Here is a 45467-nt window from a genome sequence, read left to right as displayed (position 1 = left end):
CGCCCGGTTACATTTCGAACCCGGAAGCTAAGCCTCACAGCGCCGATGGTACTGCAGGGGGGACCCTGTGGGAGAGTAGGACGCCGCCGAACTAAATTTGATAAGAAGCCTCTGGCCTCGAGCATTACGCTCGAGGCCAGAGGCTTTTTTGTTGTGCGTCACTTCGTGTTCACGTTCCGCGGTCACGATCCAGCCATGGGCACAGTTGCAATGCTGCAAGCCGCAGGCGTCGGAGCCGGTGACGAAGTGATCGTGCCGGCCTTCGGTAACCCCGAAGTCGCCGAGGCCGTCGTACGGGCCGGTGCGGCTCCCGTCTTCGCGGACATCGACGCGGACACCTACTGCATCGATCCTTCGCACGTCGCGGACCGCCTCAGCGCGCGAACCGCGGCCGTCGTCGCCGTCCACCGCTTCGGGCACCGGGCCGACATCGAACGGTTGCTCCACCTCGGCAGCCGGCACGGACTGCTCGTACTCGAGCAGGGCGAATCGGAGAAGCCGCACGACGAGGTGGGTCAACGGCGGGTGCACGCCGCCTACTTGAGCGGGCGGCTGAGCGGGGTGCGTACACCTGCCGGGCATGAGGGACACACCTACCAGCAGTACGTCGTGCGGGTCCCCGGGAACGGGCGGCCCGACCGCGACGCCTTCGCCCGGGTCCTGCGGGGCAAGGGCGTCGAATGCAGCGTGCCCGTGAAGGCGCCCGTGCACCGCTTGTCGGCGTTCCGGCGCGATGTGGCCCTGCCCGAGACCGAGCGGGCAGCCGACGAGACACTGGCGCTGCCCGTCGACGGCTCGATGACGCGCAGACAGCTCCAACGCGTGGTATCCGCGTGCAACGCTTTGGGCGGATTGCTTCAACCGGCCTTCTAGACTGACGGTTCGAGGGCACCCGAAGTTCAGGTATGCTTTATTTCGTTGCCGAGCGGAAACCGCGAAGCGACCGGCCCCTATAGCTCAGTCGGTAGAGCGTCTCCATGGTAAGGAGAAGGTCAGCGGTTCGATTCCGCTTGGGGGCTCGGTAATTGAGGCTCTCGCCCTGATCGGGCGGGGGCCTTTTTTCATGGCCCCCGCCCCTCCGGAACGGGCCGGATCAGTCGTGCTGGAGACCGGGCACGCGCATCGCGAGGATTGCCATGTCGTCCGACGGGGCGTCGGCTGCGAAGCGCTCCACCGCCCGCATGATGCGAGCCGCGACCGCACCGGCCGTCAGGCCCGTACAACCCGACAGGACTTCGGCCAGGCCGTCGTCGCCGAGCATGCGGGTGCCCTCGCGGCGCTCCGTGATGCCGTCGGTGACGCAGAGCAGGACATCACCCGGGTCGAGCGTCATCGTCTGCTCGTACAACTCCAGGTCGTCCATGACGCCGAGGAGCGGCTGCGGTTCCGCGAACGGCTCCACCGTGCCGTTCTGCCGCAGACGGAGCGGGAGCGGGTGGCCGGCGCAGACCATCTTGAGGACCGCCGAGCCGTCCTCCTGCGGCCACAACTCCCCGTAGAGCAGCGTCAGGAAGCGGCTGCGGGCGCCCTCGTCGAGGATCGCCGCGTTCAGGCGCTCCAGGACGGCCGGGCCGCCGAAGCCCTCACGGGCCAGCAGGCGCAGCGCATGGCGGGCCAGGCCCGTGACGGCCGCCGCCTCCGGGCCCGTACCGCAGACATCGCCGATCGCGAAGCCGTACGCGCCGTCGCGGATCGGGAAGAGGTCGTAGAAGTCACCGCCCACCTCGTTGCCCTCGCCGGCCGCGCGGTAGATGACCTCCACCTCGACGCCCGGGACGTGCGGGAGCTCCGGCGGCAGGAGGCTGCGCTGGAGGGACTGGCTGATGGCCATGCGCTCCGAGTACAGGCGCGCGTTGTCGAGGGCCAGAGCCGCCCGGCGGCTCATGTCCTCGGCCAGCTCCAGGATTTCCTGCCGGAAGTGCTCGTCCGTGGGCTTGCCGAGCGTGAGCATGCCGATGACCCGGTTACGGGCTACGAGGGGGAGGACCACCGTCTCGCCGCCGACCGCTGAGGCCGTCGCGAGAGTGGTACCGATGCCCGAGCTCACGCTGGCCGGTTCGCCAAGGCCCAGGCTGCGCATGGACGTACGGAGAGCAGCCTGGTGGGCCGCCTCCGCCGGGGCCGCCCAGATGCGGGCGCCCGGGGCCGGCACGGGTTCCGGTGGGGCGATCTTGGAGAGCAGCGCCTTGAGGCCGTCGATGCGGTCCTCGTCCTCGTGCAGGACGTAGGACAGGTACGGCTCCGAGGCCTGGTCGGCGATCATGTAGACCGCGCACCAGGTGGCGAGAGTCGGGACCGTCATCTGGGCCATGAGCGCCAGGGTTTGATCCCGGTCGAGGGTGCCGGCCAGCAGGTCGGAGGCCTCGACGAGGAAGCTGAGGGAGCCGCGGCGGAGCTTTTCGAGTTCGCCGAGGCGGGCCGACTCGACGGCCATGGCGATGCGGTCGGCCGCGAACTGGAGGCGCAGGGCCTCCTCGTTCGAGTAGCGGTCGGGGGCCTCGGCCGCCACGCCGAGTGAGCCGGTGAGGCGTCCCTCGACCTTCAGCGGGACCGTGACGACGGAGCGCATGCCTGTCCCGCTCAACAACGGTACGGCGCCCGGCACTTGGGTGAGGTCCTCGTGGACGGCCGGCATCCGCGCCGAACCGTAGCGGCCGGGGCCGACCTCGACCGGGACCCTGGCGAAGCGCTGGCGGGCCGAGGGGAGGCCGGTGGAGGCGCGGACCTCGAGCTCCGTCTCGTCGTCGGTGGCCAGCAGCAGGAACGCCGAGTCGGCGTCGAGCATGTCGCGGGCGCGCTCCACCGTGCGCTGCAGCAGGCCGTCGAGGTCGTCGGGGGCCGGCGAGCCGATGAAGATCTCGAAGGGGTCCGTGCCCTGGCTGTCGGGGTGGGCGCCGCTGTCGGGCGTGGGGAGGCGCAGGGGCGTCTGCAGCACGGCGCGCTCGTGGTCGCGTACGAGCAGACAGACCGTGGACGGGTCGCCGTCGGTGTCGCGGACGCGCAGATGCGAGGCGTAGACCGGGGCCACGCGCCCGCTCGCGCTGCGGATGCCGTAACTGCCTTCCCAGCGCGAGAGTTGCAGCGCGTCGGCGATGCCCGTGCTGGTGCCGGGCGTGTGCGGCCAGGCGGCGAGGTCGGTGAGGGGCTTGCCGGTGACGTGATCGGCCGCGTAACCGAAAAGGTGCTCCGCGTCCTCGTTCCACGCGGTGATCGCGCCGGTCTTGTCGATCTGGACGACGGCGACGCGGACCCGCTCGTCGGCGAGGGGCAGGAGGTCCGTGGGGAGCACGGGGCCCGCGGCGCGGGTGCCCACCGAGCGTGCGGGCAGGTCGATTTGGAACCAGACCCGCTTGTGCGTGGCCGAATAGTCGACGCCCCAGCGGCCTGCGAGCGCCGCGCAGAGCTGGAGGCCGCGGCCGCCCTCGCGATCGGGGCTGCCCATGCTGACCGCCGAGGACTGAAGCGGGATCTCACGCTCCGGATAGCGGTCGGCGACCTCGATGCGGACGTGGTCGTCACCTCGCAGGCACAGGACCTCCGCGGATGTGCCCGCGTGAACCACGGCATTTGTCACGAGTTCGCTGGTGAGGACCACCGCGTCGTCGATGATGTCGGCGAAGCCCCACCCCTGAAGGGTGTCGCGCACGAAGGAGCGCGCGGTCGCGACGGATCGCCCGACCGGTTCGAATGTGGCAGCCGCGCGCGCGGTGATCACAGAACTCCCTGTACGAGTTGTACTCGCTGTACGACTGTCGAGGCCCACGTCTCCCGTACCCATGTCGTGGCCGCCCCTCCGATGCCCGCTCGTTTTCCGCCACCGCCCAGGCCGGGCGGACCGGGGCGGGTGGACAGCCGTATGCAAGGTTACTTACCTTCGCGGTCCATGCGGATGCCGGTCGCCGGTGTTTCCGTCCGGAGGGTGTGCGGACGGTGTGCGAAGCTGCCGAACTGTTATGGCCTGGTTCAGCCATGGTGAAACACTGGGCAAGCTTCTGAAGAGAACGCATTGAAAAGCCGTTGCGACGGTAGAAGCGAACCCGAGCAACCCGAGCAGTTCTGGTCGACCCCTGCGGGAGGGACACAGTGGAGTCTGGCGCACCGACGCGGGGCAGGAAAGCGCGCGCAGAAGGCGGACAGTCCCTGAGTAAACAGCACAAGTCGCGCAATGGCACCACAACGGTGGACAGTGCGGCGCTGAACAGGCTGCTGGCCGGTCTCGTCGCGATGCGGGACGGAAATTTCCGCAAGCGGCTCACGGTCAGTGGCGACGGGGTGATGTCCGAGATCGCGGCTGTCTTCAACGAGGTGGCCGACCGGAATCTGCATCTGACCGGCGAGCTGTCGCGGGTGAGGCGCATGGTCGGGCGCGAGGGCAAGCTCACCGAGCGCCTGGAGGCGGGCGCCTGTGAGGGCTCCTGGGCCGCTGCCATCAACGCGTCGAACGCGCTCGTCGACGACCTCGTACGACCCGTCTCGGAGGTCGGCCGGGTACTCACGGCGGTCGCGGAGGGCGATCTGTCGCCGCGCATGGAGCTGCGGTCGCAGGTGCCGGACGGGACGGGGCATCCGCTGCGGGGCGAGTTCCTGAAGGTCGGGCGGACCGTCAACAATCTGGTCGACCAGCTCTCCACGTTCACCGACGAGGTCACGCGCGTGGCCAGCGAAGTGGGTACCGAGGGCAAGCTCGGTGGTCAGGCACGCGTACGTGGAATGTCCGGTTCGTGGAAAGATCTCACGGATTCGGTCAACACGATGGCGTACCGGCTCACCGCACAGGTGCGTGACATTGCTCTCGTCACCACCGCGGTGGCGAAGGGCGACTTGTCCCGAAAGGTCACGGTCCACGTCGCGGGCGAGATGCTCGAGCTGAAGAACACCGTGAACACGATGGTGGACCAGCTGTCGTCGTTCTCCTCCGAGGTCACGCGGGTGGCTCGGGAGGTGGGTACGGAGGGCGAGCTCGGCGGTCAGGCGCAGGTGCCCGGTGTGGCCGGCGTGTGGAAGGACCTCACCGATTCGGTGAACCTTATGGCCGGCAATCTGACCGCCCAGGTGCGGGGGATCGCTCAGGTCACTACAGCTGTAGCCAATGGTGACCTGTCGCAGAAGGTGACGGTGTCGGCTCGCGGCGAGGTCGCGCAGCTCGCCGAGACGATCAACCAGATGACCGAGACGCTGCGTACGTTCGCGGACGAGGTCACCCGTGTCGCCAACGAGGTCGGCGCCGAAGGACAGCTCGGTGGTCAGGCCAACGTGCCGGGTGCGGCCGGGACCTGGAAGGACCTGACGGACTCGGTCAACACGGTCTTCCGGAACCTCACGACGCAGGTGCGGGACATCGCCACTGTCACGACGGCGGTGGCGAACGGTGATCTGTCGCTGAAGGTCACCGTCGATGTCGCCGGTGAAATGCTGGAGTTGAAGAACACCGTCAACACGATGGTCGACCAGCTGTCGGCCTTCGGCTCCGAGGTCACGCGTGTCGCGCGGGAGGTCGGTGTCGAGGGTGAGCTGGGCGGTCAGGCGTTGGTGCCGGGTGCGGCCGGGACGTGGAAGGACCTGACCGACTCGGTCAACACGGCTTTCCGCAACCTCACCGGTCAGGTGCGCAACATCGCGCAGGTGACGACGGCGGTGGCGAACGGTGACCTGTCGCAGAAGGTCACCGTCGACGTCTCCGGCGAGATGCTCCAGCTGAAGAACACCGTGAACACGATGGTGGACCAGCTCTCCAGCTTCGCCGACCAGGTGACCCGTATGGCGCGCGACGTGGGCACGGAGGGCCGCCTCGGCGGTCAGGCCCGGGTGGACGGCGTGAGCGGTACCTGGAAGGAGCTCACGGACTCCGTCAACTTCATGGCGGGGAACCTGACTTCACAGGTGCGGCAGATCGCCCAGGTCACTACGGCTGTGGCGCGGGGCGACCTGTCGCAGAAGATCGACGTGGACGCGCGCGGCGAGATCCTGGAGCTGAAGAACACCATCAACACGATGGTCGACCAGCTCTCCGCGTTCGCGGACCAGGTGACCCGGGTGGCTCGTGAGGTGGGGACCGAGGGGCGCCTCGGCGGTCAGGCGCAGGTGCCTGGCGTCGCCGGTGTGTGGCGCGACCTGACGGACTCCGTGAACGGCATGGCCGGCAACCTCACGGCCCAGGTGCGCAACATCGCGCAGGTCGCCACGGCGGTGGCGCGCGGTGACCTGTCGCAGAAGATCGACGTGGACGCGCGCGGCGAGATCCTGGAGCTGAAGAACACCCTCAACACGATGGTCGACCAGCTCTCGGCGTTCGCCGAGCAGGTGACCCGGGTGGCCCGCGAGGTGGGTACGGACGGCATCCTCGGCGGTCAGGCCGAGGTGCAGGGTGTGTCGGGTACGTGGAAGGACCTGACGCAGTCCGTGAACGGCATGGCGAACAACCTGACCCTTCAGGTGCGCAATATCGCCGAAGTCACTACAGCTGTAGCGCGCGGCGACCTCTCGAAGAAGATCACGGTCGACGCCAAGGGCGAGATCCTCGAACTCGTCACCACCGTGAACACGATGGTCGACCAGCTCTCCGCGTTCGCCGAGCAGGTGACGCGCGTCGCCCGCGAGGTGGGCACCGAGGGACAGCTCGGCGGTCAGGCGCGGGTGCCGGGCATCACCGGCATCTGGAAGGACCTGAGTGACAACGTCAACCTGATGGCCAACAACCTGACCATGCAGGTGCGCAACATCTCCCAGGTCGCCAACGCCGTGGCCAACGGCGACCTGACCCGAACGGTGACCATCGAGGCGCGCGGCGAGGTCGCGCAGCTCGCCGACACGTTCAACACGATGGTGAAGACCCTGAGTTCGTTCGCCGACCAGGTCACCAAGGTGGCCCGCGAGGTGGGCACGGACGGCATCCTCGGCGGTCAGGCCCGCGTCCCGGGCGTGGCCGGCACGTGGAAGGACCTCACCGAGTCCGTGAACGGCATGGCCTCGAACCTCACCGGCCAGGTGCGCAACATCGCGATGGTCACGACCGCCATCGCCAAGGGCGACCTGACCAAGAAGATCGACATCGACGCGCGCGGCGAGATCCTCGAACTGAAGACGACGATCAACACGATGGTCGACCAGCTGTCCTCGTTCGCGGAGCAGGTCACCCGGGTCGCTCGCGAGGTGGGCACGGAGGGCCAGCTGGGCGGCCAGGCGCGCGTGCGCGACGTGGACGGCACCTGGCGCGACCTGACGGAGTCCGTGAACGAGATGGCCGGGAACCTGACCCGTCAGGTGCGTGCCATCGCGGCCGTCGCCACCGCGGTGACCCGCGGTGACCTCAACCTGAAGATCGACGTCGACGCGGCGGGCGAGATCCAGGTCCTGCAGGACAACATCAACAAGATGATCTCGAACCTGCGCGACACCACGATCGCCAACGAGGAGCAGGACTGGCTGAAGGGCAACCTGGCCCGTATCTCGGGTCTGATGCAGGGCCGCCGCGACCTCGCGGACGTGGCCTCGCTGATCATGAGCGAGCTGACGCCGGTGGTCTCGGCGCAGCACGGCGCGTTCTTCGTGGCGCTGCCCCTGGAGGACGGCGCCGACCCGACGGTCGCGCCCGAGGACGCGTACGAACTGCGCATGCTCGGCAGCTACGGCTACTCCATGGGCTCCATGCCGACGTCCTTCCGGCCCGGTGAGACGCTCATCGGGACCGCCGCGCAGGAGCGGCGCACGATCCTCGTGGACAACGCGCCCAGCGGCTACCTGAAGATCGCCTCGGGGCTCGGGGAGGCACCGCCCGCCCAGGTCGTCGTGATCCCGGTGCTCTTCGAGAACACGGTGCTCGGCGTGATCGAGCTGGCGTCCTTCACGCCGTTCACGCAGATCCAGAAGGACTTCCTGGGGCAGATCGCCGAGATGATCGCGACGAGCGTCAACACGATCTCCGTCAATACCAAGACGGAGGTGCTGCTGAAGCAGTCGCAGGAGCTGACCGAGCAACTGCGGGAGCGTTCGGCCGAGTTGGAGAACCGGCAGAAGGCCCTCCAGGCGTCCAACGCCGAACTGGAGGAGAAGGCCGAACTGCTCGCTCAGCAGAACCGCGACATCGAGGTGAAGAACACCGAGATCGAAGAGGCGCGACAGGTCCTGGAGGAGCGCGCCGAGCAGCTCGCGGTGTCGATGCGCTACAAGAGCGAGTTCCTCGCCAACATGTCGCACGAGCTGCGCACTCCGCTCAACTCGCTGCTGATCCTTGCCAAGTTGCTCGCCGACAACGCCGACACGAACCTCACGCCGAAGCAGGTCGAGTTCGCCGAGACGATCCACGGGGCGGGTTCCGACCTGCTCCAGTTGATCAACGACATCCTGGATCTGTCGAAGGTCGAGGCGGGCAAGATGGACGTCTCGCCGACCCGTATCGCTCTGGTGCAGCTTGTCGACTACGTAGAGGCGACGTTCCGGCCGCTGACCGCGGAGAAGCAACTCGACTTCTCCGTAAGGGTGTCGCCGGAACTGCCCACTACGTTGCACACCGACGAACAGCGCCTCCTCCAGGTGCTGCGCAACCTTCTCTCCAATGCGGTGAAGTTCACCGACTCCGGTGCGGTGGAGCTCGTCATCAGGCCGGCGGGCGCCGACGTGCCGAACGCCATCCGTGAACAGCTCCTGGAAGCGGGCTCGTTGAGGGAGGCGGACGGCGATCTGATCGCCTTCTCGGTGACCGACACCGGCATCGGTATCGCGGGCAGCAAGATGCGAGTGATCTTCGAGGCGTTCAAGCAGGCCGACGGCACCACCAGCCGCAAGTACGGCGGCACGGGCCTCGGGCTCTCCATCAGCCGTGAGATCGCCCGACTGCTGGGCGGTGAGATCCATGCGGCGAGCGAGTCCGGCCGCGGCTCCACGTTCACGCTGTACCTGCCGCTGCACCCGAGCGAGCTGCCGCCCCAGGGATACTCGCAGCTCGCCCCGGCCGTCGAACCGGGCCGCCCGCTGGCCCTCGACGCCGCGCCGGAGCCGGCCGAGGTGGAGACCCCGGCGGAGGTGAAGTCGTACCAGGAGACGCAGAACGGTGCCGCGGCGCTCTTCAGGCGGCGCCGCAGGCCCACGCCGGGGCCGGAGTTCCGTTCGTCGCTCGCAGGGCAGCCGACGCCCGCCCAGCAGCATTGGGAGGAGGACGGTGAGGCGCAGGGCACGCCCAAGGTGCGGCGCTCGTTCCACTTCGGTGGCGAGAAGGTGCTCATCGTGGACGACGACATCCGCAACGTCTTCGCGCTCACCAGCGTCCTGGAGCAGCACGGACTGTCGGTCCTGTACGCGGAGAACGGGCGGGAGGGCATCGAAGTCCTGGAGCAGCACGACGATGTGACGGTCGTGCTGATGGACATCATGATGCCGGAGATGGACGGCTATGCGACGACGACGGCGATCCGTAGGATGCCGCAGTTCGCCGGACTGCCGATCATCGCGCTCACCGCGAAGGCCATGAAGGGCGACCGGGAGAAGGCCATCGAGTCCGGCGCTTCCGACTACGTCACGAAGCCGGTGGACCCCGATCACCTGCTGTCTGTGATGGAGCAGTGGATGCGCGGTGACTGACCGGAATCCGAAAGATTCACGCGGAGTTGCTGACTGAGTGTGGCCGCGTCCGTGTAGAAGTGCGGTAACCGGGGAACCTTCTGGTCTCCCGCTGCGTTTCTGCTACGTGCACAGTGACATCTCGGTGACAGGGTGTGGCGGCAGGCAGGGTGCGGCTACGATGACCGGCACAAGGACGGGCGGCGCAAGGGAGCCGTCCCCTGGGGCGGCGCAAGGAGCCGCCTCGAATCCTGCGGACAGGGGCGGCCCCATGCCGGGGCGAGGAGGGCGGGCCATGGTGCAGAAGGCCAAGATCCTCCTGGTCGATGACCGGCCGGAGAATCTGCTGGCGCTGGAGGCCATCCTCTCTGCGCTCGATCAGACGCTGGTGCGGGCATCGTCCGGGGAGGAAGCGCTCAAGGCGCTGCTCACGGACGATTTCGCGGTCATCTTGCTTGACGTACAGATGCCAGGAATGGACGGGTTCGAAACCGCGGCGCACATCAAGCGTCGGGAACGGACGCGGGACATCCCGATCATCTTCCTCACCGCGATCAACCACGGACCGCACCACACGTTCCGTGGCTACGCGGCGGGTGCGGTGGACTACATCTCCAAACCGTTCGACCCGTGGGTACTGCGTGCGAAGGTCTCGGTCTTCGTGGAGCTGTACATGAAGAACTGTCAACTCCGGGAGCAGGCCGCTCTGCTGCGGCTCCAGCTGGAGGGCGGCAACAGGTCCGTCGGTGACGCGAAGGAGCCTGCGGGGCTGCTCGCCGAGCTGTCGGCGCGGCTCGCCGCGGTCGAGGAGCAGGCCGAGGCGCTGTCCAAGCAGCTCGACGAGGAGTCGGCGGATGCGGCAGCCGTTGCCACGGCCGCCCACCTGGAGCGCAAACTCACCGGCTTGCGCAGGGCTCTTGACGCTCTGGAGCCCGGCACGGGCAGCGGCGCGCCGTCCTTGCCGTCCCAGAGCTGAATCGACGACGGGGCTTTGCGGCCGCGTCAGTTCGGGCACCGGCAGTCCGCGACACGAACGGGTGAAGCACTGGGCACACGTGTCCGTGGGCGCCTCCACCGGTAACCTCACACCTATGGCCTCACGTCCTGCAGCCAAGAAGACGCCCGCGAAGAAGGCGGCCGCGCCGATCAAGGCTCCGGCGAAGAAGGCCCCTGCGAGAAAAGCTCCCGTCAAGAAGGCCGTGGCGAAGGCGCCCGCGAAGAAGGCGGCGGCGAAGAAGGCCGCGCCCAGGCCGGCGCCCAGCCCCACGGGGGGCTTGTACAAGGTCGTGCGCGCCCTGTGGCTCGGCGTCGCGCACAGCGTAGGGGCGATGTTCCGCGGCATAGGGCGTGGCGCGAAGGGGCTCGACCCGGCGCACCGCAAGGACGGCCTGGCGCTGCTGCTGCTCGGCGTCGCGCTGGTCTGCGCGGCCGGTACCTGGTCGAATCTGCGCGGGCCGGTCGGTGACCTGGTCGAAATGCTGGTGACCGGCGCGTTCGGCCGGCTCGATCTGCTGGTGCCGATACTGCTGGGCCTCATCGCCGTACGCCTCATCCGTCACCCGGAGAAGCCCGAGGCCAACGGGCGCATCGTCATCGGCCTGTCCGCGCTCGTCGTCGGCGTCCTCGGCCAGGTCCACATCGCCTGCGGCTCACCCACGCGGGACGACGGCATGCAGGGCATAAGGGACGCGGGCGGCCTCATCGGCTGGGCGACCGCGACCCCGCTCAGCTTCACCATGACCGACGTGCTCGCGGTCCCGCTCCTCGTGCTGCTCACCGTCTTCGGGCTGCTCGTGGTCACCGCGACGCCCGTCAACGCGATTCCGCAGCGCCTTCGGCTGCTCGGCGTGAAGCTCGGCATCGTCCACGACGACCTGGCCGTCGAGGACCTCGCCGCCGACGAGTACGACGACGAGTGGAGCGAGGCGGCGCCCCCGCGCGCGCGGCGGCGTTCCGCGGCCCCTGAGCCGGAGGCGTACGACCCCGACCGGATAGAGCAGGACGCCCTCTCCAGGCGGCGCAGGCCCCGACGCACGTCCGTGCAGCCCGCCATGGAGCGGCCCATGGACGCCGTGGACGTGGCCGCCGCTGCCGCCGCCGCGCTGGACGGGGCCGTGCTGAACGGTATGCCGCCGTCCCCGCTGGTCGCCGACCTCACGCAGGGCGTCGGCACGGAGCGTGGGGAGCGGGCGGAGCGCTCGGGGGAGGCGCCCGCGCCGGAGCGCACGGCACCCGTGCCGTCGGCCCGGGTGAAGAAGGCCGAGCCGGTCGCGGCGGAGCCCGAGCGGACGCCGTCGAAGCTCGGCGTGCCCGACCTGACCAAATCCTCGCCCGAGGACATGCGGGACCTGCCGCCGCGCGCGGAGCAGCTCCAGCTCGCCGGCGACATCACGTACGGGCTGCCCTCGCTCGACCTCCTGACGCGCGGTGGGCCCGGCAAGTCGCGCAGCGCCGCCAACGACGCCGTCGTCGAGTCGCTCTCGACCGTCTTCACCGAGTTCAAGGTCGACGCGGCCGTCACCGGCTTCACCCGCGGCCCGACGGTCACGCGCTACGAGGTCGAGCTCGGCCCCGCCGTGAAGGTCGAGAAGATCACGGCCCTCGCCAAGAACATCGCGTACGCCGTCGCCTCCCCCGACGTGCGGATCATCAGCCCCATCCCGGGCAAGTCCGCGGTCGGCATCGAGATCCCGAACACCGACCGCGAGATGGTCAATGTCGGGGACGTGCTGCGCCTCGCGGACGCCGCCGAGGACGATCACCCGATGCTGGTCGCACTCGGCAAGGACGTCGAGGGCGGCTATGTGATGGCGAACATGGCGAAGATGCCGCACATCCTTGTCGCGGGTGCCACGGGTTCCGGCAAGTCGTCCTGCATCAACTGCCTCATCACCTCGATCATGATGCGGGCGACCCCCGAGGACGTACGGATGGTGCTCGTCGACCCCAAGAGGGTGGAGCTGACGGCGTACGAGGGGATTCCGCACCTCATCACGCCGATCATCACCAACCCCAAGCGGGCCGCCGAGGCGCTCCAGTGGGTCGTACGCGAGATGGATCTGCGCTACGACGACCTCGCCGCGTTCGGCTACCGGCACATCGACGACTTCAACAAGGCCGTCCGCGAGGGCAAGCTCAAGACCCCCGAAGGCAGCGAGCGGGAGCTGAAGGCGTACCCGTACCTGCTGGTGATCGTCGACGAGCTCGCCGACCTGATGATGGTCGCGCCGCGTGACGTCGAGGACTCCATCGTGCGGATCACCCAGCTCGCGCGCGCGGCGGGCATCCACCTGGTGCTCGCCACCCAGCGCCCGTCGGTCGACGTGGTCACCGGCCTCATCAAGGCGAACGTGCCCTCGCGCCTCGCCTTCGCCACCTCCTCGCTCGCGGACAGCCGCGTGATCCTGGACCAGCCCGGCGCCGAGAAGCTCATCGGCAAGGGCGACGGACTGTTCCTGCCGATGGGCGCGAACAAGCCGACCCGTATGCAGGGCGCTTTCGTCACCGAGGACGAGATCTACGCCGTCGTGCAGCACTGCAAGGACCAGATGGCGCCCGTTTTCCGGGAAGACGTCACCGTGGGCACCAAGCAGAAGAAGGAGATCGACGAGGACATCGGCGACGACCTGGAGCTGCTGTGCGCCGCCGTCGAGCTGGTCGTCTCCACCCAGTTCGGGTCCACGTCCATGCTGCAGCGCAAGCTCCGTGTGGGCTTCGCCAAGGCAGGACGTCTGATGGACCTCATGGAGTCGCGCAGCATCGTTGGGCCGACCGAGGGATCGAAGGCCCGTGACGTGCTCGTAAAGCCGGACGAAGTGGATGGAGTGCTCGCGGTGATCCGCGGGGAGGCTCAATCCTGAGGATCTTTCGAATTTGATGTCACTCGTACGGGGATCCGGGGCAACCGTTTCCCCAACGAGTACGTCAAGTTGAGCGAGGGGGCAGCTCTTGTCCCACCATCAGGATGTCGGGCCAGTCTGATGGCGTACAAAGTCCGGCCGCCCGGTTGCCCCACCCTTTCGTACCCCCCCTAGACTGAACCTCCAGCAGGTGGCTACACGCTCGAAAGGCGCCCCCGTGTCCATCGGCAACTCCCCTGAAGACGACCGTCCTTCGGAAGACAGCACTCCGCACACGGACGACCGGCCCTCGATCGGTCGTGCCCTGCAGCAGGCACGCATCGACGCGGGGCTGACCGTCGACGAGGTGAGCCAGTCGACCCGGGTGCGCATCCCGATCGTGCAGGCCATCGAGGAAGACGACTTCTCCCGCTGTGGCGGTGACGTGTACGCGCGTGGCCACATCCGGACGCTCGCGCGCGCCGTGGGCGTCGATCCGGAACCGCTCCTCGCGCAGTACGGCGCCGAGCGCGACCAGCAGCCCGCGCCCACGCCGGCCACCCCGCTGTTCGAGGCCGAGCGCATCCGCTCCGAGCCGCGCAGGCCCAACTGGACCGCCGCCATGGTGGCCGCGATCGTGGCCGTCATCGCCTTCGTCGGCTACACCGTGGTCAATGGCGGCGACGACGGCGACAAGCAGCAGGCCGCCGAGGGCGCGACGCCCGCGACCAGCAAGCCCGCCCCGAAGCCGAGCACCACGACCAAGAAGCCCGCCGCCCCGAAGCCGGACCCGTCCGACAGCGCCATCGCGGCCGCGCCCCAGGACAAGGTCACCGTGAAGATCAGCGCGCCGGACGGGCGCAGCTGGATCTCCGCGAAGGACCACAACGGGCGGATCCTCTTCGACGGGCTGCTCGAAAAGGGCCAGACGAAGACCTTCCAGGACAACCAGAAGGTCGATCTCGTGCTCGGTGACGCGGGCGCCATCCAGCTGTTCGTGAACGGCAAGCAGATCGAGGACGAGTTCCAGCCCGGCCAGGTCGAGCGCCTCACGTACACCAAGGGAGACCCCGAAGTCGGCTGACGGACGAGCCGCCGGACGGCCCGGGCACCCCTTCGGCAACCCTCCCGGCGAGGGCTGTCAGTGGAACAACGTAGTCTTGAGACCATGCCCGAACGCCGTACCGTCGCACTTGTCACCCTTGGCTGCGCCCGTAACGAGGTGGACTCGGAGGAGCTCGCAGGCCGCTTGGAGGCGGACGGCTGGGAGCTCGTCGAGGACGCCGAGTCCGCGGATGTCGCCGTCGTCAACACCTGTGGCTTCGTCGAGGCCGCCAAGAAGGACTCCGTCGACGCCCTGCTCGAAGCCAATGATCTGAAGGGTCATGGCAGAACCCAGGCCGTCGTCGCCGTCGGCTGCATGGCCGAGCGGTACGGCAAGGAGCTCGCCGACGCGCTGCCCGAGGCCGACGGCGTGCTCGGGTTCGACGACTACGAGGACATCTCCGGTCGCCTGCAGACCATCCTCTCGGGCGGCAGCGTCGAGGCGCACGCCCCGCGCGACCGGCGCAAGCTGCTGCCGATCAGCCCCGCCGAGCGCCAGGAGGCCGGGGCGGGGATCGCTCTTCCGGGACATGCTCCGGCGGATCTGCCCGACGGGCTCGCGCCCGCGTCCGGGCCGCGCGCGCCGCTGCGGCGCCGACTCGACGGCGCACCCGTCGCCTCCGTGAAGCTGGCCTCCGGCTGCGACCGGCGCTGCTCGTTCTGCGCGATCCCCTCGTTCCGTGGCTCCTTCATCTCGCGCCGCCCCAGTGACGTACTGAACGAAACGCGGTGGCTGGGCGAGCAGGGCGTCAAGGAGATCATGCTGGTCTCCGAGAACAACACGTCGTACGGCAAGGACCTGGGCGACATCCGCCTCCTTGAGTCGCTGCTGCCCGAGCTGGCCGCCGTCGACGGGATCGAGCGGGTCCGCGTCAGCTATCTGCAGCCCGCCGAGATGCGCCCCGGCCTCATCGACGTACTGACGGGCACCGACAAGGTCGTCCCGTACTTCGATCTCTCCTTCCAGCACTCGGCGCCCGGCGTGCTGCGCGCGATGCGGCGCTTCGGTGACACCGACCGCTTCCTGGAGCTGCTCGACACCATTCGGAGCAAGGCACCGCAGGCCGGTGTCCGGTCGAACTTCATCGTGGGCTTCCCCGGTGAGTCCGAGTCCGACTTCGCCGAGCTGGAGCGCTTCCTGAACGGCGCGCGGCTGGACGCCATCGGTGTGTTCGGCTACTCCGACGAAGAGGGCACGGAAGCGGCGACGTACGAGAACAAGCTCGACGAGGACGTCGTCGCCGAGCGCCTCGCGCGGGTGTCCCGCCTCGCCGAGCAGCTGGTGTCGCAGCGGGCCGAGGAGCGCCTGGGCGAGACCGTCGAGGTGCTCGTCGAGTCCGTCGACACCGAGGACGGTGTCGTCGGGCGCGGTGCGCACCAGGCGCCCGAGACCGACGGCCAGGTGCGGCTCACGGGCGGCGCCGGGCTGAGCGTCGGCCGTATGGTCGTGGCAAAGGTGGTCGGGACCGAAGGCGTGGACCTCGTCGCCGAGCCACTCGACGGCTATGAGGAGGCGGCCAGATGACCGGAGTCCCGGCATCCGCCACGGGCGGGACCGGCACGCCGGCGCCCGGCGGCAAGCTGGGCGCTGCGGCCGTCAACCAGGCCAGCCTCTGGAACGTCGCCAACCTGCTGACCATGGTGCGGCTGCTGCTCGTGCCGGGGTTCGTGATGCTCATGCTGGCCGACGGCGGGTACGACCCCGCGTGGCGGGCCTGGGCGTGGGCGGCGTTCGCCGTCGCGATGATCACTGATGTCTTCGACGGGCACCTGGCGCGTACGTACAACCTGGTCACCGACTTCGGGAAGATCGCCGACCCCATCGCCGACAAGGCGATCATGGGTGCTGCGCTGATCTGCCTGTCCTACCTCGGGGACCTGTCGTGGTGGGTGACCGGCGTCATCCTCGGGCGTGAGCTCGGGATCACGCTGCTGCGTTTCGTGGTGATCCGGTACGGGGTGATCCCGGCCAGCCGGGGCGGGAAGTTGAAGACGCTCGCACAGGGCACGGCTGTCGGCATGTACGTGCTGGCGCTGACCGGGCCGCTCGCCACGTTCCGGTTCTGGGTGATGGCGGTGGCGGTGGCGCTGACCGTGATCACCGGGCTCGATTACGTACGGCAGGCGGTCGTGTTGCGCCGCGCGGGCCTGGCGGAGGCGCAGGCCGCGGCGGCTGTGTCGCAGGCGGCCACGGAGCAGGCGTCGTCGTTCTCGGAGACGCCGTCCCCGGAGACTTCGTCCTCGGAGGCTTCGTCCTCGGAGGCGGCCGAGAAGTGACGCATGAGGCTGCCGAGGCGCTGCGGCTGTTGGCCGAGCGGGGGGAGACCCTCGCCGTGGCCGAGTCGCTGACCGGTGGTCTCGTGGCCGCGGAGCTGGTGGCGGTGCCCGGGGCCTCGAAGGTGCTCCGCGGGTCGGTCACGGCGTACGCGACCGAGCTCAAGCACGATCTGCTCGGCGTCGACGCCGAGCTGCTGGCCGCGCACGGTCCTGTCCACCCCGAGGTCGCGCTGCAGATGGCGGCCGGAGTGCGCGAGGCGCTCGGCGCGGACTGGGGGATCGCCACGACCGGCGTCGCCGGGCCCGGTCCGCAGGACGGGCAGCCGGTGGGCACGGTCTACGTGGCTGCCGTCGGGCCCGGAAACGGTGTTCCCACGGGCACACGGAATTTCGCTGGTAGCCGCAAAGTACTCGAGCTGCGGTTGAACGGCGGCCGTACGGAAATCCGTATGGAGAGTGTACGGAGCGTGCTTGTCCTCCTCGTGGAAGAGCTGGTCGGAGGGTGTTCCGGCGAACGTACTGGGAATGCGCGGGCACAGGATACGGAACAGAACGGGGGGTTTTGATGTTTGCAGCCCTGAGTGAACACGACATCGCTCCCCGCACGGCCGCGGCACGAGGCGGTACGGTGGGGCGTGAAGGATGCGGCTACGCGGTCCGAGGAGGGAGCCACCGATGATTCTGCTCCGTCGCCTGCTGGGTGACGTGCTGCGTCGGCAGCGCCAGCGCCAGGGCCGTACTCTGCGCGAAGTCTCCTCGTCCGCCCGAGTCTCGCTCGGCTATCTCTCCGAGGTGGAGCGGGGGCAGAAGGAGGCATCCTCCGAGCTGCTCTCCGCTATCTGCGACGCGCTTGACGTACGGATGTCCGAGCTGATGCGCGAGGTGAGTGACGATCTCGCTCTCGCGGAGCTGGCCGAGTCGGCAGCAGCGGTCCCGTCAGGGCCGGTGCACGCACCGGTTCGCCCAATGCTGAATGCGGTCTCCGTGACCGGCGTACCGCCGGAACGGGTGACGATCAAGGCGCCTGCGGAGGCGGTCGACGTCGTAGCGGCGTAGCGCCTGCGCGCAGTGTGACATGTGTGAAAGCCCCGGCCGGGAAGCAGGTCGGGGCTCTCTGCTGTGCGCTCGACGTCGGAGGACCCGGTGCGGAGCGTCCCGGTTCGGAGCTTCGTGTGTCCGTAATAGTCCATGTGTGCCATCGTTGGTGATGATTTCCACATGGAGGTGACGGATGTACGTCGTGAAGAGCCCGCTGTCCGATGCTGATCTGAAGACGGTGTCCGAGGCGCTGCAAGGGGCGCTCGTGGACCTGGTGGACCTCTCCCTCGTGGCGAAGCAGGTCCACTGGAACGTCGTCGGTCCCAGGTTCCGTTCCGTACACCTCCAGCTCGATGAGGTAGTGGACACCGCACGCCTGCACTCCGACACGGTCGCGGAGCGGGCCTCGGCGCTGGGCGTCCCGCCGGACGGCCGGGCGGCGACCGTGGCCGCGAGCAGCGGCATCGGCACGGTGTCCGACGGCTGGGTGAAGGACACGGACGCCGTGGGGACGCTGGTGGAGGCGCTCGGCGCGGTGATCACCCGGATGCGCGGGCGGATCGGAGCGACCGGCGAAGCGGACCCGGTGAGCCAGGACATCTTCATCGGCATCACGGCCGACCTGGAGAAGCACCACTGGATGTTCCAGGCCGAGAACCGCGGCTGAGGGCCCGGTTTCCGAGCGGTACGGAGTGTGGGGGCGCGTCAAGGCGATCGTGGCGCGCCCTTGGTGCGCCCTGTCGAGGCTGATGGGGGGCCTTTGGCGTCGAGGTGCCATACCGGTGACGGGCGGAGGTGAGCGGTCGGTGGCTCGTCGGCTGCTGCGCTGGATACCGGGCGTGGTACTCGGTGCGCTGTGGTGGTGGGGCGTGCTGCGCCTGGCCCTCGCACCGGACGCCGGGGTGTTCGAAGGGGCGGTGACGTTCGGCGGCTGGGGGCTCAGTCTGCTGCCGGTGCACGCGCTGCCGAAGGGGCGGGCGGCGGGGGTCGCAGGGGTGCCGGGGCACCATGGGGCGCGGCGGGTGCGGTCGCGGGCGGTGCGGGCGGGCCAGCTGCTGGGGACGGGGGCGCGGGGGCAGGTCACCAAGGCATGGCAACGCCGCCGTTCGGACGGAGGATCTGGCCGGTCGTGAACCCCGCGGCGTCCGAGGCGAGGTGCAGCACCGCGTGCGCGATGTCCGCCGGTTCGCCGACGCGGCCGAGCGGGGCCATGCGCACCATCAGCGACTCCGTGTGGGCCTGGACGCTCTCGTCGTGGCGGCTCGTCATCGGTGTACGGATCCAGCCCGGCGCGACCGCGTTGACCCGGATGCCGTGCGGTCCGACCTCTGTGGCGAGCGTCTTGGTGAGCTGCACGACGGCGGCCTTGGCCGCGCCGTAGCAGAGCAGGCCGGGACCGCCGGTGTCGACCGCGCCCGAGGCCATCGTGACGATGCTGCCGCGGGTGCCGGCCGCGATCATGGTGCGGGCCGCCTCCTGGCACGCGTACAGCACGCCCTTGAAGTTGATGGCGAGTACGCGGTCGAGGTCCTCGTCGAGGGTCTCCAGGACGGGGCTGTTGTGCATGATTCCGGCGATGGCAGCCATGATGTCCAGCGCGCCGGTGGGGCTGGTCGCGCAGGCGGCGGCTATGGCTTCGGCGACCTGGCCGCGGTCGGACACGTCCAGGGTGTGCGGGTGGGCCGTGCCTCCGGTGTCCTTGATGAGCGCCGCCGTCTCGTGCAGGCCCTGCGTGTCGCGGTCCGCGCAGTGCACGGTGGCCCCCGCCTCTGCGAGCAGCGTGGCCGAGGCGCGCCCGATGCCGCTCGCGGCGCCGGTGACGAATGCGGTGCGTCCGGTGAGGTCGTACGCCTTGACGGGCATGAGGGGACCGTACGAGCTGATCTGACGGCCCGTCAATTACCGTGCGTGGGATACCTGGTGGGGTGTGGGCCCGGCTGGCAGGTGGGGCACCAGTAGGTGGGGCGTTCGCGCGAGCCGTCGCCCTGTTCGGCCACGCGGATCGGGGTACGGCAGCGCCGGCAGGGGCGTCGCGCTCTGCCGTAGACGTACAGGCCCTCGCCGGGGCGGGCGTTGCCGGTGGTGACCCGGTTGGGGCGGTCGCGGTTGGCTTCGAGGAGCTTCTTGGAGAGCGGCGGGATGAGTTCGGCAGTCTCGGGCGTCAGCTCGCCGACCGGGAGCCAGGGCGTGACGCGCAGGAGAAAGCAGATCTCGGACTTGTAGACGTTGCCGATGCCGGCGAGGTTGCGCTGGTCGAGGAGGGCCTCGCCGAGAGCGCGGGTGGGGTCCTTGCGCAGGTTGCTCAGGGCCGTCTCGGGATTCCAGTCCGGGCCGAGCAGGTCGGGGCCGAGGTGGCCGACGGCCTTGGATTCCTCGGTGGTCTTCAGCAGCTCGAGCACGGGCAGGCGGTAGCCCACTGCCGCGTGCGACTCGTTGGCGAGGATGGCCCGGATCTGGTGCGCGGGGCCGCCGCGCCAGCGCTCGCCCGGGGCGTAGATCTTCCAGGAGCCGTCCATCCGCAGGTGCGAATGCAGGGTGAGACCGCCCTCGATACGGGTCAGCAGATGCTTTCCGCGTGAGATGACGTCCAGGACCGTACGGCCGGTCAGGTCCGCCGTGGCGAAGCGGGGGACGCGCAGGTCGGAACGGATGAGGACCTGACCCGCGAGTGCGGTGTGCAGCCGCTTCGCGGCCTGTAGGACGGTGTCTCCCTCGGGCATGACTCAAGCGTAGGCGGCGCGCCCTCCATGGGGCGGTCGAGCGACCGGGGCGGCGCTGTCGGCGCGCATCTCATGCGCGCAGGCGCAGGCCGCGGGGCGTCGCGTGGAAACCGGCTCCTTCCAGGAGGGGGGCGTACGGGGAGGTGAGCGCGGCCTCCCCGTTGATCCGCTCCACGGTGATCGTGCCGAGGGCGCCGGAGCGGGCCGCCTCGGCCAGCGAGCGGGCGGCGGCGGGCAGCCGGGCGTCGTCCGCGACATCGGCGGCTGTCGGCGCTGCGGATTCCGCTGCGGTGCTGGGCCAGGCCAGGAGGCTCTTGCCGCCGCGCTCCATGTAGAGCGTCAGCTCACCGTCGACCAGTACCACCAGGGAACCGGCCTTGCGGCCCGGCTTGTGGCCCGCGCGTGTGGGCGGCTCGGGCCAGGGGAGCGCGGCGCCGTACGCGTTGGCCGGGTCGGCGGCCGCGAGGACCAGGGCGCGGGGAGCGGCGGTCTTGGCGGCGGGGGCAGATGGGCCGCCGACCGGTCCGTAGGGGTCGGGCGGAGGTGCGCCACGCTCCTGCGCGTTGGCCGCCGCCCGTAGGCGGTCCACCGCGCCGTCCATCGCGAACTGGGCGGCACCGAGCCCCTCCACGACATAGCCCCGCCGGGCCTGCCCGCTCTCCTCAAAGACGGACAGCACCCGGTACGTCGCCGAGAAGCCGCCCTCGACGCCTTCGGCGGCGACCGCGCCACGGGTCACCACGCCGTGCCGGTCCAGGAGGGTGTGGGCCAGGGCGTGGGCGCGCACGGTCGGGTCGGGCTCCAGGGCGGGCAGGAGCGACCAGCGGCCGGCGACCGTGGGCGGGCCGGTGCGCGAGGTGGCTCTGGCGGCGGCCGTCAGGCTTCCGTAGCGGCCGCGCGGGACGGCTCTGCGGGCACGGTGGGCGGTGGAACCCGCGGTGCGGCCGGAGCCGAGGAGGGCGCGCATCGGGGCGAGCGTGTCGTTCGTGAGGCGGCCCGACCAGGCCAGGTCCCAGAGGGCGTCGGCCAGTTGAGGATCGGTGGTGCTGATGGGGGCACCATGCTGCTCCTTGAAGCCCTCGGGGAGCGCGGTGGCACGGACCTGGTCGGCGATCTGCCGGAAGAACAGGCCGTAGCCGCCGGAGAGGCTGTCCAGGACGGCCTGGTGGAGCGGCGTGAGCTCCAGGGGGTGCGGGGGCGGCAGGAGGAGCGGGGCGGCGTCGGCGAGGTAGAGGGAGACCCAGCCGTCCTTGCCGGGGAGCGAGCCCGCGCCGGCCCACAACACCTCGCCGGATGCCGTGAGTTCGTCGAGCAGCGCCGGTGCGTAGCCGGAGACCCGGGAGGGCAGGACGAGCTTCTCCAGGGCCGAGGCGGGTACGGAGGCGCCCTGGAGCTGCTCCACGGCACGGACCAGACCATCGACCCCGCGCAGGCCGTGGCCGCTCAGGTTCTGCCACTGGGGCAGGAACTGGGCCAGGGCGGCTGGGGGCACCGGCTCCAGTTCGTGCCGCAGCGCGGCGAGGGAGCGGCGGCGCAGGCGGCGCAGCACGGTCGCGTCGCACCACTCCTGGCCGATGCCGGCGGGGTGGAACTCGCCCTGCACGACCCGGCCGTTCGCACCGAGACGCTGGAGGGCGCCCTCCGTGACGGCGGTGCCCAGGCCGAAGCGGCCGGCCGCCTGGGTGGAGGTGAACGGGCCGTGGGTGCGGGCATAGCGGGCCAGGAGGTCGCCGAGCGGGTCCTTGACCGGCTCGGTGAACGCCTCGGGGACGCCGACAGGGAGCGCGGTGCCGAGGGCGTCGCGCAGACGGCCCGCGTCCTCGATCGCCGCCCAGTGGTCGGCTCCGGCGACGCGGACCCGGATGGCCCGCCGGGCGGACGCGAGGTCCTCGGCCCAGCCGGACTCGGCGCCCCGCTCGGCCAACTCGGCGTCCGTGAGCGGCCCCAGGAGACGCAGCAGGTCCGCGACGCCTTCGACATCCTTGATGCGGCGGTCCTCCGTGCGCCACTGCAGCTCCTGCTCCAGCTCGGCGAGCACGTCCGCGTCGAGCAGCTCGCGCAGCTCGGCCTGGCCCAGCAACTCGGCCAGCAGGCGGGAGTCCAGGGACAGCGCGGCCGCGCGGCGCTCGGCGAGCGGGGAGTCGCCCTCGTAGAGGAACTGCGCGACGTAACCGAAGAGGAGCGAGCGGGCGAAGGGGGACGCCTCCGGGGTGGTGACCTCGACGAGGCGCACCTTGCGGGACTCGATGTCGCCCATCAGCTCCGCGAGGCCCGGTACGTCGAAGACGTCCTGGAGGCACTCCCGCACCGCCTCCAGGACGATCGGGAAGGACCCGAACTCACTTGCCACCTGGAGCAGTTGCGACGCGCGCTGACGCTGCTGCCACAGCGGCGTGCGCTTGCCGGGGTTGCGCTTGGGCAGGAGCAGCGCGCGAGCGGCGCACTCGCGGAAACGGGACGCGAACAGGGCCGAGCCGCCCACCTGGTCGGTGACGAGCTGGTCGACGTCCCCCTTGTCGAAGGCGACGTCCGCGGCGCCGATGGGGGCCTGCTCCGCGTCGTACTCCAGGCCCGGCTTGGCGGGCTCCTGGTCGAGGAGGTCCAGGCTCATCAGGTCGGCGTCGGGCAGGCGCAGCACGATGCCGTCGTCGGCATGCATGACCTGCGCGTCCATGCCGTACTTCTCGCTGAGCCGGGCGCCGAGTGCGAGCGCCCACGGGGCGTGCACCTGGGCGCCGAACGGGGAGTGCACGACGACGCGCCAGTCGCCCAGCTCGTCCCGGAAGCGCTCGACCACGATGGTGCGGTCGTCCGGGATGTGGCCGCATGCCTCGCGCTGCTCGGCCAGGTACGACAGCACGTTCTCCACGGCCCAGGTGTCCAGGCCCGCCGCGGCGAGGCGCACGCGCGCGTCGTCCGGCTTCTGTGAGCCGACCTCGCGGAGGAACGCGCCCACCGCACGCCCCAGTTCGAGCGGGCGGCCCAGCTGATCGCCCTTCCAGAAGGGGAGCCGGCCGGGGACCCCGGGGGCGGGGGAGACGAGAACGCGGTCACGCGTGATGTCCTCGATACGCCAGGAGCTGGTGCCCAGAGTGAAGACGTCGCCCACACGGGACTCGTAGACCATCTCCTCGTCGAGCTCGCCGACGCGGCCGCCGCCCTTCTTGGGATCGGCGCCCGCGAGGAAGACGCCGAACAGGCCGCGGTCGGGGATCGTGCCCCCGGAGGTGACGGCAAGACGCTGGGCTCCGGGGCGGCCCGTGATCGTGCCGGCGACGCGGTCCCAGACGACGCGCGGGCGCAGCTCGGCGAAGGCGTCCGACGGATAGCGGCCCGCGAGCATGTCGAGTACGCCGGTGAACGCCGACTCCGGGAGCGAGGCGAAGGGGGCCGCCCGGCGGACGAGCGCGAGGAGGTCGTCGACCTGCCACGTGTCCAGGGCTGTCATCGCGACCACCTGCTGGGCGAGCACGTCCAGAGGGTTGCCCGGGACGCGCAGCGACTCGATGGCGCCCGAGCGCATCCGCTCGGTCACGACCGCGGACTGCACCAGGTCACCGCGGTACTTCGGGAACACGACGCCCGTGGACACCGCGCCCACTTGGTGGCCCGCACGCCCCACGCGCTGCAGGCCCGAGGCGACGGAGGGCGGCGACTCCACCTGGATGACGAGGTCGACGGCGCCCATGTCGATGCCGAGTTCGAGGCTGGACGTGGCGACGACGGCGGGCAGCCGGCCCGCCTTCAGGTCCTCCTCGACGAGTGCGCGCTGCTCCTTGGAGACCGAGCCGTGGTGAGCGCGGGCGATGACCTGGGGGGCGCCCGTCGCCGCGCCGGAGCCGCCCATCAGCTCGGCGGGTGAGTGGTCCTCGGGGAGGGACTCGCCGGTGGCCCGCTCGTAGGAGATCTCGTTCAACCTGTTGCACAGGCGCTCCGCCAGGCGCCGTGAGTTGGCGAAGACAATCGTGGAGCGGTGGGCCTCGATGAGGTCCGTGATGCGTTCCTCCACGGAGGGCCAGATCGAGGGACGCTCGGCTCCCTGGTCGGAGTCGGCGACCGGGGATCCACCGAGCTCGCCGAGGTCCTCGACCGGGACCACCACCGACAGGTCGAACTCTTTGCCGGACGGCGGCTGGACGATTTCCACCTTGCGCTGCGGCGACAGATAGCGCGCCACCTCGTCGACCGGGCGGACCGTCGCGGACAGGCCGATGCGGCGGGCCGGGCGGGGCAGCAACTCGTCCAGCCGCTCCAGCGAGAGCGCCAGGTGCGCGCCGCGCTTGGTGCCCGCCACCGCGTGCACCTCGTCCAGGATCACCGTCTCGATACCGGTCAGCGCCTCGCGCGTGGCCGACGTCAGCATCAGGAACAGCGATTCCGGTGTCGTGATCAGGATGTCCGGCGGGCGCGTGGCCAGCGCGCGGCGCTCGGCCTGCGGGGTGTCACCCGAGCGAATGCCGACCTTCACCTCGGGCTCGGGCAGGCCCAGGCGCACGGCCTCCTGTCGGATTCCGATGAGCGGGCTGCGCAGATTGCGCTCGACGTCGACCGCGAGGGCCTTCAACGGAGACACGTACAGGACGCGGCAGCGCTTCTTCGGGTCGGCGGGCGGGGGCGTGGTGGCGAGCTGATCGAGGGCGGCGAGGAACGCGGCGAGTGTCTTGCCCGAACCGGTCGGTGCGACGACCAGCACATCCGACCCCTCGCCGATCGCCTGCCACGCCCCGGCCTGCGCGGACGTGGGCGTGGGAAAGGCCCCCATGAACCAACCTCGCGTCGCGGGGGAGAACCCGTCAAGGGCGCTGCGGGCACTGGGACCGCTCTGGGCACCCTGCCTGGACCTGACCATGTCCCCCATCCTGCACCCCACCACTGACAATGGCCGTGACCTGCGGAAACGACTGGTTCATCAGGGTGACGTGGCGCAGAATGGGGGCATGGCGGGCAAGGGCGAGTGGGCGCGGCACTGGCAGTACGAACGGCTGCCCGGGCTCGATCTGCTGCGCGCCCGCTACCTGCGGCACACCTTCCCGCGCCACAGCCACGACGGGTATGTGTTCGGCGCGGTCAGCCGCGGCGTCGAAGAGGTCGGCATGCCCGACAGCACCGTGCACGCCGTACCCGGCACCGTCGTCATGATCAATCCAGAGGTGGCGCACACCGCGCGGGCCGGCGGGCCCGATGGCTGGTCCTACTCCACGCTCTACCCGTCGGCGCAGGTCGTCGGCGAGGTCGCCGCGGAGATCACCACGGTCCGCGGCACCGTGGGCTTCGGCGAGACCATCGTCACCGATCCCCGGGCCGCGGACCTGATCCGCGAGGTGCACCGGGCCGCCGAACAGGGCAACGCGCTGGCCGCCGACAGCGTGCTGCGGGTCGTACTCGCCCGGCTGCTGCGCGACCACGGCACGGCGCTCGCGCAGCGGCCGCGCCGGTCGGCGGGGGCCACGGCCGCGGCACGCGCGCGGGATGTCCTCGAAGCGGGCATGACCGACCCGCCGTCCTTGGAAATCCTCGCGGCGGACCTCGGCACCAGCCCGTTCGCGCTCCTGCGGGCCTTTCGTGACGCCTACGGGATGCCGCCGCACGCCTGGCTCACCAATGCGCGGGTGCGCGTCGCGCGTCGCCTCCTGGAGAAGGGGACAGCGCCCGCCGATGCCGCCGTGGCCGTCGGTTTCACCGACCAGCCGCACCTGAACCGGCACTTCACCCGGATCGTCGGGGTGCCTCCGGGGGCGTACCAGCGTGAGCGCAAGAACGTACAAGACGCTGACGGGCGCCCCCTCGTACTGTCCGAGGCGTGGCAGAACAGACGACACCCGCAGACATACGACCAGCGGACCAGCCGCGTCCCGGGCACGCCGAACCCGAGCACACGAAAGAGGCCGGCAAGTCCGATGCCGCCGTCGTCCGCGACGCGCTCGGCGTCGGTGTCGCCGTCGGTCTGTCCGGATTCGCTTTTGGAGTGACCTCGGCCGGCAGCGGCCTCAGTGTGCTGCAGACCTGCGCGCTCAGCCTTCTCGTCTTCACGGGGGCGTCGCAGTTCGCACTCGTCGGCGCGCTCGCGGCCGGCGGCAACCCGTTCACCGCCGCCGCGGGCGCGTTCTTCCTCGGGGTGCGCAACGCGTTCTACGGACTGCGGCTCTCCCAGCTGCTGGCCCTCCCGCGCGCGGTGCGGCCGTTCGCCGCGCACTGGGTCATCGACGAGACGTCGGCCGTCGCCCTGGCCCAGCCGACGCGACGCAGCGTGCGCATGGGTTTCACCGTCACCGGGCTGACCCTGTACGTCCTGTGGAACCTGACCACGCTGTTCGGCGCCCTCGGAGCCGAGGCCATCGGCGACACCGACGCCTGGGGGATCGACGCGGCCGGGCCCGCCGTCTTCCTCGCCCTCTTGGCACCGATGCTGAAGACCACTACGGAGCGGGCCGTCGCGGGCATAGCCGTCGTGCTCGGGCTCGGCCTGCTTCCTGTGCTGCCCCCCGGCGTCCCCGTCCTGGTGGCCGCACTCGCCGCACCGGCCGTTCTCTACGTAGAGGGCCGTCGCCGTCCTGCCGTGCCCGATGCTGAGCAAGGAGGAGACCGTTGAACATCTGGATCGCCATCGGCGTCACCGCGGTGGGCTGTTACGCCGTCAAGCTGATCGGCCTGCTCGTGCCCGCGGGCGCCCTGGAGCGGCCCGTCGTGAAACGCCTCGCTGCGCTGCTCCCGGTCGCGCTGCTCGCCGCACTCACGGCGCAGCAGACGTTCGCGGAGGGGCGCGTGCTGATCCTCGACGCCAAGGCGGCGGGTCTTGCCGCGGCGGCCGTCGCGCTGGTGCTGCGCGCGCCGTTCCTCGTGGTCGTCGCCGCTGCCGTGGTCGTCACGGCAGGGATGCGGGCTCTTACGGGGTGACCTGATGAGTCACGGGGGAACTGATCCGTAGGGCACGCCCTAATGTGACGCGTCTACATAGAATCGAGGGAGGAACCGTGCCTCTGTCGCCCGAAGCGCGCTCTCTCGCCGCGCGCTGCGAGCCGCGCGTCAACGAGCTGGCCCGCCCCATGGCCCGCGACTCCTTCGAGGAGCTGCCCGGGTACGCGGATCTGCCCGACGACGTGAAGGACCTGGAGATCGCCGCGACCGCCCGGCACGGTGTACGGCTCTTCCTGCGCCCCGCGTCGACGACTCCGGCCCGGAGCAGCCCGACAGTCACCGGCTGTTCCGCGAGAGGGCCGCTCAGCGCGCCGAGGAGGGCATGCCGCTGCACCTCCTGCTGCGCACCCACGCGCTCGGGGTCTACGTCCTGTGGCAGGCGCTGCGCGACGTCGCGCGCCCCGGGGAGGAAGCCGCTCTCGTCGAGCTGGTCGACATCCTGCTCGCGAGCCACCCCGCCATCGTGGGCGCGGTCGCCGAGACGTACCTGGACGAACGCTCCGCCCTGGAGGCCGAACAGCGGGCTCAGCAGCGGTCATTGGTACGCGGCCTGCTCGACGGCATGGTCCCGCCCGGCCATGTGCTGCTCGACCAGCTCCGCCTCGAAGGCCCCGCCCTCGTCCTCGCGCTGGGCCTCGACTCCCCGCCACCCGAAGGCCCGGTGGCGGTACGCCGTCGGCTGCGACGCGTCCAGACCGTCCTGGACCGCGCTTTCGGGGTGGATGTGCTTGCGCTCCTCGACGGTGACGGCGGCCGTGTCATCGTCCCCCAGGACTGCGCCCCGCCCGACGACCTGCCGCAGCACCTGAGCAAGGCCAGCGGCCTACAGGTACGCGTGGCCGCGGTGCGGGTGGACGGACCCGAGCACATCACCGACGGGGCCCGCACCGCGACCGAGATCCTGCGCATCGCGCGCGTGCGGCCGGCTGGCCGGTCTGCACCGGCTCGACGACATCCTGCTCGAGTACCACCTGTCGCGGCGCAACGAGAGCAGCCACCGCATCGCCGCGCTCCTCGATCCGATCGCGGAGCGGCCGGAACTCCTGGAGACCCTGCGCAGCCACATGGCCCATCAGCAGGACCGCAGGGCCACCGCCGCCGCGCTCGCTCTGCACCCGAACACCGTCGACAACCGGCTCGCGAAGATCACCGAGCAGACCGGAATCGACCTGTCGTCCCCGCGTGGCACGGCTCTCGCACTTGCGGCGCTGCTTCTGCGTGACTCCGGGGACTGACCACAGCTCGCAACCGACTACAAGGGACGTCCGTAGGCGCGCAGGGTGCGCAGCGCCTCGATCGTCACCATGGGGCGCGCCTCCAAGGCGATGCCCGGCGCCCACTGGCGCCAATTGACCGGCCAGCCGCCGTCCTCCCGCTGCTCGCTCTCCAGGTGGTCCAGTGCGAGGGCCATCTCCTCGTCGGTGAACCAGGATCGGGCCAGCGACTCGGGAACCTTCGCGTAGTCGTACGGGAAGTGGTGCTCGCCCGGCGCGTAGCCGGGAGCGACCGGGTAGTCGTCCACGCGCCCCGGATCGAACACCGCGAGCCGCTGCTCGCGGACGAGACGCCCGAGCCGGTCGGCGGCGACCCGCGCGCGCGAGCGGTCCGGCACACCGTCCAGAAAGGCGACCGCCGCCTCGACCTCGTACGGATGCGACGTCTTCAGGGACTCGACGACTGCCCAGCAGAAGTCCGTGGCGCGGAACAGCCAGGCGTGCCACACCTCGTTGCGATGCAGCAGGCCCACCACCGGGCCGGTGGCCAGCAGCTCGCTGGGCGGATCGTCGACCACGGGCACGAACGGTGCGTGCGGATAGTCACGCTGGCTGGGATGCACCGCCGGAAGGGCGCCTTCCGACGTGGAGACGGCGGTCAGATAGCGGCACACCCGTTCCACGCGCTGTCCGGAGCACCGCCCGATCGAGTCGAGGACCCGCAGCGCGTGACCGGTGTGCAGGGGCTGGCTGACCGGGCCGCGCAGATCGGGTTCGAGGGCGTGCCCGTAGCCGTCGTCCTCGTTGCGGTGGGCGGCCAGGGCGGTCTCGACGGCATCGGCCGCGGCGGACGAGCCCTCCAGGAAGTGATAGGCGAAGCGACGCTGTTCCAGGACGCGCGCGGTCAGCCAGACAAACGGTTCGGCACGGGAGAGCGGGGAGCGTGCCGAGGGCGATGAGGGGAGTGGGGAAGCTCCGGTTTCGGCCATGCACCGACCGTAGGACGGAAAGCGTTCTCGGTGAGCCTCCCCGGCGGGGCCCCACTCTCAGGGGCGGGATACTGGAGGCATGCGGTTGACGGTTTTCTGGCAGCGGATGGCGGGCCACTTCGGGTCCGAGTACGCCGATACGTTCGCGCGCGACCACGTGATGGCGGGGCTCGGCGGGCGCACGGTCCAAGAGGCGCTCGACTCCGGCTGGGAGGCGAAGGACGTCTGGCGCGTGGTGTGCACCACGATGGACGTGCCCGCCGACAGGCGCTGACCGCACCGGCGGGCCGGGGGCGGTCACCGGTGGCCGGTGGTGTGGGCGAGACTGGCCCCGTGGCAGCGACAGACGAGAACCTCCAGGTGGCGGACGACGACGCACCGCCCGGCACGACACCTCCCGAGCGGCCGCCCGGCCCGGCGCCGGCGCCGCGCGCGGGCATGCCGCGCTGGCTGCCGCGCGCGATGGTGCTCGCCCTGGCTCTCATCGCCTGCTTCCAGCTCGGCAGTTGGGCCTTCCACCAGATCACCGGGCTGCTGATCAACGTGTTGATCGCCTTCTTCATGGCGCTCGCGGTGGAGCCCGCGGTGAGCTGGATGTCGGCGCGCGGCCTGCGCCGAGGCCTCGCCACGGGCCTCGTCTTCCTCGCGGTGATGATCGCGTGCGCGGGCTTCGTCGTGCTGATGGGATCGATGCTCGCCGGGCAGATCGTGGACATGGTCGAGGACTTCCCGAAATACCTCGACCAGGTCATCAGCTGGGTCAACCAGACGTTCCACACGGAGCTCAACCGCGTCGAGGTCCAGGACAGCCTGCTGCACTCGGACTGGCTCCAGAAATACGTCCAGAACAGCGCCACCGGCGTCCTGGACGTGTCCGGGCAGGTGCTCGGCGGGCTCTTCCAGCTCCTTACGGTCGCGCTGTTCTCGTTCTACTTCGCCGCCGACGGGCCGCGGCTGCGGCGCGCGCTGTGCTCGGTGCTGCCACCCGCCAAACAGGCCGAGGTACTGCGCGCCTGGGAGATCGCCGTCGACAAGACGGGCGGCTACCTGTACTCGCGCGGCCTGATGGCGTTGATCTCGGGGATCGCGCACTACATCCTGCTGCAGGCGCTCGGTGTGCCGTACGCGCCGGTGCTCGCTGTCTGGGTGGGCCTCGTCTCGCAGTTCATCCCGACCATCGGCACCTACCTGGCGGGCGCGCTGCCGATGCTGATCGCCTTCACCGTGGACCCCTGGTACGCGCTCTGGGTGCTCATCTTCGTAGTCGTGTACCAGCAATTCGAGAACTACATGCTGCAGCCGAAGCTGACCGCGAAGACGGTGGACATCCACCCCGCGGTCGCCTTCGGGTCGGTCATCGTGGGCACGGCGCTGCTCGGTGCCGTGGGCGCGCTGATCGCGATCCCCGCCGTCGCGACGCTGCAGGCGTTCCTGGGCGCTTATGTGAAGCGGTACGACGTCACCGACGACCCGCGCGTGCACGGGCACCGCAGGCGCGGCGGCGCGACGGTCCTCGCCCGCGCGCGACGCGCCCTGCGAGGGCCGAACGAGCCCAACTCCGAAGACGAGTAAGCAGGTTCCTCCACTCGGGGCTTGACCTTGACGTGCGCGTCAGGGGTTAGCGTCACCGCACTCCGGGGGCGGCGGACCGCCCAACGGACCGCTGACCGAACCCGACCGGAGGCCGATCATGACTACAGCTCTGCCCGAAACCACTCGCCACGTACAGCTCGCGGCGGTCCCGCAGGGGCTGCCCGCGCCGGAGCACTTCACCATCGTGGAGGAGGCGCTCACCGCCCCCGGAGCGGGCGAGGTCCTGGTCAGGAACCGGCACTTTCTGGTCTTCCCCGGACTGCGCACCCTGATGAGCGGGGAGGCCGAAGGGGCGCCGATGCCTCAACTGCACCGCGGGGACGCGCTGTCCGGCCCGGCTGTCGGCGAGGTCGTGGCCGCGCCCGCGGACGGGCCGCTGCGCATCGGCGACCTGGTGACCCACATGCGCGGCTGGCGGGAGTACGCCTTGGTGCCCGCCACCGAGTGCACTGCCCTGGACGCCGCGCTGCCCGATCCGGTCGCGAGCCTCTCCCCGGGATCGGCCGCATACGGAGCGCTGACGCGGCTCGTCGGTGTCCGTGACGGCGATGTCGTCCTCGTCACCGGAGCGGCGGGTGCGGTGGGGTCCCTCGCCGGCCAGATCGCCCGGCTGCTGGGCGCGAAGCGCGTCATCGGCACCACGGGTTCAAAGGTGAAGGCCGAGCGGCTGGTCGCCGAACTCGGCTATGACGCGGTCGTGTTGCGCGGCGCAGGACCGCTCGCCGACCAGCTCGCCGAGGCGGCGCCCGAGGGCATCGACGTCCTGGTGGACAACGTCGCGGGGGAACAACTCGTCGCCGCACTCGGCGTGGCCCGGCACGGGGCGCGGTTCGCACTCATCGGCGCGCTGTCGGGGCAACTGGCGGCCGACCGGAGCGGGGGCAGCGCGCCGGTGGAGATCGACGCCTACCGCCTCCTGGCCAAGAGCGTCTCGCTGCGCGGGTACAGCGGCGCGGACCACCCCGATGTCGAGAAGGAGTGGTACAGCCGCTTCGGGGGCTGGCTGCGCTCCGGGGAGATCGTCTTTCCGCACGCCAGGATCGCGGGTATCGACCGCGCGCCGCAGGCGTTGCGGGACATGATGGAGGGCAGGCACTTCGGCGCCGTCGTGGTGGACGTGTAGCCGACGTGGGCCCGTGGTCACGGGCGCGCGCCGGGGCGGGTGGAGGGGGCGGCATGCGGATCGGCGAGGCGGCGGCAGCGGCCGGTACCACTCCTCGGGCGCTGCGGTTCTACGAGCAGCGCGGGCTGCTGTCCCCGCCCGTACGCACCGCTTCCGGCCAGCGCGAGTACGGCCCTGGTGAGGTCGTCCAGGTCCGGATCATCCGTGATCTGCTCGCTCTCGGACTCACCGTCGAGGACCTGCGCGGCAGTGCGGACCGGCTGCCGCTGCTCGCTCAGGATCCGCCGCCGCGCTGCGCCGCCCCGGAGCCCGGCGCCCCCGCGCCGTCGGTCGTCGCCCGCCGTCTCTCGGCCCTGGACGCCGAGATCGACCGGCTGACAGAGCTGCGTGAAAACCTCGCGAGACGGGCACACGACAGCGAGTGATCTCGACGGCTCCGTCCCCGCGTGGTGCGCTTGACACCAAAATCGAACATCCATTCTCATGGGGGAACCAGGGGCTTTCTTCTCAGGAATCCCACGGGATCCGGAGAGAGTGACCGGGCGAGGAGCCTCGAGTTATCCACAGGCGGACGGGCGTCGAGGCCGATTGTCAGTGGCAGGCGCTAGCGTCTTTGACGTGAAGCGATCGACACAAGCAAACCGGGTGGAACCCATGGCAGGTACTGACCGCGAGAAGGCGCTCGAAGCCGCGCTCGCACAGATTGAACGGCAATTCGGCAAGGGCGCGGTCATGCGCATGGGCGAGCGGCCGAATGACCCCATCGAGGTCATCCCCACCGGATCGACCGCGCTGGACGTCGCGCTCGGCGTCGGCGGCATCCCGCGCGGCCGCGTGGTGGAGGTGTACGGCCCGGAGTCCTCCGGTAAGACGACACTGACGCTGCACGCCGTGGCGAACGCGCAGCGCGCGGGCGGTTCGGTGGCCTTCATCGACGCCGAGCACGCTCTCGACCCCGAGTACGCGAAGAAGCTCGGCGTCGACATCGACAACCTGATCCTGTCCCAGCCGGACAACGGCGAGCAGGCTCTGGAGATCGTCGACATGCTGGTGCGCTCCGGCGCCCTCGACCTGATCGTCATCGACTCCGTCGCCGCACTCGTGCCGCGCGCGGAGATCGAGGGCGAGATGGGTGACTCGCACGTGGGTCTGCAGGCCCGCCTGATGAGCCAGGCCCTGCGAAAGATCACCAGCGCGCTCAACCAGTCGAAGACCACCGCGATCTTCATCAACCAGCTGCGCGAGAAGATCGGTGTGATGTTCGGCTCCCCGGAGACGACGACCGGTGGCCGCGCGCTGAAGTTCTACGCCTCGGTGCGGCTCGACATCCGACGGATCGAGACGCTGAAGGACGGCACCGACGCGGTCGGCAACCGTACGCGCGTCAAGGTCGTCAAGAACAAGGTCGCGCCGCCCTTCAAGCAGGCCGAGTTCGACATCCTCTACGGGCACGGCATCAGCCGCGAGGGCGGCCTGATCGACATGGGCGTGGAGAACGGCTTCGTGCGCAAGGCCGGCGCCTGGTACACGTACGAGGGCGACCAGCTCGGCCAGGGCAAGGAGAACGCGCGCAACTTCCTGAAGGACAACCCCGACCTGGCCAACGAGATCGAGAAGAAGATCAAGGAGAAGCTGGGCGTCGGTGTCCGCCCGAAGGAGCCGGACGCCGAGCCGGCCGCGGACGCGGTGGCAGAGGTTCCGGCCGAGGACGCGGCCAAGACGGTGCCCGCGCCCAAGACCGCGAAGTCCAAGGCCGCGGCGGTCAAGAGCTAGTCCGTGACACGACGAACCGACTGGGCCGAGTACGACGCCGTCCCCGCCGCGCCCGGGGAGCGGGGACACGGGGGCGACGAGGCGTACGACGATGCCGCGTACGGGGAGACCGGGCACGAGGTCGAAGCGGGGGACGGCGCGGCGGGCGGGCCGCGCCGCGGGGGACGGTCGCGGGGGACATCCGGCGCGCGCGGACGCCGGCGCAGGGGCGGGTTCGGGGACCCACCCGGCGCTGGCGCGCAGGACGACGGGCCTCCCGGCTCGACGAGGGCCGGGCGAGGAGAGCCGTCAGGGGACCCGGCGGAGCGGGCGCGGAACATTTGCCTGCGTCTGCTCACCGGGACCCCGCGCACGCGCAAGCAGTTGGCCGACGCGCTGCGCAAGCGGGAGATCCCGGACGAAGTGGCGGAGGAGGTGCTGTCCCGGTTCGAGGAAGTCGGGCTGATCAACGACAGCGCCTTCGCGGATGCCTGGGTGGAGTCGCGGCACCACGGGCGGGGGCTGGCCCGTCGGGCGCTCGCTCGTGAACTGCGCACCAAGGGCGTGGATTCCACGGTGATCGACGAGGCGGTCGGGCAGCTCGACGCCGACCGGGAGGAGGAGACCGCGCGCGAACTCGTCGCCCGCAAGCTCCGCTCCACGCGCGGCCTCGACCGCGACAAGAGGCTGCGCCGCCTCGCGGGAATGCTCGCCCGTAAGGGCTACTCCGAGGGCATGGCGCTCCGTCTGGTGCGTCAGGCACTGGAGGAAGAGGGGGAGGAGACAGAGGACTTGGGGTTCGGGGAGTAGCGGGACGACCGCCGACCGACTGCGTGCCGCGCAGGGTGCATGCGGGGTGCGGGGTGCGGGGTGCGGGGTGCGGGGTGCGCAGGGTGCGGGACCGTGACGCCGGGCCAGGGTGGCCCGGGGGCAGCGGCATCACCCTGGTCGCGCCCGGGTCCTGGCCGTGCCGCGCCGTCCGGGGAGCGAGAAGCAAGCAGCAACCCCAGACAGCGAGCCGCAACGCCCCAAACAGCGAGCCGCAACACCCCCAGGCGCCCGGGCCCCGGGGTAAGCCGTCAGGCTCCGGTGACCGGGAGGCCCGCCGCTCGCCACGCCTGGAAACCGCCGACCAGGTCTGTCGCCCGGTGCAGCCCCAGTTGTCGCAGGGATGCCGCCGCGAGGCTGGAGGCGTAGCCCTCGTTGCAGACGACCACGACGCGCAGATCGTGACTTGTCGCCTCGGGGGCGCGATGGCTGCCCTGCGGGTCGAGGCGCCACTCCAGTTCGTTGCGCTCGACCACCAGCGCGCCGGGGATCAGCCCGTCGCGCTCGCGCAGTGCCGCGTACCTGATGTCGACGAGGAGCGCCTCGCCTTGGGAGGCCGCGTCGAACGCTTCCCGCGCCTCGATCCGGTCGAGCCCGGACCGGACGTGATCGAGCAGTTCGTCGATGCCTGGCGGGCGCGCGTCGGCGGTGCTCACTGCCAGTCTTTCGGGCGCTCCACCGTCTCAAGGCGCAGCACCTGGCCGGTGCGGCTGTAGCGGCGGATCTGCGGAAGCGGCGGGTAGTAGGCGTGCACCGAGACGGCGTGTTCGGCGAGGGACTCGTTCAGCACCTCGTGCACATGGTGGCGCCCGAAGGCGCGGCCCTGACCGGCCGTCAACTGCCGCTTCCTGTCGATCCCTTCGGACAGTTCCAGGGTCTGCCAGCCGTCGGCGGGCAGCCGCGCCGCCAGGGAGTTCTCCTTCAGCTCACCCGACGCGGTGAGGAAGGCACCGACGGATTCGGCGTGGTCGTGCCAGCCCGTGCCGGTGCCGGGCGGCCAGCCGATGAGCCAGGCCTCGCTGCCGCCGGGGCCGTCGAGCTGTACCCAGGTACGCCCCTCCGGATCCAGCGGCAGGGAGGCGATGAGGTCGCGGTCCGCGGCGGTGCGGCGGACGAAGTCGAGCAGTTCGGCTTGGGTGGGCGCCGCTTCGGGCGCGGCCGGCCGGGATGAGGGGAGGGAAGCCGGGGGCGACGTCGATGATGCGGATGAGGTCGCAGACGGGGTTGACGGGGATGACGGGGGCAGAGACACAGGTGATGTGGGCAGAGACACGAGTACCGTCCTGGAGTTCGCGAAGGGCGCGCGCCGCGGGGGCCGAGAGACGGCATCGCAGGCAGGCACGCGGGGAGGTGAAGAAGGCGAATTCAGCAGGACGGGCGACACACGCAGCCCGCGTAGCGGACGAGGTCCATATGGACCCTCCGCCACAGGCGTACATCGGTGTCGATCGTCACGCTCCGGAGTACACCACGGCTGTGGATGCCGGTCAACTCACGTTCAGGACGGCCCGAGGACCGCGCGAGAGAGGTGCGAGCAAGGCCGGAGAAAGACCCGATGCGCGCTTGAGGAGAGCATGGAAAGGCCCCCGGGAAAGCCCGCGAAAACCCCCGGGAAGACCGGCTCCCCCCTCCGAGAGGCCCGCGCGGCCGGGCGGCGGCCGCGACGGGCCCACGGACGTTCAGGCAGGCCCACCCGCCTTCGCCCCACCCGCCTTCGCCCCGGTCGCCCCGGTCGCCACGGGGTCGCCGTCCGGCGCCGGGCCGCCGAGCGCGGTCTGCGCCGCCTCGTACAGCTCGGCGGGGCGCACGCCGCTCAGCGCTGTGACCAGATGTCCGTCGGGCCGGATCAGCAGCACAGTGTGGGCGGCGGCCTCGGGGTAACTCTCCGCGACGAGCAGCTCGGCCTCGTGCGGCAGCGCGGTGACGGCCGCCGCGAGCCGTGGCATCAGGCCCGCCGACATCCAGTGCTTGCGCTCCCATACGCCGGTGCCGGGCGCGACGAGGACGACGAGCAGCCGCCCGAGGCCCAGCCGGTCCCGGAGCCGGACGAACGAGCCGTCGGGCGCCGTCACCCGCACATCGGCGATCGGGGCGCCCGGCGCCGTGCCCACGTCCACCATCGACTCGGTGTGCGGTGGTGCGAGGGGGGAGTCGGCGTACGACCCCGGCGCGCCGAGGGGGCCGTGCCCCAGGTGGCCGTCCGTGAGCAGTGCGTCATGGCCGCGGGCGCTGCCGGGAACGTAGGAGCGCAGTCCGCCGCCTCCGCGCAGTATCGGCAGCGCCTGGTCCGCGGCGCGCAGCCGCCCCGCGACGACGGCGCGGCGCTCGGCCTGGTAGCTGTCGAGCAGGGCGGCCGGGACCGGGCGTGGCCCGTCGTGCCAGGTCAGGGCCAGCTTCCACGCGAGGTTGTCCGCGTCGCGCAACCCCTCGTCGAGGCCCTGGGTGCCGAGCGCGCCGAGCAGATGCGCGGCGTCCCCCGCGAGGAAGACGCGGCCCACACGCCACCGGCGGGCCAGGCGGTGGTGGACGGTGTGGACGCCCGTGTCCAGCAGCTCGTACGGCGGGGTGGAGCCTCCGCACCAGCCCGCGAGGGTCTCCCGGATGCGCGACACCAGTACATCCGGGGTGACCAGGTCGCTGCGGGGCGGCAGCAGCCAGTCCAGGCGCCAGATACCGTCGGCGAGGGGGCGGCCGACGATCTCCGGGCCCGATGGTCCCGAGGTTCGCCACGGAGGGCTCCGGTGAAGCAACGCTTCGCCGGGCCATGGAAGTTCCGTGCGCAGTGCGGCGACCGCGTGTCGTTCGACGGCGGTGCGGCCGGGGAATCGGATGTCGAGGAGCTTGCGGACGGTCGAGCGGGGGCCGTCGCAGCCCACCAGGTAACTGCCGCGCCACCAGGTGCCCTTGGGGCCGCGCGTGTGCGCGGTCAGTCCGGCCTTCTCCTCCTCGATCCCGTCGAGGCGGCTGTCGACGGCGACTTTGACGAGTCGCTCCCGTGCCACGGCCTCGCGGAGCGCGCCGGTCAATTCGTGCTGGGCGATGTGCAGGGGAGCGGGCAATTGCTCACCGAATGTGAGCGTACGCATCTCCTGTGCACGGCGCAGGGAACGCCAGCCGGTCCAACGGGAGCCGGCCCCGTCGAACGACGTACCCGCAAGCCGCTCGGCGAGCGCCGCGGTGTCCTCCCGCAGTACGACCGTGCGTGCGGGACGCTGCTCGTCCTTGCCGGGACCCTCGTCGAGCACTACGGACGGTACGCCGTGGCGGGCGAGGGCGAGGGACAGCGTGAGCCCGACGGGGCCCGCGCCGACGACGATCACCGGATCCACGGCGCGGCTCCTCCTGCCCCGGGAAGTCCGCCGGAAAGCGTCCCGCGGAACGCGGGTGGCGTACTGGACGTACAAGAAAGGGCAGTTGGAGCGGGGTGCACGTTCACAGAGCGTATGCAACCCATTGCCAGTGCTTGCGTCAAGTGACGGAGGCAGTGGCGATCACGCCACTGCCTCTGTCGTACCGGAACGGTCGATGATGTTCCGTCAGACGCCGTTGTTGGTGCCCTTGTCGAGGGCCTGCTCGATTTCGGACATCTCCACGGCGGGCTCGCCCGCGGGAGCCACGGCCACGCCCTTCTTGGTGCGCCGGCCCCGTCGCTCGATCCAGGAGGCGAGTGACGACAGTGCCAGACACATCGCGATGTAGATGGCACCCACCACGATGACCACCGCGGTGATCGGGTTGTCGCCGTTGACGATGATGTTGTTGGCCATGGTGCGGGCCGCGAACAGCAACTCGCCGTAGGTGATGATGTAGCCGAGCGAGGTGTCCTTCAGGGTCACCACGAGCTGGCTGATCATCGTCGGCAGCATGGCGCGGACGGCCTGCGGCAACAGCAGCATGGTCATCACCTGGGACTTGCGCAGTCCCAGCGCGTACGCCGCTTCGACCTGGCCGCGCGGTACGGCGTTGACGCCGGCCCGCAGGACCTCGGCCTGAACACAACCGTTGTAGACGGACAGGCCGATGACGAGAGCCCAGAAGGCGGAGTCCTCGCCGACCGCCCCGAGGTTCTCCTTGTAGGTGAGGAAAAGCACCCACAGGGCGTAGATCGTGATCAGCAGAGGGATGGCGCGGAACAGCTCGATGAAGCCGGTCGCGAACCACCTGACGGCCTTGTGGTCGGACAGGCGTGCCACCGCGAGGAGCAGGCCCAGCAGCAGGGAGAGCACGCCGGCGCAGGCGAAGACCTTCAGGGTGGTCAGCACGCCGTCGCGGATGTTGGCGCGTACCCCCGCGTTGTTGAAGATGTTCCAGACCTCGGGCTCCAACTGACCCGTGACGTTCATCCGGTAGAGGGTGAACGCGATCAGGCCGAGCACCGCGAGGGAGCCGATGACCGTGTAGATCCGGTTGCGCACCTGGGCCTTGGGGCCGGGTGCGTCGTACAGGACGCTCGAACTCATCGTGCGACCCCCATGCGCCGCTCGAGCAGCCGGAAGAGACCGCTGATGGTGAAGGTGATGATGAGGTAGCCGAGGGCCACCCACAGGAAGATCCAGCCGATCGCGTACCCCTTGTCGCTCAGCAACTTCTGGACGCCGAAGAGTTCGGCGACGCTGAAGGCGCCCGCGATGGCGGAGTTCTTGGTCAGCGCGATGAAGATCGAGCTGAGCGGCGGCAGTACGGTCCGCGTGGCCTGCGGAAGGATGATCATGCGCAGTGTCTGCGCGAAGGTCATGCCGATCGACCGGGCGGCCTCGGCCTGGCCCAGCGGCACCGTGCTGATGCCGGACCGGACGGCCTCACAGACGAACGCCGAGGTGTAGCAGCTCAGCGCGAGCAGCGCCTTGGTCCAGGGGTTCATGCCCGGCAGGAAGAGGACCGGGATGACGAACCAGACGACAAGGAAGAGCAGCGTCAGGGGCGTGTTGCGAAAGAGCGTGACCCAGGCGGTGCCGAAAAGTCGAAGGGGCGGGACGGGGGAGACACGGAAACCGGCGATGATCACGCCGAGGACCATCGCCAGGAGTCCGCTGAACAGGGTCAGCAGGACAGTGCCTATGAACCCCTCGCGGAACTCCGGGAGATAGTCGAGCAATACGTTCACGGGGATGTCCTCGTGGGCGGCAGCGGACGGGCAACAGGGGCCGTACCGCGGGCGCACCACCAAGGGTGCGCCCGCGGCGGAGACGGACTCCTCAGGCGTTGATCAGTAGCGCTCGAGGGCCGGCGGCGCGGTGAACGCGGAGCCGGACAGGCCGAGCGTCGCGTCGTACGCCTTCTCGTAGTCGCCGTTCTTCTCGTGCGCCTCGATCGCGTCGCTGACCGCGTCGCGCAGCGCCTTGTCGTCCTTGACCATGCCGACGCCGTACGGCTCCTTGGTGAAGGGCTTGCCGACGACCCGCAGCTTCTCGGAACGCTGGGCGGCGTAGCCCTTGAGGATCGCGTCGTCGGTGGTGACGGCGTCGACCTCGTTGTTCAGAAGCTGCTGCACGCACTCGGAGTACTTGGACAGCTCGATGGTCTTCGCGCCGTACTTGGGCTTCTTGATCTCCTGGAGCGGAGTCGAGCCCTTGATGGAACAGACCGTCTTGCCCTTGAGCGAGTCCGGGCCGGTGATGCCCTTCTCGTCCTTGCGCACCAGGAGGTCGGCGCCGGCCATGAAGTAGGGACCGGCGAAACCGACCTGCTTCTTGCGCTCGTCGTTGATCGTGTAGGTGCCTACGTAGAGGTCGACCTCGCCCTTGGAGATGGTGGTCTCGCGGACGTTCGAGTCGACGGTCTTGAACTCGATCTGGGACGGCTTGAAGCCGAGGTCGGCGGCGACCATCTTGGCGATCTCGATATCGAAGCCGGAGCGTTTGCCGTCCGTGTCCTCGAAGCCGAGGTAGGGCTGGTCGTTCTTGGCGCCGAAGACGATCTTGCCGGCCTTCTGGGCCTTCTTCAGGGTCGCCGAGTCGACCTTGACGTCCTTGGCGACCGTGTACGTCGGCAGCTTCGGCTGGTTCTTGCCCCCGGTGGTACCGGCGGGCTTGTCACCGGCGTTGCCGGAGTCGCCGCCGCAGGCGGTGGCGGTGAGCGCGAGCACGGCCAAGGTCGCCGCAGCGGCGGACTTGCGGAACTTCATGGGGAACATCCTTCATGTCGGCAGATTCAGCAGTGAAAAACTCAACACGCGCGCGCGGGACGCCCGTTGTCAGGGGCGCACACGCCCGCGCGCGTCTAGTGGTGCAGGATCTTCGACAGGAAGTCCTTGGCCCGATCACTGCGCGGGTTGCTGAAGAACTGGTCGGGGACGGACTCCTCGACAATCCGGCCGTCCGCCATGAAGACGACGCGGTTGGCCGCCGAGCGGGCGAAGCCCATCTCGTGCGTGACCACCACCATCGTCATGCCGTCCCGGGCGAGCTGCTGCATCACCTCGAGGACCTCGTTGATCATCTCCGGGTCGAGCGCCGATGTCGGCTCGTCGAAGAGCATCACCTTGGGGTCCATCGCCAATGCGCGGGCGATGGCGACGCGTTGCTGCTGGCCGCCGGAGAGCTGGGCGGGGTACTTGTCCGCCTGCGCGCCGACGCCGACCCGGTCGAGGAGCGTCCGGGCCTTCTCCTCCGCCTGCTTCTTGTCCGCCTTGCGGACCTTGATCTGGCCCAGCGTCACGTTCTCGAGCACAGTCTTGTGCGCGAAGAGGTTGAAGGACTGGAACACCATGCCCACGTCCGCGCGCAGCCTGGCCAGTTCCTTGCCCTCCTGGGGCAACGGCTTGCCGTCGATCGTGATACTGCCGGAGTCGATCGTCTCCAGGCGGTTGATCGTGCGGCACAGGGTCGACTTGCCGGAGCCGGACGGGCCGATGACGACGACGACCTCACCTCGCGCGACGGTCAGATCGATGTCCTGGAGTACGTGCAGTGCTCCGAAGTGCTTGTTCACTTCGCTCAGCGAGACCAGCGCGTCGCCCGCAGGGGGAGTGGCGTCCTTGGTCACCGAAACTTCGGTCATCGGGGTCTTGCTCCATCCTCCTCGGTTGGGAGGACAGTAGTAACGCCATACGACCAGCGTCAGCACATCTGAGGGGAAATTGAGCATAACGATCCGGCCGCAACCAGCCGCTGCGCGTGAAGGGGGCGCGGGTCCCGCGTACCGGCTGCATAACGGAACACGTACGTAACCTGCAGGCTCTTGACGTCGTCCTTATGTATCAGCGTGGATGCCTTGGTGAACCTGAAGAGGCCGGAACGTGTGAGGAGGGGGCCACATTGAGACTGCTGCTCGTCGAGGACGACGATCATGTGGCCGCGGCCCTGTCCGCCGTGCTGGCCAGGCACGGCTTCTCGGTGCGGCATGCCCGCAACGGGGAGGAGGCGCTGCAGGCGCTCGTCCCCGAGCCCGACGCGTTCGGCGTCGTCCTGCTCGATCTGGGCCTGCCCGACCAGGACGGCTACGAGGTCTGCGGCAAGATCCGCAAGCGGACGTCGACCCCCGTCATCATGGTGACCGCGCGCGCCGACGTGCGGTCACGCATTCATGGGCTCAACCTCGGCGCGGACGACTACGTGGTGAAGCCGTACGACACCGGTGAGCTGCTGGCCCGCATCCATGCCGTCAGCCGGCGCAACGCGGGCGGGGAGGCCGCGCCCGCGGCCGGGAGCGGGCTGCGGCTCGGCGGCGTGCACATCGAACTGCCCACGCGGCAGGTCACCGTGGAGGGATCCGTCGTCCAGCTCACCCGCAAGGAGTTCGACCTGCTGGCCCTGCTCGCGCAGCGGCCGGGCGTCGTCTTCCGGCGGGAGCAGATCATCAGCGAGGTCTGGCAGACCAGTTGGGAGGGGACAGGGCGCACCCTGGAGGTGCATGTCGCCTCCCTGCGGTCCAAGCTGCGCATGCCCGCCCTCATCGAGACCGTGCGGGGCGTCGGCTACCGGCTCGTCGCGCCGGCCGCGTAGCGGAAGCCGTAGAGTCCCCGGGTGCGCGCCCGTCTGCTTCCGCTGCTCATCGTCCTCCTGGCGGGCGTGCTGCTCGCGCTCGGTTTTCCGCTCGCGGTGAGCGTGGCGTCCGCGCAGCAGCAGAAGGTCGTCGTCGACCGTATCGACGACACGGCCCGGTTCGCCTCGCTCGCGCAGTTCGTCACGACCCGGCCGGACGAGGGCGGGGAGATCGGCGCGGACGAGCGGCAGCAGACGCTGCAGAAGGAACTCGGCCGCTATCACGACGTGTACGGCATAAAGGCCGGCGTCTTCTACCGCGGCCGGGCGCCGATGGGGCGCGCGCCCGTCGACTTCCGGGTGCCTCGGGGCGGGTCCGTGCGGGCCGCGTTCGACGAGGCGCTGTACTCGCGCGGCAGCCACGACCCGCCGCAGGTGTGGCCGTGGCAGCGGGGCCGGCTCGTGGTCGCCTCACCGGTCATCCGGGACGGTGATGTCGTCGCGGTCGTCGTCACCGACTCGCCCACCGACGCGATGCGGGCCGCGACGCTGCGCGGCTGGCTGGTCATCGCGGCGGGCGAGTTCGCCGCGATGCTTCTCGCGGTGGGTGCCGCGCTGCGCCTGACCGGCTGGGTGCTGCGTCCGGTCCGGGTCCTTGACGCGACCACCCACGACATCGCCACCGGGCGGCTGAAGTCGCGGGTCGCGGCTGCCGGCGGCCCGCCGGAACTTCGGCGCCTGGCCCGGTCGTTCAACGAGATGGCGGACAACGTCGAGGATGTGCTGGAGCAGCAGCGCGCCTTCGTCGCCGACGCCTCGCATCAACTGCGCAATCCGCTCGCCGCCCTGATGTTGCGCATCGAGGTCCTGTCGTACGAACTACCGGAGGGCAATGAGGAGATCGCGTCCGTACGGGCCGAGGGCAAGCGCCTGGCCCGGGTTCTCGACGACCTGCTCGACCTGGCCCTGGCCGAGCACGCCGCCGCCGACCTGCAGCTGACCGACATCGGCGAGCTGGCCGCCGAGCGCGTCGCGGCCTGGCGTCTGGCCGCCGACGAGAAGGGCGTACGGCTGGTCGCGGAGTGCCCCGCGGTGACCGGCTGGGCCGACCCGATCGCGCTGTCCAGCGCCCTGGACGCGGTGGTCGACAACGCCCTGAAGTTCACGCCCGAGGGCGAGCGGGTCACGGTCAGGGTCGCGGCCAACGGGGAGACCAGCGCCATCGAGGTCACCGACGGCGGCCCCGGTCTGCGCGAGGAGGAGCTCGCCCGGATCGGCGACCGGTTCTGGCGCAGCGGGCAGCACCAGAACATCAAGGGCTCGGGCCTCGGCCTCTCCATCTCCCGGGCGTTGCTGACGGCCGGCGGCGGCTCGATCGCGTACGCGCGTCACGAGCCGCACGGGCTGAAGGTGACGGTGCGTGTGCCCAGGAGCGGGCCGGTGCCGCCGCCTCGCGACCCCGGTCACGGCCACACCCGGGTTCGAGGGCAAGGTCAGGGCTTGACGGAGCGGTAGTAACGGCGCGCGCCCTCGTGCAAGGAGAGGGGGTCCGTGTAGAGGGCGGTCCTGAGGTCGACGAGCTGCGCCGCGTGCACCCTGGTGCCGATGTGGTCGCGGCTGTCGATGACCGTACGCGTCATGGCCTCGGTCAGTGCCGGATCCGTGCGGTCGGTGGTCACCAGGAGGTTCGCCACGGCCAGCGTGCTGATGACCTTGCCCTGCTGGGCGGCCGGATAGGCGTCGGCGGGCAGCACGGCGGCCCGGTAGTAGCGGGACGACTCACCCTGTGCGTGGAGTCTGTCGACGAGGCTGCCGAGCTCGACCAGCCGGACCGGGAAATTCTCCGACAGCTCGCGGACGTGCTCGGTGGGCAGTCCGCCCGACCAGAAGAACGCGTCGATCTTCTGGGACTTGAGGGCCTTGGGCATGGCGTCTATGCCGATGCCCACGGGTGTGACGTCCCGGTTGATGTCCAGGCCCGCCGCACGGAGCACCTTGTCGGCGATCAGCCGCACCCCCGAGCGGCTCCCGCCCACGGCGACCTTCTTGCCGCGCAGGTCGGCCACCGATTTCACGGACGAGGAGCGCGGCACGACGAGCTGCATGTAGTCGTCGTAGAGGCGGGCGCAGCCGCGCAGCCGGGTCGCGCCGGGCCGGTCCTCGTACTGGTACTTGGCGACCGCGTCGGCCGCGGCGATGGTGAAATCGGCCTTGCCGGTGGCCACTCGCTCCACGTTGTCCCACGAGCCCTCGCTGCCGGTGAGCGTCACGTCGAGCCGGGGGATGTCGCGGGCCAGCGCCTTCTTGAGCAGCTTGCCGTACGTCTCGTAGACGCCGGTGCGGGCACCGGTGCTGATCGTGACCCGGCCGCTCCGGGCCTGTTCGCCCAGCGGGAGCAGCCACCACAGCAGCAGGCCGAACACCACGAGCCCGGCCGCGGCGCCGGTGAGCGCGCGGCGACGGGTGACACGGCTGAACGGCATCGGCATGCGCGCGATCCTGCCAGGTCGGACGGGGCGCTGACCAGGCCTTGCGGGGGCCACCTGCGTGCTGCCGGGTCAGTCTTGCCCATCCGGTCGTCGGCCGACAGGTGCTCCACGG

37 protein-coding genes, 1 tRNA gene, 1 rRNA gene and 1 pseudogene are annotated in these 45467 nt (G+C 70.3%); 25 read left to right on the top strand and 15 right to left on the bottom strand.

Annotated features, from left to right (window positions below; translation table 11 throughout):
- The 3 genes from rrf to ACIREE_RS21385 all read left to right on the top strand — a co-directional run.
- Nucleotides 1–92: ribosomal RNA gene (gene rrf, locus ACIREE_RS21395) — 5S ribosomal RNA — on the top strand; the annotation flags it as partial.
- Nucleotides 93–210: 118 nt separating this feature from the next.
- A complete protein-coding gene (locus tag ACIREE_RS21390; protein WP_404154288.1) occupies nt 211–873 on the top strand; it encodes a DegT/DnrJ/EryC1/StrS family aminotransferase in 663 nt (220 codons plus the stop codon).
- A 73-nt stretch (nt 874–946) separates the two neighbouring features.
- Nucleotides 947–1019, top strand: a tRNA-Thr gene (locus tag ACIREE_RS21385).
- A gap of 74 nt (nt 1020–1093) precedes the next feature.
- Here the strand turns inward: ACIREE_RS21385 and ACIREE_RS21380 are convergent.
- Nucleotides 1094–3715: a SpoIIE family protein phosphatase gene (locus tag ACIREE_RS21380; protein WP_404154233.1), complete on the bottom strand. Its 2622-nt coding sequence runs from the start codon at nt 3713–3715 to the stop codon at nt 1094–1096.
- 368 nt (nt 3716–4083) lie between these two features.
- On the opposite strand from ACIREE_RS21380, the gene ACIREE_RS21375 reads away from it, so the two are divergent.
- From ACIREE_RS21375 to ACIREE_RS21330, 10 genes are all read left to right on the top strand, one after another.
- On the top strand, nt 4084–9573 hold the full coding sequence (locus ACIREE_RS21375) for a HAMP domain-containing protein (RefSeq protein WP_404154230.1): 5490 nt from the start codon (nt 4084–4086) through the stop codon (nt 9571–9573).
- Between the two features lie 274 nt (nt 9574–9847).
- Nucleotides 9848–10528: a two-component system response regulator gene (locus tag ACIREE_RS21370; RefSeq protein ID WP_404154227.1), complete on the top strand. Its 681-nt coding sequence runs from the start codon at nt 9848–9850 to the stop codon at nt 10526–10528.
- A gap of 115 nt (nt 10529–10643) precedes the next feature.
- On the top strand, nt 10644–13412 hold the full coding sequence (locus ACIREE_RS21365) for a DNA translocase FtsK (protein ID WP_404154224.1): 2769 nt from the start codon (nt 10644–10646) through the stop codon (nt 13410–13412).
- Between the two features lie 217 nt (nt 13413–13629).
- The gene (locus ACIREE_RS21360) at nt 13630–14475 is read left to right on the top strand and encodes a RodZ domain-containing protein (protein ID WP_404154221.1); all 846 of its coding nucleotides are present in this window, start codon (nt 13630–13632) and stop codon (nt 14473–14475) included.
- Between the two features lie 84 nt (nt 14476–14559).
- Complete coding sequence (gene rimO, locus ACIREE_RS21355; protein ID WP_404154218.1) at nt 14560–16020, top strand: 30S ribosomal protein S12 methylthiotransferase RimO; 1461 nt, start codon at nt 14560–14562, stop codon at nt 16018–16020.
- On the top strand, nt 16017–16772 hold the full coding sequence (gene pgsA, locus ACIREE_RS21350; protein ID WP_404154214.1) for a CDP-diacylglycerol--glycerol-3-phosphate 3-phosphatidyltransferase: 756 nt from the start codon (nt 16017–16019) through the stop codon (nt 16770–16772). Before rimO ends, pgsA begins: the two co-directional genes overlap by 4 nt.
- The gene (locus ACIREE_RS21345; RefSeq protein WP_404154211.1) at nt 16769–17338 is read left to right on the top strand and encodes a CinA family protein; all 570 of its coding nucleotides are present in this window, start codon (nt 16769–16771) and stop codon (nt 17336–17338) included. Before pgsA ends, ACIREE_RS21345 begins: the two co-directional genes overlap by 4 nt.
- 109 nt (nt 17339–17447) lie before the next feature.
- Nucleotides 17448–17828, top strand: coding sequence for a helix-turn-helix domain-containing protein (locus ACIREE_RS21340; RefSeq protein WP_404154208.1), 381 nt, complete (start codon nt 17448–17450; stop codon nt 17826–17828).
- A gap of 175 nt (nt 17829–18003) precedes the next feature.
- Nucleotides 18004–18477, top strand: a complete 474-nt coding sequence (locus ACIREE_RS21335; RefSeq protein ID WP_404154205.1) for a Dps family protein — start codon at nt 18004–18006, stop codon at nt 18475–18477.
- 115 nt (nt 18478–18592) lie between these two features.
- Entirely contained in the window at nt 18593–18943 is a 351-nt protein-coding gene (locus ACIREE_RS21330) for a hypothetical protein (protein ID WP_404154202.1), read from the top strand.
- Here the strand turns inward: ACIREE_RS21330 and ACIREE_RS21325 are convergent.
- The 3 genes from ACIREE_RS21325 to ACIREE_RS21315 all read right to left on the bottom strand — a co-directional run bounded on the left by ACIREE_RS21325 (nt 18891) and on the right by ACIREE_RS21315 (nt 25379).
- Entirely contained in the window at nt 18891–19673 is a 783-nt protein-coding gene (locus ACIREE_RS21325; RefSeq protein ID WP_404154199.1) for an SDR family NAD(P)-dependent oxidoreductase, read from the bottom strand. The two genes, ACIREE_RS21330 and ACIREE_RS21325, sit on opposite strands and share 53 nt — an antisense overlap.
- Before the next feature lie 32 nt (nt 19674–19705).
- A complete protein-coding gene (locus ACIREE_RS21320; protein ID WP_404154196.1) occupies nt 19706–20530 on the bottom strand; it encodes a DNA-formamidopyrimidine glycosylase family protein in 825 nt (274 codons plus the stop codon).
- A gap of 70 nt (nt 20531–20600) precedes the next feature.
- Entirely contained in the window at nt 20601–25379 is a 4779-nt protein-coding gene (locus ACIREE_RS21315) for an ATP-dependent helicase (protein ID WP_404154193.1), read from the bottom strand.
- On the opposite strand from ACIREE_RS21315, the pseudogene ACIREE_RS21310 reads away from it, so the two are divergent.
- The 3 genes and pseudogenes from ACIREE_RS21310 to ACIREE_RS21300 form a co-directional block, all read left to right on the top strand.
- Nucleotides 25291–26217, top strand: a pseudogene (locus tag ACIREE_RS21310) (AraC family transcriptional regulator); the annotation flags it as partial. The gene ACIREE_RS21315 and the pseudogene ACIREE_RS21310 sit on opposite strands and share 89 nt — an antisense overlap.
- A gap of 113 nt (nt 26218–26330) precedes the next feature.
- On the top strand, nt 26331–27119 hold the full coding sequence (locus ACIREE_RS21305) for an AzlC family ABC transporter permease (protein ID WP_404154190.1): 789 nt from the start codon (nt 26331–26333) through the stop codon (nt 27117–27119).
- Nucleotides 27116–27424, top strand: coding sequence for an AzlD domain-containing protein (locus tag ACIREE_RS21300; RefSeq protein WP_404154187.1), 309 nt, complete (start codon nt 27116–27118; stop codon nt 27422–27424). The genes ACIREE_RS21305 and ACIREE_RS21300 overlap by 4 nt, the downstream gene beginning before the upstream one ends.
- A 556-nt stretch (nt 27425–27980) precedes the next feature.
- Here ACIREE_RS21300 and ACIREE_RS21295 read toward each other — a convergent pair.
- A complete protein-coding gene (locus ACIREE_RS21295) occupies nt 27981–28250 on the bottom strand; it encodes a hypothetical protein (protein WP_404154185.1) in 270 nt (89 codons plus the stop codon).
- Between the two features lie 121 nt (nt 28251–28371).
- Between ACIREE_RS21295 and ACIREE_RS21290 the strand changes: the two genes are divergently transcribed.
- A complete protein-coding gene (locus ACIREE_RS21290) occupies nt 28372–28680 on the top strand; it encodes a helix-turn-helix domain-containing protein (protein ID WP_404154285.1) in 309 nt (102 codons plus the stop codon).
- Nucleotides 28681–28697: 17 nt separating this feature from the next.
- On the opposite strand, the gene ACIREE_RS21285 is transcribed toward ACIREE_RS21290, so the two are convergent.
- Nucleotides 28698–29648 carry a hypothetical protein gene (locus tag ACIREE_RS21285; protein WP_404154182.1) on the bottom strand — a complete coding sequence of 317 codons (951 nt, stop codon included), beginning with the start codon at nt 29646–29648 and terminating at the stop codon, nt 28698–28700.
- Nucleotides 29649–29727: 79 nt separating this feature from the next.
- Here ACIREE_RS21285 and ACIREE_RS21280 point away from each other — a divergent pair, with 79 nt between their 5' ends.
- The 6 genes from ACIREE_RS21280 to recX all read left to right on the top strand — a co-directional run bounded on the left by ACIREE_RS21280 (nt 29728) and on the right by recX (nt 34926).
- The gene (locus tag ACIREE_RS21280; protein WP_404154179.1) at nt 29728–29922 is read left to right on the top strand and encodes a DUF3046 domain-containing protein; all 195 of its coding nucleotides are present in this window, start codon (nt 29728–29730) and stop codon (nt 29920–29922) included.
- 59 nt (nt 29923–29981) lie between these two features.
- Entirely contained in the window at nt 29982–31220 is a 1239-nt protein-coding gene (locus tag ACIREE_RS21275; RefSeq protein ID WP_404154176.1) for an AI-2E family transporter, read from the top strand.
- 118 nt (nt 31221–31338) lie between these two features.
- Nucleotides 31339–32364: an MDR family NADP-dependent oxidoreductase gene (locus ACIREE_RS21270; RefSeq protein WP_404154174.1), complete on the top strand. Its 1026-nt coding sequence runs from the start codon at nt 31339–31341 to the stop codon at nt 32362–32364.
- Nucleotides 32365–32417: 53 nt separating this feature from the next.
- On the top strand, nt 32418–32789 hold the full coding sequence (locus tag ACIREE_RS21265) for a MerR family transcriptional regulator (protein ID WP_404154171.1): 372 nt from the start codon (nt 32418–32420) through the stop codon (nt 32787–32789).
- A gap of 229 nt (nt 32790–33018) precedes the next feature.
- Nucleotides 33019–34137, top strand: a complete 1119-nt coding sequence (recA, locus tag ACIREE_RS21260) for a recombinase RecA (protein ID WP_404154168.1) — start codon at nt 33019–33021, stop codon at nt 34135–34137.
- Between the two features lie 3 nt (nt 34138–34140).
- Complete coding sequence (gene recX / locus ACIREE_RS21255; protein ID WP_404154165.1) at nt 34141–34926, top strand: recombination regulator RecX; 786 nt, start codon at nt 34141–34143, stop codon at nt 34924–34926.
- 269 nt (nt 34927–35195) lie between these two features.
- On the opposite strand, the gene ACIREE_RS21250 is transcribed toward recX, so the two are convergent.
- The 8 genes from ACIREE_RS21250 to ACIREE_RS21215 all read right to left on the bottom strand — a co-directional run bounded on the left by ACIREE_RS21250 (nt 35196) and on the right by ACIREE_RS21215 (nt 41943).
- On the bottom strand, nt 35196–35600 hold the full coding sequence (locus ACIREE_RS21250; protein WP_404154163.1) for a rhodanese-like domain-containing protein: 405 nt from the start codon (nt 35598–35600) through the stop codon (nt 35196–35198).
- The gene (locus tag ACIREE_RS21245) at nt 35597–36196 is read right to left on the bottom strand and encodes a cysteine dioxygenase (RefSeq protein ID WP_404154282.1); all 600 of its coding nucleotides are present in this window, start codon (nt 36194–36196) and stop codon (nt 35597–35599) included. The genes ACIREE_RS21250 and ACIREE_RS21245 overlap by 4 nt, the downstream gene beginning before the upstream one ends.
- A gap of 113 nt (nt 36197–36309) precedes the next feature.
- Nucleotides 36310–36399, bottom strand: coding sequence for a putative leader peptide (locus ACIREE_RS21240; RefSeq protein ID WP_344442854.1), 90 nt, complete (start codon nt 36397–36399; stop codon nt 36310–36312).
- 224 nt (nt 36400–36623) lie between these two features.
- Nucleotides 36624–38273, bottom strand: coding sequence for an FAD-dependent monooxygenase (locus ACIREE_RS21235; protein WP_404154160.1), 1650 nt, complete (start codon nt 38271–38273; stop codon nt 36624–36626).
- 207 nt (nt 38274–38480) lie between these two features.
- The gene (locus ACIREE_RS21230; RefSeq protein WP_404154157.1) at nt 38481–39404 is read right to left on the bottom strand and encodes an amino acid ABC transporter permease; all 924 of its coding nucleotides are present in this window, start codon (nt 39402–39404) and stop codon (nt 38481–38483) included.
- Nucleotides 39401–40048 carry an amino acid ABC transporter permease gene (locus ACIREE_RS21225; RefSeq protein WP_404154154.1) on the bottom strand — a complete coding sequence of 216 codons (648 nt, stop codon included), beginning with the start codon at nt 40046–40048 and terminating at the stop codon, nt 39401–39403. The genes ACIREE_RS21230 and ACIREE_RS21225 overlap by 4 nt, the downstream gene beginning before the upstream one ends.
- A gap of 102 nt (nt 40049–40150) precedes the next feature.
- Nucleotides 40151–41068, bottom strand: coding sequence for a glutamate ABC transporter substrate-binding protein (locus ACIREE_RS21220; protein ID WP_404154151.1), 918 nt, complete (start codon nt 41066–41068; stop codon nt 40151–40153).
- 95 nt (nt 41069–41163) lie between these two features.
- Complete coding sequence (locus tag ACIREE_RS21215) at nt 41164–41943, bottom strand: amino acid ABC transporter ATP-binding protein (protein ID WP_404154148.1); 780 nt, start codon at nt 41941–41943, stop codon at nt 41164–41166.
- A 257-nt stretch (nt 41944–42200) separates the two neighbouring features.
- Between ACIREE_RS21215 and ACIREE_RS21210 the strand changes: the two genes are divergently transcribed.
- Together ACIREE_RS21210 and ACIREE_RS21205 are read left to right on the top strand one after the other, a co-directional pair.
- Entirely contained in the window at nt 42201–42887 is a 687-nt protein-coding gene (locus ACIREE_RS21210; protein WP_404154145.1) for a response regulator transcription factor, read from the top strand.
- A 21-nt stretch (nt 42888–42908) separates the two neighbouring features.
- Entirely contained in the window at nt 42909–44381 is a 1473-nt protein-coding gene (locus ACIREE_RS21205; protein ID WP_404154142.1) for a sensor histidine kinase, read from the top strand.
- Here ACIREE_RS21205 and ACIREE_RS21200 read toward each other — a convergent pair.
- Nucleotides 44360–45355 (bottom strand): TAXI family TRAP transporter solute-binding subunit, encoded by a 996-nt coding sequence (locus ACIREE_RS21200; protein WP_404154139.1) that lies wholly within the window; start codon nt 45353–45355, stop codon nt 44360–44362. The two genes, ACIREE_RS21205 and ACIREE_RS21200, sit on opposite strands and share 22 nt — an antisense overlap.
- Nucleotides 45356–45467 lie beyond the last annotated feature (112 nt).

Source organism: Streptomyces sp. NPDC102467 (assembly GCF_044765445.1).
Classification (GTDB): Bacteria; Actinomycetota; Actinomycetes; order Streptomycetales; family Streptomycetaceae; genus Streptomyces.
Note: the sequence above shows the minus strand (reverse complement) of the source record. Positions and strands in the feature narration are given on the sequence as shown.

Excerpts from the sequence above, each read along its gene's own strand:
- ACIREE_RS21280 (WP_404154179.1), top strand. The coding sequence starts at position 29,728 with ATGCGGTTGACGGTTTTCTGGCAGCGGATGGCGGGCCACTTCGGGTCC.
- ACIREE_RS21340 (WP_404154208.1), top strand. The coding sequence starts at position 17,448 with ATGATTCTGCTCCGTCGCCTGCTGGGTGACGTGCTGCGTCGGCAGCGC.
- ACIREE_RS21335 (WP_404154205.1), top strand. The coding sequence starts at position 18,004 with ATGTACGTCGTGAAGAGCCCGCTGTCCGATGCTGATCTGAAGACGGTG.
- ACIREE_RS21285 (WP_404154182.1), bottom strand. The coding sequence starts at position 29,648 with ATGGCCGAAACCGGAGCTTCCCCACTCCCCTCATCGCCCTCGGCACGC.
- pgsA (WP_404154214.1), top strand. The coding sequence starts at position 16,017 with ATGACCGGAGTCCCGGCATCCGCCACGGGCGGGACCGGCACGCCGGCG.
- ACIREE_RS21215 (WP_404154148.1), bottom strand. The coding sequence starts at position 41,943 with ATGACCGAAGTTTCGGTGACCAAGGACGCCACTCCCCCTGCGGGCGAC.
- ACIREE_RS21320 (WP_404154196.1), bottom strand. The coding sequence starts at position 20,530 with ATGCCCGAGGGAGACACCGTCCTACAGGCCGCGAAGCGGCTGCACACC.
- ACIREE_RS21270 (WP_404154174.1), top strand. The coding sequence starts at position 31,339 with ATGACTACAGCTCTGCCCGAAACCACTCGCCACGTACAGCTCGCGGCG.
- rimO (WP_404154218.1), top strand. The coding sequence starts at position 14,560 with ATGCCCGAACGCCGTACCGTCGCACTTGTCACCCTTGGCTGCGCCCGT.
- ACIREE_RS21365 (WP_404154224.1), top strand. The coding sequence starts at position 10,644 with ATGGCCTCACGTCCTGCAGCCAAGAAGACGCCCGCGAAGAAGGCGGCC.
- ACIREE_RS21370 (WP_404154227.1), top strand. The coding sequence starts at position 9,848 with ATGGTGCAGAAGGCCAAGATCCTCCTGGTCGATGACCGGCCGGAGAAT.
- recA (WP_404154168.1), top strand. The coding sequence starts at position 33,019 with ATGGCAGGTACTGACCGCGAGAAGGCGCTCGAAGCCGCGCTCGCACAG.
- ACIREE_RS21390 (WP_404154288.1), top strand. The coding sequence starts at position 211 with ATGCTGCAAGCCGCAGGCGTCGGAGCCGGTGACGAAGTGATCGTGCCG.
- ACIREE_RS21265 (WP_404154171.1), top strand. The coding sequence starts at position 32,418 with ATGCGGATCGGCGAGGCGGCGGCAGCGGCCGGTACCACTCCTCGGGCG.
- ACIREE_RS21315 (WP_404154193.1), bottom strand. The coding sequence starts at position 25,379 with ATGGTCAGGTCCAGGCAGGGTGCCCAGAGCGGTCCCAGTGCCCGCAGC.
- ACIREE_RS21200 (WP_404154139.1), bottom strand. The coding sequence starts at position 45,355 with ATGCCGATGCCGTTCAGCCGTGTCACCCGTCGCCGCGCGCTCACCGGC.
- ACIREE_RS21230 (WP_404154157.1), bottom strand. The coding sequence starts at position 39,404 with ATGAGTTCGAGCGTCCTGTACGACGCACCCGGCCCCAAGGCCCAGGTG.
- ACIREE_RS21220 (WP_404154151.1), bottom strand. The coding sequence starts at position 41,068 with ATGAAGTTCCGCAAGTCCGCCGCTGCGGCGACCTTGGCCGTGCTCGCG.
- ACIREE_RS21325 (WP_404154199.1), bottom strand. The coding sequence starts at position 19,673 with ATGCCCGTCAAGGCGTACGACCTCACCGGACGCACCGCATTCGTCACC.